At 37.4% G+C, this 51,158-nt stretch carries 35 protein-coding genes (1 of these 35 cut by a window edge); 12 read left to right on the top strand and 23 right to left on the bottom strand.

Going from position 1 to position 51,158, the window contains the following annotated elements:
• The 3 genes from PXC01_RS13480 to PXC01_RS13470 form a co-directional block, all read right to left on the bottom strand.
• On the bottom strand, positions 1 to 3,483 hold a 3,483-nt coding region (locus PXC01_RS13480), incomplete at its 3' end, for a hypothetical protein (protein ID WP_276472810.1).
• A 738-nt stretch (positions 3,484 to 4,221) separates the two neighbouring features.
• The gene (locus tag PXC01_RS13475; protein WP_276472809.1) at positions 4,222 to 6,018 is read right to left on the bottom strand and encodes a ribonucleoside-diphosphate reductase subunit alpha; all 1,797 of its coding nucleotides are present in this window, start codon (positions 6,016 to 6,018) and stop codon (positions 4,222 to 4,224) included.
• Positions 6,019 to 7,293: a ribonucleotide-diphosphate reductase subunit beta gene (locus PXC01_RS13470; RefSeq protein ID WP_276472808.1), complete on the bottom strand. Its 1,275-nt coding sequence runs from the start codon at positions 7,291 to 7,293 to the stop codon at positions 6,019 to 6,021. It abuts the gene before it with no gap.
• A 696-nt stretch (positions 7,294 to 7,989) separates the two neighbouring features.
• On the opposite strand from PXC01_RS13470, the gene PXC01_RS13465 reads away from it, so the two are divergent.
• The gene (locus PXC01_RS13465) at positions 7,990 to 8,349 is read left to right on the top strand and encodes a hypothetical protein (RefSeq protein ID WP_276472807.1); all 360 of its coding nucleotides are present in this window, start codon (positions 7,990 to 7,992) and stop codon (positions 8,347 to 8,349) included.
• 80 nt (positions 8,350 to 8,429) lie between these two features.
• Here PXC01_RS13465 and PXC01_RS13460 read toward each other — a convergent pair whose 3' ends face one another.
• The gene (locus tag PXC01_RS13460; protein ID WP_276472806.1) at positions 8,430 to 9,104 is read right to left on the bottom strand and encodes an NAD(P)H-hydrate epimerase; all 675 of its coding nucleotides are present in this window, start codon (positions 9,102 to 9,104) and stop codon (positions 8,430 to 8,432) included.
• Positions 9,105 to 9,108: 4 nt separating this feature from the next.
• On the bottom strand, positions 9,109 to 9,840 hold the full coding sequence (locus PXC01_RS13455; RefSeq protein ID WP_276472805.1) for a hypothetical protein: 732 nt from the start codon (positions 9,838 to 9,840) through the stop codon (positions 9,109 to 9,111).
• Positions 9,841 to 10,033: 193 nt separating this feature from the next.
• Between PXC01_RS13455 and PXC01_RS13450 the strand changes: the two genes are divergently transcribed.
• Positions 10,034 to 10,510: a nucleoside deaminase gene (locus PXC01_RS13450; protein ID WP_276472804.1), complete on the top strand. Its 477-nt coding sequence runs from the start codon at positions 10,034 to 10,036 to the stop codon at positions 10,508 to 10,510.
• 21 nt (positions 10,511 to 10,531) lie between these two features.
• On the opposite strand, the gene PXC01_RS13445 is transcribed toward PXC01_RS13450, so the two are convergent.
• The 8 genes from PXC01_RS13445 to PXC01_RS13410 form a co-directional block, all read right to left on the bottom strand.
• A complete protein-coding gene (locus PXC01_RS13445; protein ID WP_276472960.1) occupies positions 10,532 to 12,106 on the bottom strand; it encodes a sugar porter family MFS transporter in 1,575 nt (524 codons plus the stop codon).
• 68 nt (positions 12,107 to 12,174) lie between these two features.
• Complete coding sequence (locus tag PXC01_RS13440) at positions 12,175 to 13,266, bottom strand: mandelate racemase/muconate lactonizing enzyme family protein (RefSeq protein WP_276472803.1); 1,092 nt, start codon at positions 13,264 to 13,266, stop codon at positions 12,175 to 12,177.
• Entirely contained in the window at positions 13,266 to 14,720 is a 1,455-nt protein-coding gene (gene aldA, locus PXC01_RS13435; RefSeq protein ID WP_276472802.1) for an aldehyde dehydrogenase, read from the bottom strand. Before aldA ends, PXC01_RS13440 begins: the two co-directional genes overlap by 1 nt.
• A gap of 19 nt (positions 14,721 to 14,739) precedes the next feature.
• The gene (locus PXC01_RS13430; protein WP_276472801.1) at positions 14,740 to 15,510 is read right to left on the bottom strand and encodes an SDR family oxidoreductase; all 771 of its coding nucleotides are present in this window, start codon (positions 15,508 to 15,510) and stop codon (positions 14,740 to 14,742) included.
• Positions 15,511 to 15,535: 25 nt separating this feature from the next.
• Positions 15,536 to 16,552, bottom strand: coding sequence for a zinc-dependent alcohol dehydrogenase (locus PXC01_RS13425; protein WP_276472800.1), 1,017 nt, complete (start codon positions 16,550 to 16,552; stop codon positions 15,536 to 15,538).
• Between the two features lies 1 nt (position 16,553).
• A complete protein-coding gene (locus PXC01_RS13420; RefSeq protein WP_276472799.1) occupies positions 16,554 to 17,699 on the bottom strand; it encodes a glycoside hydrolase family 117 protein in 1,146 nt (381 codons plus the stop codon).
• A gap of 915 nt (positions 17,700 to 18,614) precedes the next feature.
• Positions 18,615 to 20,261 carry a hypothetical protein gene (locus PXC01_RS13415; RefSeq protein WP_276472798.1) on the bottom strand — a complete coding sequence of 549 codons (1,647 nt, stop codon included), beginning with the start codon at positions 20,259 to 20,261 and terminating at the stop codon, positions 18,615 to 18,617.
• A 311-nt stretch (positions 20,262 to 20,572) separates the two neighbouring features.
• Entirely contained in the window at positions 20,573 to 21,619 is a 1,047-nt protein-coding gene (locus tag PXC01_RS13410) for a family 16 glycosylhydrolase (protein WP_276472797.1), read from the bottom strand.
• Between the two features lie 290 nt (positions 21,620 to 21,909).
• Here PXC01_RS13410 and PXC01_RS13405 point away from each other — a divergent pair, with 290 nt between their 5' ends.
• The 3 genes from PXC01_RS13405 to PXC01_RS13395 are packed head-to-tail and all read left to right on the top strand — an operon-like array spanning position 21,910 to position 24,634.
• On the top strand, positions 21,910 to 22,893 hold the full coding sequence (locus PXC01_RS13405) for a TRAP transporter substrate-binding protein (RefSeq protein WP_276472796.1): 984 nt from the start codon (positions 21,910 to 21,912) through the stop codon (positions 22,891 to 22,893).
• Positions 22,893 to 23,360 carry a TRAP transporter small permease gene (locus PXC01_RS13400; protein WP_276472795.1) on the top strand — a complete coding sequence of 156 codons (468 nt, stop codon included), beginning with the start codon at positions 22,893 to 22,895 and terminating at the stop codon, positions 23,358 to 23,360. Before PXC01_RS13405 ends, PXC01_RS13400 begins: the two co-directional genes overlap by 1 nt.
• Positions 23,357 to 24,634 (top strand): TRAP transporter large permease, encoded by a 1,278-nt coding sequence (locus PXC01_RS13395; protein WP_276472794.1) that lies wholly within the window; start codon positions 23,357 to 23,359, stop codon positions 24,632 to 24,634. The genes PXC01_RS13400 and PXC01_RS13395 overlap by 4 nt, the downstream gene beginning before the upstream one ends.
• Here PXC01_RS13395 and PXC01_RS13390 read toward each other — a convergent pair.
• The 5 genes from PXC01_RS13390 to PXC01_RS13370 are packed head-to-tail and all read right to left on the bottom strand — an operon-like array spanning position 24,617 to position 29,281.
• Positions 24,617 to 25,426, bottom strand: coding sequence for an alpha/beta hydrolase (locus PXC01_RS13390; RefSeq protein ID WP_276472793.1), 810 nt, complete (start codon positions 25,424 to 25,426; stop codon positions 24,617 to 24,619). The genes PXC01_RS13395 and PXC01_RS13390 overlap by 18 nt on opposite strands.
• Positions 25,427 to 25,429: 3 nt before the next feature.
• The gene (locus PXC01_RS13385) at positions 25,430 to 26,548 is read right to left on the bottom strand and encodes a Zn-dependent alcohol dehydrogenase (protein ID WP_276472792.1); all 1,119 of its coding nucleotides are present in this window, start codon (positions 26,546 to 26,548) and stop codon (positions 25,430 to 25,432) included.
• Positions 26,538 to 27,806, bottom strand: a complete 1,269-nt coding sequence (locus PXC01_RS13380; RefSeq protein WP_276472791.1) for an NAD(P)/FAD-dependent oxidoreductase — start codon at positions 27,804 to 27,806, stop codon at positions 26,538 to 26,540. Before PXC01_RS13380 ends, PXC01_RS13385 begins: the two co-directional genes overlap by 11 nt.
• Before the next feature lie 7 nt (positions 27,807 to 27,813).
• Positions 27,814 to 28,122 carry a 2Fe-2S iron-sulfur cluster-binding protein gene (locus tag PXC01_RS13375; protein ID WP_276472790.1) on the bottom strand — a complete coding sequence of 103 codons (309 nt, stop codon included), beginning with the start codon at positions 28,120 to 28,122 and terminating at the stop codon, positions 27,814 to 27,816.
• A 1-nt stretch (position 28,123) separates the two neighbouring features.
• Positions 28,124 to 29,281, bottom strand: coding sequence for a cytochrome P450 (locus PXC01_RS13370; RefSeq protein ID WP_276472789.1), 1,158 nt, complete (start codon positions 29,279 to 29,281; stop codon positions 28,124 to 28,126).
• 195 nt (positions 29,282 to 29,476) lie between these two features.
• On the opposite strand from PXC01_RS13370, the gene PXC01_RS13365 reads away from it, so the two are divergent.
• Complete coding sequence (locus PXC01_RS13365; protein WP_276472788.1) at positions 29,477 to 30,322, top strand: AraC family transcriptional regulator; 846 nt, start codon at positions 29,477 to 29,479, stop codon at positions 30,320 to 30,322.
• Between the two features lie 2 nt (positions 30,323 to 30,324).
• On the opposite strand, the gene PXC01_RS13360 is transcribed toward PXC01_RS13365, so the two are convergent.
• The 5 genes from PXC01_RS13360 to PXC01_RS13340 form a co-directional block, all read right to left on the bottom strand.
• Positions 30,325 to 31,722, bottom strand: coding sequence for a c-type cytochrome domain-containing protein (locus PXC01_RS13360; RefSeq protein ID WP_276472787.1), 1,398 nt, complete (start codon positions 31,720 to 31,722; stop codon positions 30,325 to 30,327).
• An 8-nt stretch (positions 31,723 to 31,730) separates the two neighbouring features.
• A complete protein-coding gene (locus PXC01_RS13355; protein ID WP_276472786.1) occupies positions 31,731 to 32,861 on the bottom strand; it encodes an NHL repeat-containing protein in 1,131 nt (376 codons plus the stop codon).
• A gap of 10 nt (positions 32,862 to 32,871) precedes the next feature.
• Positions 32,872 to 34,374 carry a DUF1501 domain-containing protein gene (locus tag PXC01_RS13350; protein WP_276472785.1) on the bottom strand — a complete coding sequence of 501 codons (1,503 nt, stop codon included), beginning with the start codon at positions 34,372 to 34,374 and terminating at the stop codon, positions 32,872 to 32,874.
• An 11-nt stretch (positions 34,375 to 34,385) separates the two neighbouring features.
• Positions 34,386 to 37,634: a DUF1553 domain-containing protein gene (locus tag PXC01_RS13345; protein WP_276472784.1), complete on the bottom strand. Its 3,249-nt coding sequence runs from the start codon at positions 37,632 to 37,634 to the stop codon at positions 34,386 to 34,388.
• A 106-nt stretch (positions 37,635 to 37,740) separates the two neighbouring features.
• Complete coding sequence (locus PXC01_RS13340; protein WP_276472783.1) at positions 37,741 to 39,078, bottom strand: Gfo/Idh/MocA family protein; 1,338 nt, start codon at positions 39,076 to 39,078, stop codon at positions 37,741 to 37,743.
• A 92-nt stretch (positions 39,079 to 39,170) separates the two neighbouring features.
• Here PXC01_RS13340 and PXC01_RS13335 point away from each other — a divergent pair, with 92 nt between their 5' ends.
• The 6 genes from PXC01_RS13335 to PXC01_RS13310 all read left to right on the top strand — a co-directional run.
• Positions 39,171 to 40,043: an AraC family transcriptional regulator gene (locus tag PXC01_RS13335; RefSeq protein ID WP_276472782.1), complete on the top strand. Its 873-nt coding sequence runs from the start codon at positions 39,171 to 39,173 to the stop codon at positions 40,041 to 40,043.
• A gap of 135 nt (positions 40,044 to 40,178) precedes the next feature.
• Positions 40,179 to 41,432: a glycoside hydrolase family 117 protein gene (locus tag PXC01_RS13330; protein WP_276472781.1), complete on the top strand. Its 1,254-nt coding sequence runs from the start codon at positions 40,179 to 40,181 to the stop codon at positions 41,430 to 41,432.
• A 22-nt stretch (positions 41,433 to 41,454) separates the two neighbouring features.
• The gene (locus PXC01_RS13325; RefSeq protein ID WP_276472780.1) at positions 41,455 to 43,314 is read left to right on the top strand and encodes a DUF5060 domain-containing protein; all 1,860 of its coding nucleotides are present in this window, start codon (positions 41,455 to 41,457) and stop codon (positions 43,312 to 43,314) included.
• Between the two features lie 376 nt (positions 43,315 to 43,690).
• Complete coding sequence (locus PXC01_RS13320) at positions 43,691 to 46,912, top strand: SusC/RagA family TonB-linked outer membrane protein (protein ID WP_276472779.1); 3,222 nt, start codon at positions 43,691 to 43,693, stop codon at positions 46,910 to 46,912.
• Between the two features lie 23 nt (positions 46,913 to 46,935).
• Complete coding sequence (locus PXC01_RS13315) at positions 46,936 to 48,477, top strand: RagB/SusD family nutrient uptake outer membrane protein (protein WP_276472778.1); 1,542 nt, start codon at positions 46,936 to 46,938, stop codon at positions 48,475 to 48,477.
• A gap of 90 nt (positions 48,478 to 48,567) precedes the next feature.
• On the top strand, positions 48,568 to 51,158 hold the 5' portion of the coding sequence (locus PXC01_RS13310) for a VCBS repeat-containing protein (RefSeq protein ID WP_276472777.1). The gene runs 739 nt beyond the window's last position; only the first 2,591 of its 3,330 coding nucleotides appear in the window; the start codon lies at positions 48,568 to 48,570; the stop codon falls past the right edge of the window.

The following is a 51,158-nucleotide window of genomic DNA, read 5'->3' as shown; positions in this document are numbered from 1 at the left end:
CGCAGAATCTGAATTATCAGGAACACCGTCACCATCGGTATCACCACTATATGGGTCGGTACCATTGGTTACTTCAGTTCCGTTGGTCACCCCGTCTCCGTCACAATCCGCTGCCGCCCATATGGCATTGCCAGCATCATAACCTGTATATCCTGCAGCCTGGACCGGATCACATGGGTCAAGAGCATCACTATCAGTATTATCCGGTACACCATCACCATCGGTATCCGTATTATAAGGATCTGTACCATTGGTAGCTTCAGTCCCGTTCGTTACCCCGTCCCCGTCACAATCCGCTGCCGCCCATATGGCATTACTAGCATCATAACCTGTATATCCTGCAGCCTGCACCGGATCACATGGATCAAGGGAATCCGTATTATTGGCAGCTTCAGTTTGGTTATCGATTCCATCACCATCACAATCTGCCGTATTCCAAGCTGCAGAAGGAGTTACCGTTGCGCTAGCAACATCATAACTACATAAGTTTAAAGGATCGGTCCCATCTACTGTTATTTCCGTACCATCCAATACACCATCTCCATCAGAATCCGGATTTGTTGGGTCTGTACCAGCCGTTGTTTCTTCCGCTTCCGTAAGTCCATCATTATCACAATCACTTGTACTTAAAGGAGTGCCACCAATAGACTCACAATCGTTCGTGGGATCTGTATTATCCGTATTTACTTCTGTACCGTCATCTATACCATCTCCGTCACTATCTGCATTATAGGGGTCAGTACCTGCCGTTGCTTCTTCATCATTTGTTAAGCCGTCACCATCACAATCATTGGTACCTTGAGGTTGCCAATAGGTATCACTTTGAGGAGCACATGGATCGTTTATAGTAGATGCATCTTCCGCAACATCACAAACATTGTCACCATCTGCATCCGCACATGCAGGAATAGTAATGAAGTATGTAGCCGTATCACATATGCTACCGTTACATACGCGATAATCTATGGTTACCGTACTAGGATTTTCACTTACTAAAGCTGTATATGTAATTTCACCAGTTGCTTGATTAATAGCTATAATACCCGCTGCGGTACCAGTACCTAAATCTGTAATAGTGCTACCAACTAAAAAATCATCGTTATTTAAAATATTGAATACTTTTGCTACCCCTACATCTGCATTAGTATAATCATCTGTAGCAGTTGGAGCAAAAGGATTTGGATCAGTATCATTTATATTTCCATCATTATCACAATCCGCAGCTGCCCAAACAGCATAATTTTCAGCAGTATTCAAAGGAACAGTTTCGTTGGTAACGGAACAAGGGTCTGATGGATCTGTACCATTTGAAACCTCTGTTCCATTTGTTTCTCCATCACCGTCACAATCAATGGCATTCCAAATTGGATCTACATTTAAGGTATTTTGGTTGGAACTATACACGCAAGGATCATTAGGTGCGGGATCAGTTATATCTGGATCCCCGTCTCCGTCATCATCACTATTTTCAATAATTATCGTTTCCTCAAGGTCATCCAATGTTTCATTAGAGTCTACTTGATCTTGAGAATTAGAAACTGTGTTCGTTACCCTAATTTCTTTTGTTGTGGCCTCAATAACATCCGGAGTAGCCACTATGGTCAACGTTTGTTGTTCTCCTTTGGTCATGGTTCCAATATTCCAGTTTGGAGCAGTCCATGATCCTGAAGATGGCGTTGCACTAGTTAGGGACAACCCTGCTGGCAAAACATCGTTTATAACAACATTTGTAACATCATTTATACCCAAACTTTCAACCGTTATCGTAAATGTTATAGATTCATCTTCCGTATAAACATCCTTATCAGCTATTTTGACAACCGCAATATCAGGATTGCAGTAATACATATTAATTACATTGGAATCATAAAAACAACCACCTGCCGAAACTTTCACAAAATAATCACCAATTTCCGTAGGGGTAATCGTTGATGAATTTGCCCCAGGAATCAAAACATTATCCTTATACCATTGGTAGGTATCAAAAACATTTAACAGTGCTATTTCACCACCCAAACATCCACCTCCTGATATCGTATAATCCACTACGGGAACCGTATCAAAGCCAGAAAAATATCCACCTAGGCCCAATGCACCGCTTAAACCTACAACACCTACGGCAATTGGCCCTGTAGACTCTACAGAAACGTTTCCTGTTAGGTTTGGCAGGTAAAAACTTTTCCAAGGTAGTCCTGTTGCCATTTGAGCAGCTGGTAATGTAACCGTACCGTTACCATCTGTCACGATTATATTTTCATCTAAAGTCGTAGTAGAGGCCAAGATGGTTATTCCTCCATTAATAGTGGAACTTACTAAATCTTGTATACTTGCTATATTACTTAATGAATTTGGCAATAAACAATTCACAGGGGCTATAAAATTCATACCATTGGTTGCTGCACTTGTATTACCTGCTAAAGATTGATACGCATATACATTGTTAGATGTAGTTACCGTTAAGTTACTACCAGCGGATGATCCGGTATAATTAGAACCCGGAATAACAAAAAATTCACCGTCATTAATTGTCGCTATTTTAGTAGTGGAGCCATTAACAAATATATCCGTTCCATTGACTGTACCAATTATAATAGGAAACTCTAAATTATTACCGCCACCGCCTCTTACGAAAACATATTCTCTACCAATAACATCTATTGGCACAGGTTGATCTATACCAGCATCTTGTAAGTTTGAACCAGGAACTACACCAACTAAAATATTACCATTACTAATGGCAATATCTTTATCTGAAGATATATCTGCTCCTAACCAACCATAACGGTTTGCATCCGTATCTCCCGAGGTATTTTGATTATTTCCTACATTTTCCAATACAAAACTTTCGCCCTTGTTTAAAGTTATAGTGATTGTATTGTCTGGATTATCGACAAACCCTGTAGAACTGTTACCTAGTCTAAATTTACAGTCTGGATCATAATCAGAAATAATAATATCAGTATCATCTTCAGTAGCCATAATACCTAAAACTGCATTATAAATACTTCTGTTATGCAAAAAAGGAACACCACCCCATTTGAAATGAGTTCCCAATCCTATTCTACCTTTAGATGTCAAAGATGCCCCCTGGGCATTATTACGACCTCTATAATTGACATAAAATTTTTCACCATTAGGAGCAACAATTCTTAAACCTGCTGTTGACTGTTTAATACCAACACTGGCATCTGGCAGCATGGTAATACCATTGTTATTATCAGCAAATGTATATACAAACGGGCTTGCATTAGAAACCATTGCGGTTGTCAATGGTGTCAACGAAGTACCTACGTATACCTCTACACTAAATGGGTTTATTTCTGGTGTAGATATATATATTGCCTGATCACGCATGTGATTGCCCGTCTGTGTTAACGGAGGTAAGTAGTGCAAATCACTTAGCTGAGCATAAGACGCGGAAGTTATAAATAATAAAAAAAGAAATGCTATACAGTTCTTAATTATTGAAGTCTGATTATTCATAGATTTTTTTTGAAGGAGCAAAAGACGTTTATAATTCTTTTGATCTTTTGATATTTTATATTTTAAAACAACCTTTATTTAGCGTAGGCAGTTTTTTAGCCGGTGGCGTAATTTTTAAGTAAACTATGCTTGAAGTTACCGGTTGAAATTATACAAATCATTGAGCCAAAAGCTTTTTTTGATCGAGAAACAAGTAAGTGATCTTAATTGAAAATAAAACAATTTCATAGCAGGGAAATTTTAGATATAGCCTTTTACAAAGTGTACATTGGACTACAAAAATTATGTTATTGCTTAAAGATAATATCATGAACTTTTGAGGAAAGATAAAATGTTGTCAGATTAGAGATAAGTGTATGTAAAACTTCAATTATTGTATACCTTATAAATGATATAAGTGCATTTTATCGATAACCCCTTTAAATTCAATAGTTAGCAAGTATTGGTTTTTTTAAAGAGAAAACACGATAATTATATTAAGTTGTGACAACATCATAATTGATTATCCTCTAAATTGTAGATGTTCAATCCAATAAAAAAATATCAGAGTTAAGCCAACTTTTATAATTCTTACAAAAAAATGTTCCTTTTAACAACTTTTGGGATTTTGAGAATAGGGAATAATCAAACCCATTTCAACTAAGAATTATTTATACATATAAAATGGTGTATTAGAAAAGCTATTTGCTTTTGCCAATACACCATTTTAAGTAATTTTATTTGTAAACTAGAAGGGCTTTACGCTTCACAACTAGCACAATCTTTCTTTTGCTTGAACTTTTGTGCCGCGTTCATACTATGTTGGTAGTACAATGATTTTAAACCTAATTTCCATGCAGTTACGTGAATCTTGTTGATTTCTTTAACCGGCATATCTGGGTGAACAATGATATTAACAGATTGACCTTGATCAATGTGATTTTGTCTGTTAGCTGCCTGATAGATAATATCCATCTGATCAATTTCAGAATATGTTTTGAATACATCTTTCTCCAAATCTGAAAGGAAATCTAAATGCTGTACAGATCCATCAAAATCACGGATACTATGCCATACTGCCGTGGTATTCATTCCTTTTTCCTCTAACAACTCAACTAAGAACGGATTTCTAATGGTCGTTTTCACCTTAGCGATATCTTTTACATAGGTATTAGACCATATTGGCTCAATACCCTGAGATACCTGCCCTAGGATAAACGCAGAAGATGTAGTCGGCGCAATTGCATTCAACGTAGCATTTCTTCTACCGTAACCTTTTAATACTGCCGGTTCTCCAAATTTAACGGCTAGCTCCTCTGAAGCACTGTATGATTTATCCTTAATTGTCTTAAATATTTCACTATTTAAATTGTACGCCTCTTGACTATTGAAAGGTAACATTTTAGACTGCAATAACGAATGCCATCCTAATACACCTAAACCTAATGCACGGTTATCTTTTGCAAAGTTATAGGCTCGTTCCATAAACAAGAACGTTTGGCGATCCTCACGACTTTCCGAATCGCGGTATACCTCTAATTTCTCACAGAACTCCGTAATTACGGCATCTAAAAAGTATACCATAGTTTCTACGGCATCCGTATCTTTCCATTTATCATAATGAAGAACGTTTACAGAAGACAGTACACATACAAAAGACCATTCATCACTAGATGGCAACATAATCTCCGTACATAAGTTACTTGCATAAATCTTATGTCCTTTTTCTTGGTATACATCTGCGGCACCATTGTTGGCATTATCCTTAAAGAAGATATATGGGTAGCCCATTTCACCTCTTCTCTGCAATACTTTTGCCCAGATAGAACGCTTCTCATTATCGCCATCTACCATTTCCTGCATCCACTCGTTCGTAACGGTTACTCCATGAGTCAATTCTTGAATAGGGTTACCTTCAGTTCCAATTTCCAAGAATTCCTTAATGTCTGCATGCTCTACTGGCAAATAAGGGGAAAAACGACCACGACGCACAGAACCTTGACTTACGACATCTACCATAGATTCAAAAAGCTGCATAATATGTACCGCACCAGATGCTTTACCATTATTTTTAACTTCTGCACCCCTATGTCTAATGTTTCCAAAATAACCGGAGGTACCACCACCTAACTTAGACATCATTCCTACCTCAGATTGGGTATATAGAATGTTACCCATATCGTCGGCAATATTAGAACCAAAACAACTAATTGGCAGTCCTCTTTCTTTACCAAAATTTGACCATACCGGAGAAGCCAATGAGTAAAAACCTTCACTCATATAACCATAGAACTTATCTGAAAAACCAGGCATACCCAATATTTTCTCTGCTCTATCTGCAATTTCACGGATACGGGTTTCAGCAGAAACTCCCGGTGTTAAATAGCCAGAAGCTAAAAAGTTACGACTATCTTCATTTAGCCACTTAAAACCTTCTTTTTTATCTTCTTTTAAGCTCTTAAGTGCTTCTTTTCTAGCCTGTACCAGTTCATTAGAACCATTCAGTTTTACTTCTTCTTGTATGCTAGTCTCTAAGTTAATTTTTGAATCGTTCATTTAAAATAAGTCGTCACTGGTTATACTTTGTGTTCTTTTGCTATAGTTGATAGAGCGCTTTACGAAAAAATCTCCATGCTTGGTACCAATAATTTCATCATCGAACCATTCTGTCTGCACTAATAATTCTTCGTCAACCTCAAATACTTTTTCGATTCCAATACTTTCTATAGAATCGTTAAATCTCTTTTTAATAAATTCCTTTACTAAATTCTTAGGCAAGAAATCGATCTCACCTGCTTCAAATATCCAATCGATAACATCACTTTCAGATGCAAATGCCTCTTTACACATTTCTTGAACAGATGCGTGGAAATCTTTATTGAACCATGTAGGATTTTCATCTTTAATAATATTGATGATATCAATACCAAAATCACCATGAATCTGCTCTTCTTTAGAAGTAGCCTCAACAACATTAGAGATACCTTTGAACATATTCTTATGCTTATTGAACGCCATAATTATCAAGAACTGAGAGAATAAGGATACATGCTCAATAAATAAGGAGAACAATAAAACAGACTCTGCATATTCTTGGTTATTCTCGCTCTTAGAATTCTTTAAAGCCGTTTCTAAATAATGAACCCTTTTCATTATTACAGGCTTTTTCTTCAAGTTTTTAAACTCTTCGTTCAACCCTAATATCTCTAACAAGTGCGAATAAGCATCATGATGCCTTACTTCACTCTCTGCAAACGTTGCTCCTACAGAACCAATTTCCGGCTTAGGCATTTTATGATAGATATCTCCCCAGAAGCTCTTTACCGCAACTTCTATTTGTGAAATTGCCAACATGGTATTTTTTATCGCGTTTCGCTCAATATCCGTCAACCCGGTTTTAAAATCTTGAATATCACTAGTAAAATTGAACTCTGTATGAATCCAATATGAATGTCTTATTGCAGATACATATTCATATAATGCCGGATACTCATAAGGTTTAAGATTTACTCGTTTTTCAAATACGTTGGACTTTCTTCTTTGTGCCTGCTCATTTCTATAAATAATGTAAGCTTTAGCTACATCAAAGAAACCACCTTCCATTAATTTATTCTCAACAAAATCCTGAACCTCTTCTACTGTAGGAATATAACTGATATCTGCCTGCTTTCTTTCTAAAAGTGCTGAATGAACATTATTAGAAATAATTTCGGCTTCACTGGGTCCGCCATGTTCAACAGCTGTCATAGCCTTTAAAATGGCATTTGTTATCTTGTGTAAATGGAAGGGTTTTGTCGAAAAATCCCGTTTTATGACTTCTGTGATTTTCATGTTAATATAAAGTTAATGTTGTGGGTAATAAGCGAGGTGTAAAGTTCGAAAATTAATCACCTTAATTTTACATTTACCTCTTTAAGCTTTTAACAGGGTTATCAACAATTTGATTTTTACCATGATAACAAGTGTAAAAACACATTTTATTTTAAACTTATAATTTATTGATTATCAATTATTTAAAATACAATAATTCAATATAGAAATGAAATAGGGTTAAAGAATTACTTCAGTAAAAACTTTTTTAAATTAATTTTTCCTCCATTTTTCATAAGCTAATTTTTGTAAAAAATTGCTATGAACCTCTATGTAAATTTATTATTAAAATTCAGCATTCCATAAGTAGTTTCACCTCAATTATATAGCTAAAACCATATCAACCTAAGCATTATATTTTTTACCTAAACCGTAACTTTAGTCAACCCGCCAAATTCGTTTTTTTTGCATACTTTTAACCAATACGCTAACAAAAAAATTAAATCTCACTTCTAGACCCATTGGCTATTTTTGTAAGAATTTTAAAAATTCAGACTTATTTTATGCTACTTAATTTTGAGCATTTTTGCTGTGCAACATTATTAAAAAAGACAAATTTTATCTTACACTTTAAATAATCTGTCTTATGCTATCTTTTAAAATAAATTGAATCTATTCTATTTTTTATGGATAATTTCGATTTCATTAAATGCTTATATGAACATTGAAGATCTAGTTGGAAAATATAACATCATTGGTTGCAACCAAGATGAAAAATCAAATGACTATACCGGTAAATTAGTTTTATCGTTAGATTTTAACAATAGAATACAGGCCGTATGGACCATTGGCAGTAATCAACAACAGACCGGTACAGGTTTTTTTAAGAACAATATTTTGGTGATAAACTTCAGCTATACCGGTGATGACCAAAATATTTACAAAGGTGTTGTAGTGTACCAATGCCTTAGCAAAGATGTTCTAGACGGATTTTGGTCCGAGAAACACGGTAATCCCCTTTATTTGGGAGAAGAGCGTTGTTTTAGAATTAAAACAAACGCTGTACCGTTAAATTAATACTATATAGCAAGTATTATTGATAACCGCCAAACAATCAATTCTTTTCTTAGCAGCTTAACCTCTCATTTAAATTGTTCTTAGTTGACTAGTATAAACTGGTTTAAAGCTATCAGCTGATTTTGCATAAAATTTGGCATCTTAATATTAAAATGCTCGTAAACCGATTTTGGAATTCCCAAATCGGCCACATATACTTCTACCTCTTTTGGCAATTGTTCCAAAATAGTTTTAGGAGCTGCCAAGGTCATTACTTGGTTCGCCTTAAACCCTGATAATTTACCTTCTCTGGAAATACCAACGGGAATGTCCAATGATATTCTATATGCCGATGATGCGTTGGCCAATGCAATACTTTTGGCAAATGCATCAGACAGCGGTAATCTTTGAGAGAACCCCAAATAGGCATCTACCCAAATATCAGTGGTTTCCGGTATACCTTTTTTTGCCCCAAATAGCAATGCTCTTTCTAATTGAGCTTTTGGTAGGTCTTTGCTAATAGGTACAACCAAATCTAAATTTACAATATAACCCCAGGCAGCAAGTCTACGAGCAGCTACCAGACCGCCGCCGCCATTGTTGCCATTACCTACCCCAATGGTTATTACCGAACTTTTATTTGCTTTTTTAGCAATTAATCTAGCCAACTGCAAACCGGCATTTTCCATCATCAACTCAATGGACAAATTGTATTTCTCTACCGCCCAATAATCCATTTCTTTAAAGGCCTCTAAGGAAAGACTGGTTACCTTCATACTATTATTTATAGGTATTTATAGCTTCCGTAAAAAACTGAACTGCCTGATCTTTATTAATTTTTGTAGCTGGTAAAACTGCTCCTTTAAATCCATCGTTTTTCCATTCGCCTAAAGAAAGTGCATCAAAATTCGAAGTATCTAAACCATTATGCCCTTTATATCCGCTAATATAAAAGTAGTGCTCATTTACCAAAGCATCAGGAATTGCCAATCCAAAACCAACTGCTATATCAACATTTAAACTAGCATAAGCTCCAGAATCAAAATGATGCGGCCATATGCGAACATCAGATTCCAAACCTTTTTCTTTTAGTGTAGCCACCAAGCTAGATTGTGCCAAGGTTCTTAAAGATGCCAATTCTTTTAATTCTGATGCATTTAATTTGAAAGCATATGATGCATTTATTGTATACGGCAAGTCATAATGAAATTCATAGGTATATACCTTATCTAAAAATGTCTTTGAAGTTTTAACCAACCAATCCAGCACCTGTTGATGTGTTTTACCATCTAGCGTAAAAGAAGCATCATTTTTTGAAGAATTCCATTCTAATGAAAAAGTGTTATAATTTAAAGCAAGTATATCTCCGCTTAATGATAAGGGGTGGGTTTCCAGTTGTTTTTTTTCAATGGACCAACCTAAGTTCGTGTGGCTGCCATCATCTTTTTTAGGTACAAAGCTGATTGCTGCAGCAGCTAAATATTGCGATGCCAAATGCATTTGTTTTTTCATTTAATGCGTATATAAAATCTGTTATTAATCACCATTTACTAATAATATGAATGTTTGGTCGTGGTTTACACAGTAATCTTTCAGATTGTAATAATTGATAGCTACTTAAAATCATATAATTACAATGATCTTCATCTTTAATAGCCTTTAAAAAACGTAATTTTGCATCCCTATTTAAAAATAAGAAAAGAATATGACGAAAGATCACGAGTTTTTTATGAGAAGAGCCATTAAAATGGCAGCAAAAGGAATGAACTCAAACGCAGGCGGCCCCTTTGGTGCCGTAGTTGTAAAAGATGGAGAAATTATAGCCGAAGGGCATAACAAGGTAACTTCTACAAACGACCCTACTGCACATGCAGAAATGGTGGTTATTAGAGATGCCTGTAAAAAACTGAATACGTTTCAGTTAACAGATTGTATTATTTATACTTCTTGTGAGCCCTGCCCTATGTGCTTTGGTGCCATTTATTGGGCTAGACCAAAGGCTGTATATTATGGTTGTGATAAGGCAGATGCAAAAGCTATAGATTTTGATGACCAGTTTATATATGATGAGCTAGAAGTTGAAATGCAGGACAGACAAATTCATTTTAAGCAAATGCTTCAAGAAGAAGCCGTTGAAGTCTTTAACAATTGGGCTTCTAAACAAGACAAGACAAAGTACTAATATAGATACCGTTTAAAAATGTCATGTGGATTTCACTAGTAGTTTTTCCAATTCTTCTAGTGATTTCCCTTTTGTTTCCGGTACCTTGGCAACAATAAACAACAACCCTATTATTGCAAAAATTGCATATAACAAAAAGGTCAACGAATTACCAAGATTAGATAATTGCCAAGGAAAAACAAGTTGCACCAAAAAGGCAAATGTAAGGTTTACCAAACCTACAAATGAAATTGCCAACCCGCGAATTCGATTTGGGAACAGTTCCGAAAAAAGTACCCACATTACAGGACCTATGGAAACTGCATAAAAAGAGACAAATAAAAGAATACCACATAAAATAAGAACCGAATTCATCTTTGTCGCGGCAGTTACCAAAACAGCTTCATACTGTTTGGCTATATCATCACCTAAGGCATTGGAAAGCGCTGCTTTAAAATCTAAATCTGAAGTAAAGGTTTGATCTTCCAAAGCCCTTAATTTTTCAATTGGCACTTCATTAGGTAACCCATTTAATGCGCTGTCATCTAATATATAGGTGGCAGTCTTAAAACCATAGGCTAGAATCAACATTGCTGATGCCATACCTATCATACCGTAAATCAACATAGGTTTCCTACCTAATTTGTCTATAATCTTCATGGCTACGATAGTAAATATCAAATTTACCAATCCTACTAAAATAGCTTGTAAAAACGATGCATCTGTACCAATGCCTGTTTGTTCAAAAATTAAGGGTGCATAGAACATCACAGAATTTATACCTACCAGCTGTTGAAATATGGCAACAATAATGCCTACCAGTATTACAAGGCGTATGTTCTTTTTAAAAAGCTCCCCAAATTGGACTTTTTCCTTTTTACCTTCTTGAAGAATACTCTCTTCAATAGATTTCATTTGTTTTGCAGCTTCATTTGCTCCCACGAACCTTTGTAACGTTTGCCTTGCCTCTATTAAAAAACCTTTCATGGACAGCCATCTAGGGCTTTGCGGCACAACAAACAATCCTATATAATATAATAATGCGGGAAACACTACTAAACCAAGCATCCAACGCCAATTCCATTTTTTCAGATTAATGGTGTTTACCCAACCATAATCGCTATCGCCCAATCTTAAGATTAGATAGTTTGTAAAAAATGCGGCCGAAATACCAATGACAATATTCAATTGATTAAAAGATACCATTTGCCCTCTCTTTTCTGGCGGACTTACCTCTGCAATATACATAGGTGCTATAATTAATGCAGCACCAACTGAGAAACCACCTATTAACCTGCCTATGATCAACATAGTAAACGTAGTGGAAAATGCTGAAAAGAGCGCTGAGACCGCAAATAATAAAGCTGCATATTTGAGTACGCTTCTTCTGCCTATTTTATCACTTAAAGGTCCCGCAATAAAAGTGCCTAGCGCAGCAGTCAAGGTTATGGAACTGACCAGCCAACCTAATTGAATATCGTTAAGGGAGAATTCATGTTCTACAAACTTTAAAGTTCCAGAAATAACGGAAGCATCAAAACCAAGAATAAAGCCGCCCAGAGCAACAATGGCGGCTATTCTTATTATATAATTTTTATTTACTTCCATGTTAAGTATTTGTAATAGTTCATACTTATAAAAGCATTGCTAAAACAAGAAATACTCTCACTTAAGCGCAGTTAATCTTAGCTCTTATAAGGGGCTAATTTTTCCCAATCGAAAATGACCCCGGTACCCGGAGTTTCAGGAGCTACCGCCCTATGATTTTCAACAACTAAAGGTCTTAAGGTATATTGATCGATAGGAAAACTATGTACTTCTAACCAACCTGCATTGGGTTGAGAAGAGACAAGACTTACATGAAGTTCTTGCATACCATGACTACATACCGGGATATGATGTTCCTGCGCCATTTTTGCCACTTTCAACCAACCTGTTACACCACCGCAATTAGAAGCATCCGGTTGAATAAAGGATAGTTTGGATTGTGCAAAGGCATATTCAAATTCATGAATGGTATGTAAATTTTCACCCATGGCCAAAGGAAAACCGGTACGATCAACAATTTCGCCAAATCCTAAATAATCATCAGGTATTATCGGTTCTTCAAACCAGGTAATATCATATTGTTTAAAGCCTTCAATAGCTTTTATCGCTTTTTCTACGGTCATAGAATAGTTGGCATCGACCATAAACGTAACATCCGGACCTACAAACTCACGTACCGCTTTTATGCGTTCTAAATCCTCTTCTAAGTCTTCCCTTCCTATTTTAATCTTTACGGCATTGAACCCGCTATCCAAATAGGTTCTCATATTATCCAAAAGCTTAGGAATAGGAAATTGAAGATCTATACCACCGCAATATGCCTTACAGGTATTGTCTGCACCTCCGGTCATTTTATATAAAGGTTTATCGGCTTTTTTACAGCGAATATCCCAAAGGGCAATATCTATGGTAGAAATGGCAAAAGAAGCTATACCTCCTCTACCTACATAGTGAATATGCCATTCCATTTCTTCATATAGTTCTTCAATTTTAGAACTATCCTTACCTATTAAAAAAGAGGTAAAATCATGCTCTACCATAGCTTTGGTAGCGTGCCCACCTTTACCGCCAGTATACGTGTAACCAGTGCCTTCAGTACCGTCCTCCAAGGTTATTGTAGTTGTCACCAGCTCAAAATGCGTATGGTCGCCGTGTTTGGCATCGTTCATTACTTCTGGTAAAGGAACCTTAAATAATTGACAATCTACTTTTGCTATTCTTGTACTCATTATGCCTTATGTCTTACGTAAAACGTTTTCTTTTCCATATACTGCTCAAATCCGTATTTACCGTCTTCACCACCAGAGCCACTTAACTTATACCCGTTATGAAAACCTTGGTGCTGTTCTCCATGACCACGATTCACATAGATCTCACCATATTCAAGTTCATCGTTGCAACGCATGATCTTATTCATGTCATTGGTAAATACCATTGCCGCCAAACCATATTCACAGTCATTTGCAAAGCCTACAACCTCATCAAAATCCTTAAATTTCAACACAGGTAAAATTGGTCCAAATGACTCTTCATGAACAATGGTCATATCTTGGGTTACATCTGTCAAAACCGTTGGTTCAAACCAATATCCTTTATCAAATTCACCACCGGACAAACGTTTACCACCAGTTGCAATTGTTGCACCCTCATCTAAACTCACTTTGACCAAATGCTCCATATGCTCCAATTCGCTTTTGTTCACCTTTGGTCCCATATCTGTATCCTCTAGCATTGGGTTGCCCACTTTTAACGCTTTGGTCTTTTGAATGAATTTATTCATGAATTCATAGTAAATATCTTCATGAACATACATACGCTCATTACAAGTACATACTTGCCCACAATTATCGAATCTAGAATGTAGGGCCGCATCTACGGCTGCATCAATATCAGCATCTTCAAACACTATAAACGGAGCCTTTCCACCTAATTCCAATTGTACGTGCGTTAGGTTCTGTGCTGCCATTTTTGCAATTTGTTGACCAACTGGAGTAGACCCTGTCATGGTCACCATTTTGGTTATAGGATTTTCTACCAAGGCAGTACCCATAGCTCTTCCCGGTCCTGTAATAATATTCAACAAACCATCTGGCAAACCAACTTTTTTAGCTAAGTGCCCTAACTCTAATGTTGCTAGCGGAGTTTCTGAAGTCGGTTTTACAACGATAGCATTTCCTGCTACCAATGCCGGACCAATTTTTCTTCCGGCCAAAGCCAAAGGGAAATTCCACGCCGTTATGGCAACTACTACCCCTCGTGGTATTTTTTGAATCCAAATTTGTTCATTTGGGTTATCCGAAGGAATGATATCACCTTCAATTCTTCGTGCTCCCTCACAAGCATATTCTATAAAAGAAGCGGTTACCGCAACTTCCATTTTAGCTACTTTAAGTAACTTACCTTGTTCCTTTACTAAAAGTTCTGCCAATTTATCCGCATTCGCCTTTATTTCATCAGCAAATTTATACAGCAGTTCCGCTCTCTTTCTGGCAGGGACTTTTTTCCACTCTTTCTGTGCCCTATCGGCTGCTTCCAATGCTTGTACAGCTTCCGCAACCGTCCCGTTTTGAACCTTTGCGTAAACCTCCTCAGTTGATGGATTTATAATATCGATGGTCTCACCAGAGGTTGAAGTAACCCAAGATCCATCTATAAACATTTCGTATTCTTTTATTGATGCCATTTTTCTGTTTTTAGTGTGATTATCTACCCATCCAACCTCCGTCTACCAGAGTGATGCTTCCGTTCATATATGCAGCCGCGTCCGAAGCTAAAAAGACCACGGGACCTGCAAAATCTTCTGGTTCTCCCCATCTTCCTGCCGGAATTCTAGCCAAAATAGAATTTGCCCGTTCTTCGTTATTACGTAAGGCTTCTGTATTATCAGTACTTATATACCCCGGTGCAATGGCGTTGACATTTACTCCGCTACCGGCCCATTCGTTGGCAAAGGCCATGGTCAACTGACCGATCGCTCCCTTACTGGCTGCATAGCCCGGCACGGTTATTCCACCTTGGTAAGTTAACAACGATGCCGTAAATATTACTTTTCCTGCACCACGCTCAACCATTTCTTTTCCTATTTCCCTGGTTAAAATGAATTGTGCATTTTGGTTTACCTCTATCACTTTATCCCATAACTCGTCTGAATGTTCAACGGCTGGAGCCCTTAATATGGTTCCGGCATTGTTTACCAAAATATCTATTACCGGAAAATCGCCTTTAACGGCTGCAATAAAACTATATAGTGCTTTTCTATCACTAAAATCACACGCATAGGCTTTAAAATCTCTACCCAGTGCCTTTATTTCCTTTTCTACATCGCTACCGCTTGACTCTAAAGTAGCACTTACACCTATGATATTTGCACCAGCCTCCGCAAGACCTATCGCCATGGCTTTACCTATGCCTCGCTTACAACCCGTAACCAATGCCGTTTTTCCTTTTAAACTGAATTTATCCAGTACTCCCATTTTCTTTTAAAGTTTTAGTTCTTAGTTATGATTGACAATCCATCAAGACTTTTAGTCCGTCAGGGTTTTTATCTATATTTTCAAATACCGTTTGTATGTTCTTTAGCGGTTGCACGTCCGTAATCATTTCATTGAATGGCAATTCATTGGCCGTAATTAAACGTATAGCCTGTTCATAATCCTCTTTTTCATACACTCTTGCCCCTATTAATTTAAGTTCTTTCCAAAAGAATTTAAATAAGTCTACTTCTTTCTTTTGGCCATGTATAGCTACCATTACAATTCTACCTCTAATACCGGCAACCTCTGTCATAATATCCAATGCAGGTTGTACTCCTGCAACCTCGAATACAACATCTGCCCTTTTATCATCGGTCTTGCTTTTTACATAATCTACCAAGTCCGTTTTTATAGGGTTTACAGCATCAAGCCCTAATTCTTTTGCCTTGGATATTCTTGTTTCATTTACTTCAGATACAATTACCTGTGCCCCTTTTTCCTTGGCTACCAAAGCAACTAAAAGACCTATTGGGCCACCGCCCAAAACCACGGCGGTCTCCCCTGCCTTTAATTCACCCATTCTTACATCATGCACTGCTACTGATAAAGGCTCTATCAATGCTGCCAATTTTAAGTCTGTTTCTTCTTTTAATTTATGAAGTGTAAATGCAGGTACGTTCCAGTACTGTTGCATGGCACCCGGACTATCAATACCAATAAACTTAAGTTCTTCACAAATATGGTTGAAGCCCTTGTCAGATGATTTCACCTTTCTATCATCCAACGGTCTAACCACAATTTTATCGCCTACTTTGAATCCGCTTACACCTTCACCTATGGCGTCTATGGTCCCGGACATTTCATGACCAATGGTCTCGGGTATGTTTACACGTTTATCCATCATACCATGATAAATATGTACATCTGTACCACATACGCCTACGTATGCCACTTTAATTCTAACTTCTCCTTTTGCAGGAGCTTCTATTTCTTTTTCTATTACAGAAAATGTTTTACCGCCTTTGTACTGTGTTGCTATCATTTTAAATTGCTTTTTCTCCTATTGCTGTATGTGATGTTTTATTATATGACGAAAACCGCTGTATACTTTGATAATCGTCGTTATTGTAAATATGGGTCAAACCCCATCTTAGTATTTCTGTTGGACTACCCTCGGTATCCGCAGTCCTATTTAAGCCTATGGCATGTGGCGGATTTTGAATACTCGCCACAATTTCAAAATTGATACCATCTGGAGACCATTGTATGGTATTCTTCTCCGGTCCGTCCGTAGTGATTAAAGATGCTATTCCATCATCATAGGGCCATACGCAGATTTCATGACCGCTATTGCTGATTGGATTATATACCGACTTTTCATAAGGTCCTAACGGATTATCCGCAATAGCAACCCCATGTCTAATTTGACGTCCGCCAAAGTTTATTTCCTCCCCCATTTGTTCGCCTTTGTAATACAAGTAAAATTTGCCTTTATACGGCAAAATGCATGGATCATGTACTTTATGACTATCAAAGTCTCCTTTTTTTTCCACCTTAAACCTATTATCCTCTTCACCTAACCAAATACCGTTATCAGCTGGTGAAAGAATAGGTTCTGGTAATTTTTGCCAAGGACCATTAGGGCTATCTGACCAAGCCAAACCAACTTGATTTTTCACCCGAACCGTATACGGACTTTTAACCGTTTGATAGCATAGGTAGAATTTATCATTATGCTTCATTACCTCTACCGTAAAAACAGAACGGTCATCAAAGGAGCCAGAATCTCCTCTTTTTACGGCGATACCTTCTTCCTTCCATGTCCAGCCATCTTTAGAAGTTGCATACCAAATATCGCAACGGTCCCAAGGAAAAACTTTATCCTTCTCAATATTGCCTGCAAAACCCTGCGTAGCACCTAAACTTTTGCTATACCATACGTAGTATTTGCCATTCTCTTTAATTACAGCACTAGGATCTCTTCTACAGACACCTTCTTCATAAGCCAAATCTCCCAGTAAAGGTTTAAGTTCTTCAAATTCAATAAACCATTTATTACCAACCTCGGGCCATTGTAATGCCCGTATAGATGCCGCACTTAAATATTGTGCATTGGTAATCCCCAATTTGTCTAGCTTAATTTTTGGGATTTCACCTTCTTTAATGTTTGGTTTATTTATGGTTTGCATGGATTTTTTCCATATTGATTATTACTACATTGTCTATTGCAATCATCATTTTAAATAGAAAATGAATTATGTTTCTATCAAAAACAAAATGTTATATGCTTATTAATTGTTTACTTTTTACTTGGCAACAATTTCATTTTCATATTTTTTTCAATAGACAATTATCATATCGATAATGAGAAGCAATTTAGAAATAACGGCTTATCTACATTGAAATACCTACTGAACAAAAACTGTACATACATTTAATTCAACAAATCCGTGGCTCATTGTTTTACTTCATTGGGTTAAACTACCTCTTTAACGCGCTAGTTTAAGCACCATATTAGCTAAGCAATACTACAAATGATCAATGCTATAAATAGTATGAAGAATTGCTACTTGATTACAAGTGCTCCCAAAAATCTGTTTTCATTGTATCAATGCAAACAGTACTATTTCATATTTGTATTAGAGAATAGAAATAGTCCAGTATATGTTCAGCCATATTTAGTCACAAAATTCTTTTTCAATTTAAAAAAGAAATCATTTGATCAATGTTTTCATGTAAAGTGCTATTAACCAAAGGTGCGTTCAAGGGCTTTATCAATCTTACATAAAATAGCAGGCTACGATACTTTGATACTTTTATTATGACGATGTTAAGGACGCTGTATTAAATTACCTTACCAAGGTTTTAAAAAGTATAGTAGGACCACTGAAAAAAAAGTACGGTAAGACTGGGCACCAAGTGCAACACAAATTAGTAAAACAGGAATAAAAATCTGTCCGTAGATAATTTTTAGCAAACGTATTACCTTCCAAAGTCCGCTATAGTGATAAACAAATATTATAATCCCTTAAAAATTAAGAATCTACGAATATAGACTACCGTTCATCAACAATTAAAATGTAGAAATAATCTTTTAAATCCATTTATAACTGTGCTATAAAATCTTCAAGGTTTTCCTTTCTTTCCAGTTTCAATTTTTTACGTAACCTATAACGGGTAGTATGCACAGATTCTACAGAAATACCAAGCAATCTGGCCATATCCTTACTGGAAAAATTCAATTTAATAAGAGCACAAACTTTATGGTCGCTTTGCGTAAGATTGGGGTATTTTTTGGTCAATTTTTTATAGAACTTTTCATTGACAGCAGTAAACCTTAATCTAAACTCCTCCCAATTATTAGTATTATTGACAGATATGGTTCGTAATAATTTATTTATCTCTGATTGCTGTAAATTGTCCTTATTGGATTTTAATTTCTCTTTTAAATCTTTTAGAAATTCGTCTTTCTCAACAAGCTGTAATACCGATGCAGCTAGTTCTTTGTTTTTCAACTCCAACAATTCGTTAGCCTTTTGTATTTCCAATTCTTTATTTCGTCTAATTAGCTGTTTTTCTAACTTGTGCTTATTGCGAAGGTGTCTAAAAAAGAAAAATGCCAATATTAAAATAAAGACTATAGTGCCCAACAAAATTACACGCTGCAACATTGAAATTTTCTCTTCTTGTTTTAGCTTTTCAAATCGCTGTTGTTGTATTAGATCCAATTGACGTTGCTTTTCAATTCTAAAGTCATCCCGTATCTCTAACATAGATTTGTTCATAGAACTTCTACCATCAAAAAACAGTGCATCTAGATTTTTTGCTATTTTCAAATTCTCGTATGCTTTTTGATAATTTCCTTGTTTTTTATAATGCTCCGTTAAGCGCTCATAGATTAGAGGTGTAAAATCAATATGCCGTTTATATTTTTCTGATGTTTTAATAGCTTTTTCGTAGTAGTCAACACTACCATTTAAATCTCCTAAATTCTGTAAAATATCCCCCCAGTAGGTATAGCCTAAAACCATATATGAAGGTCTTTTATTCAAAAAATAGGGTTCTAAACTCTTAAATAATTCAAGTGCTTCTTCATTATGACCTGTTTTAGATAGTATAAATGCCTTCTCAAAATTCAATTCCGGCATGGGTAATTGATTTTTTACATCTTTGTAATATATTAAACAACTATCTAAATATTTACTTGCCAGTTCTGGCATATCAAACTCTCTATAGGTATTTACGAACGAAAAATAATTTAGTACTAAATAGGCGGAATCCGTTTCACCTTTTTCAACCATATTTTTTCTAATGCTTAATGCCTTATTTAAATATTTAAGAGATTCTTTTTCTCGTTTATAAAAACTATAGAACCTACCTAAACGCCATGATATCAAGGCATCTAAGGAGTCATTCTGAACCCTATCCGCCAAAAAAAGAGATTGCCAAAATACATCATAGGAATTAGCATAATCTGCCCTGTGCCCAAATACATCTGCCAGTTGCATTAAAACACCAATACCTTTTAAAGTATCGCCTTTTTGAAGTAAGGTTTCGTGTTTTATACGAAGTTCTTTAATTAACTCCTCAGAATTTTCGTATTTCTCTTCATTGGAACTTAATAAGTAATTCTCGCTAATTTCATTATTAGTCTGGTTTTCTTGGGCAAAAACATCTCCACTAAAAGACAAGCATACTATAATAAGAATAGAAGTAATACTTGATAATAAACTAGAAAAAGGGTTTTTCAAAACTGTACAAATAGGAAGTTATTATACCTTTAAATATACAATAACTTATTGATTAAAATATTTTATAGAATAAGCTAGACAAAAAGGGTCTATTTTAAAAGTAAACCATATGAAAAGAAAAAAAGAAAACTCTTATTTTAATTAAATTGATGATTATCAATGTTTTAATTACATTATGTAAAAAATCTATATAATTCTCAACAAAATAGACCAAGAGTATTTACTAGACTACATTAGCAATAATATTTATGAATGAAAAAAAGAGCATGGTAACAACCCCATGCCCTTAACTCAATTAAATAAACTAACAACTATTTTTCCACTGGTTTGTATATTCTTATCCAGTCTACCTTCAGTGTATGGGCTTCAGTATCTAAAAGCTCATTATCCGTTGGTGTATATGTATCCGATTGATTTCCCGATGCTGGACTAGATCGCCAGTCTTGATCTTCAACATCTATAATAATATCCATTTCTTTACTTAGACCTGTGCGTGTATCAGCATTAGTATCGCCTGGGTTAGTTGCATTTGTGTAAAACAAAGGATCTATTTGATCTTTACCAGAAACGGTCCTAATCAACTCCCCGTCTATGTAGTACTCCAAATGCCATGGGTCTTTCCAGTATACACCATAGGTATGGTAGTCCTCTCTCCATTTAATATTATCTTTCATAAACCACGAACCTGCATCTTTAGGCTGATAATCTTGAAATGGGTCCCTTATAAATACATGGTGACTAATATGCATTCTAACTTCATACCATGAATGGCTCGCTTGGGCACTTTCCGAATATGCCGCTCCATAAGCTTCCATTATATCTATTTCTTGTGTATCATCTGGACTTAACATCCAAATACCGTTGGCTAAAACGGAGTTCATGATTTTAGCTCTTGCCTCTACATAAACAGGATACTGAACCCTCGTTTTATTCGTAATGCAACCTGTGCTTATTTTATCTGTACCTGCTTTTCTTTTCGCCGGTATTTGCAATAAACCATCGGCTACAAATGGGATATCCCTACTCCATTCTGTCAAGCCCGGTCCAGACCAATTATTATGGTAAAAGTCATCCCATTTATTAAAAAAGGCATCGCCTTTATTACCTGCTGGTGCCTCATATTCAAAATCATCTGAAAAATTTTGAAATTCCCATTCCAATCCTGAACCTGGATCTGCAGGAACCGCCATTGTACTGTAATCTTCTTCTGCCACTTCCTCTTTCTCCTCGTCTGCTTTTGGATCTGTATTGTCCACTTCCACATTAGGAGTTTCATTAACATCAGAACCAGAACTACAATTAGATGCTGTTAGCAGAAAAAGGATTAATGAAGAAAGTATTAATAATTTAAATTTCATGAGTGAGTTGATTTAAGCTTGGTTGAAAACCGATTTCAAGGTACAGTTATAAGAATAAAAACCTTGATTAAACAACTAGACAAAAACTGACATAGCCCTGAACATTTACTGATACTCATATGTATAAACTATTTCAACAAAGACCTAATTACAGGACTTACCCCTTAAAAACAGCACATTATTTATAAAAATGTGTCTAGACTATTAAAATGAATTAAAAAAGTACCATTAACGAAACCATTAAAAAATTGTACTTTAAAGGTGAATTATATCAACTTAATCAACCATAAATGTTTTTAAAAAGAGTAACGGGACTACTCCTGTCGTTTCTCGTAATATGCTTATTTGGCTGTAATAACAAAAACCAAGAACCCTATGTTTTAAAAGCAAGCCTACTTGTTAATGAAGACCATTCTTGGCACAAGGCGTTTATTTTTTTTGGTGAACGATTAAAGGAAAAATCCAATGGACGATTAGTATTGGAAACTTTTCCTTCTGAGCAACTTGCCAAGGAAGTTGAGGCAATACGTATGATACAGGCCGGTGTATTAGATATGACCACAACTAGTTCCCTTCTTAGTAATTGGACAGAGATAATGACCTTTTGCGAGTTACCATTTCTTTTAAAGACCCCAGATGATGTTGAAATTTTGATGCAAGGACCTTTGGGAAAACGAATATCCAAGGAAATGTTAGAGAAAACAGGCTTAAAACCTTTGGGTTACTTTCAAGCTGGTGTAAGACAGCTAACTTCTAATAAGCCAATTACCCACCCAGATGATCTACAAGGTCTAATCTTGCGCGTACCCAATGTACCTTCTTTTGTTTCTGCTTGGGATGCTTTAGGGGCAAAAACTACACCTATGGCATTTTCTGAAGTTTTTACCTCTCTACAACAAGGAACCATTGATGCACAAGAAAATCCTTTGGCACTTATTAAGGTTTCCGGATTTTATGAGGTTCAAAAATACGTGAACCTTACCAACCATGTAGTTAGCTGGTCATACCCCGTAATAGGTGAAAAATCGTTTCAGAAATTACCAGAAGACCTTAAAGCTATATTCTTGGAAGCATCGGAAGAAATGATTACCTACCATCAGCAATTATTTCTTGAAAATGAAAAGAAAATCAGAGAAGAACTTGAAGCAAAAGGCATGGTTTTCGTCAATGTGGACAATGCCGCTTTTATAGAAAAATGTGGCACAACAATCTACGATACCCTATCTCCGGAAATGCAAGAAATATATAACACTGTAAAACAAAATTTACCTTAATGTCTTTATTTAAATTTTTCAGAAAAGCAATGAAATGGGGCACTATCATAAGTACCTTACTTTTTGTTGGCATTACACTAGTTCAAATTTACGGTCGATTTTTTATGACCAAGGCACCTTCTTGGACTGAAGAAGCCGCCAGAGTTGCATTTATTTATGCTATTGCCTTTGCAGCAGGTTTGGCAGTTAGGGGTGCTTACTACGTTAATTTCGGATTCTTGGTCGAAAAATTCAGTCAAAAAAATCAAGAACTCCTTCAATATTTTATCTGGATCATCACTTCTCTTTTCATTCTAGTTTTTACCTACCACGCTTTTGAATTCTTAATGATGGGGACCGTAGAAAAATCGCCAAGCTTAAAATATCCTATGGCCATATCGTTTTCAGGAATTGCAATTCTGGGTATTTCTATTCTTGTTCATCTTTTAAACGAAAAACCAAAAAACACTAAAATGCCTAAACCATGATCATTATACTTCTTGTCGTCTTTGTCATTTGTTTATTATTACGATTTCCCATTGCTTTTTCATTAGGAATTTCGTGTATGGCATTTCTTATTTTCAATGGTACCGATCTTATTATCATGCCCATGAAAATGTATTCTGGCATTGATGTTTTTGTATTATTAAGCATACCAGGATTCATCATTGCAGGAAACCTCATGAACCAAGGTGGACTTACCTCTAAAATCATTAAGTTCTGTAATCATCTTATTGGTCACGTACCCGGTGGACTTGCTCTCGCAAACATTGGTTCTTCTATGTTATTTGCCGGTATTTCGGGCACAGCTATTTCAGATACTGCCAGTATTGGTTCCGTTATGATTCCTGCCATGAAAAAGGAAGGTTACGATGCCGATTTTGCCTGCGCCGTAACCGCTTCTTCTTCTACCGTAGGACCAATAATTCCGCCAAGCGTTCCTATGATCATTGCGGCTACCCTAAGTGGTCTTTCTGTAGGTAAATTATTTTTAGCCGGAGCCTTGCCCGGGTTATTATTGGGTGTAGCGATGTTGGCGCTCACCTACTACATTGCAAAAAAAAGAAAATATCCAAAATACAAGCGAAGTTCCTTTAAACAGATATTTACAGGTTTTATAGATACATTCTGGTCTTTGCTAATGACGTTCATTATCCTTTTCGGAATCATTGGTGGTGTTTTTACACCTACAGAGGCATCTATAATTGCGGTACTCTATGCTTTTTTAGTGGGCACTTTCGTTTATAGGAGACTCAACTTTAAAAAGACCATGGCAATTTTAATAGATGCCATGAAAACTTCAGCCAGTTTAATGGTGCTTATCGGTTTCGCCAATCTATTTGGTTACATATTGGTTTCTGAAAAAGTTCCACATGAGATTTCAAATATGATTCTTGGCTTTTCAGACAACAAATATGTGGTACTATTACTTATAAACTTGCTCTTAATATTAGTTGGCACGTTTATGGAAACCATAGCGGCACTTTTAATTCTGTTTCCTATTTTATTAAAGGTAGCGTTAAGTGTGGATATTGACCCTATTCACTTTGCCATTATTGCATTACTGAACTTGATCATTGGTTTAACTACACCACCATTGGGGGTGTGTTTATTTGTAGCATCTGGTATTGGAAAGGTGCCTTTAGAAAAGGTAAGTAAAGCAAATTTACCGTATTTGGGTATCAGCTTTTTAGTACTGATTTTAATTACCCTATTTCCACAAATAACACTGTTTTTACCGGACTTATTTATGGGCGATTGAGGCATTGAAGAACAAATAGGTTTTACGTATATGTTCTTGCCAGTATTCCCATTGATGACCGCCACTAAATTCAAAATATTCATGCGGTATTCGCAATTCGGTTAATTGTGCATGTAAATCTCTATTACCAGCGATTAATTGGTCTGCTTTGCCACAATCAAACCGTAACGGTGGCAATGTAGTTTTGTTATCGGCAATCACATCTAGCACATTGGGTTGACTTGCACTTTCTAAATAATCATTTAAAGGTTCTTCTACAAAAAGTTCCATTTCTTCTAATTTGGTAATGGCACTGTGTGCAGAAATGGCACTAAACTTATCAGAATATTTTGCGCCTAAACTCAAGGCTCCGTAACCTCCCATGGATAAACCGCCAATGCAAAGTTTACTTTTTTTACCTGCTTCCGGAATATTTTCTTGGATGGCCAAAGGCGCATCTTCAACAATCCATTTTGCAAAATCTTTGCTGTGATGTGGAAAATAAGCAGAACCATCTCCCCACAATCCATCGGATGGCATTGCAATAATGGCCGGTTCTATTTTTCCATTGTTCATCATTTCTTGTGCCGATTTATGTGCACCTCCTTTTAAGGCCCAAACCCAAGCACTACCGTATACGCCATGTAACAAAATATAAATGGGTAAATTGGTAAGTGGTTTTTTTGTCTTGGGTACAAATACGCAAATATCTCCCCTACCCTTTAAATTTGGCGTTTTTACCGTTAGAAATCGGAGTCCGTCAAATTCTAATTTAGTATCTGAAAGTTCTATAGTTCTAAATGATCCTTGCATAACTTATTTAAAAACGATGACACCTTTTGCGTTTTTACCTTTCAACATATCATCAAAGGCTTCATCAAGTTGGTGCAGTTCATATTCTTTGGTAATCATTTCATCCAACAATAATTCGCCCTTTTTATATAAGCCCATTATTTTAGGAAAATCTATTTGTGGGCGACATTTGCCGTAAAGCGGATTCATATAAATCTTATCCCATTCGAACAAGCGCATGTCTATGGTTATTTCTTCTTCAATTCCACTAACCTGAACAGCCGTTCCCGCATTACGTACCATAGCCAAAGGAGCTGCACCTAATGCAGGTATGGCGGTACATTCAAAAGCATAGTCCGCCATTTTATTTCCTAGAAGGTTTTTTACTTGGGATGCCGCATTCAGTAATCCCACATCCTCTTTTTGAGCTAAAATAACATCCGTTGCCCCAAAAGTTTTGGCCATTTCCAACTTGGTGGGGTTAATATCTATCGCAATAATCCTATTGGCTCCTGAAATTTTACAGGCGTTGATTACATTTAGGCCAACACCTCCACAACCCAAAATTACAGCTGTGCTACCTGCATCTAATTTTGCGGCGTTTACTACGGAGCCGTAACCCGTCATCACCCCACAACTAACTATGGCGGCAGCTGAGAAATTCAATGATGCCTCTTTTACCTTCACCAAAGCTGATGCTTTCACCAGTACATATTCGCTTAAAGAGCCTAAATTAAAGGAACGTTCTATTGCCATGCCCCGCCATTTTGTACTTTCTAACGTTGCATGCCCAGGCGTATGACCGTTACCACCTGCTACTACAGGAGAGTTATTATCACAAATATGCTGATTGCCTTCTTGGCATTGAAAACAGTACATACACGGTGTTGCCCAATTTAAAATGACTTGGTCCCCCGCTTCAAATTCTAAATTACAATTCCCCACTTTTTCAACTACACCAGCGCCTTCATGCCCCATAACTATGGGTTTGCCCCAAGTAAGGGAATCGTAGTCCGTATGACATAGTCCGGCAGCCTTCATTTTTACCAAAACCTCATCGCTCTTAGGCTCATCAATTGTAATGGTATCTATTATAAACTTTCCATCACCAGTGGCAACAGCTGCTTGTACTTTAATGGGCATTTATTTCGGTTTTTATAAAGTTATTCGGCTTAAAAGGAATTGTATTATCTGCAATTTTCAATGGATCCACAAGTATCTTGTTCTGGATAAATTTACCCCCAAGAACAAAAGCTTTCCCATTATTTACGGCATCTACCGCAATAAGCGCATCATTTTTAAAATACCAAATTGAAAAGCAATCTTTCTTATCTGCTTCGGTACGTATTACCATATATGTAAATCCTTTTGATAAGCCAACCATTTGCAATTTAACATGATATTGATCTGACCAAAACCACGGTATAGCATTATAGTTTTGTCTATTACCAATAATATTACAAGCTACAATTTTTGCTTGATCTACGGCATTTTGCACACTTTCCAATCGCATCCATTCTTTATAGGTAGGATGATAAAATTGTGCTACATCACCAATGGCATATACATCTTCTACCGTAGTTTGCAAATTCTCATCTACCTTAATACCATTATTAATTTCTGCCCCAATTTCTTCCGCCACAAATGTATTTGGCTTTACACCAGCACCAACAATCAAAACATCGGCAGTAAAAACATTACGGTTATTACATTGTATTTCTATAGCATCATCTGTTTCTATTATTTTAATGGCAGAGGCGCCTGTGTGAATTTTCACCCCGTTTGCCGTATGTAATTCTTGAAAATAATCGGCTAATGCTATGGGGGCTACACGTGCCAAAATACGTTCTTCACGTTCTAGAACGGTAATATTTCCGCCCAATTTCCTTAATGATGCAGCTGTTTCCAATCCAATATAACCACCACCAATGATTACCACTTCTTTATTGGTACTTGTTTTAAAATCTTGCTGTATCTGTATGGCATCTTTCGCACTGCGTAACACACTTACTTTTCTACAGGACTCTATACCTTCAATAGGTGGTACGATCGCAGAAGCCCCTGTAGCGATTACAAGCTTATCATATCTTATAGTTTCGCCATTGCTCAAAATAACGGACTTTAGTTTTTTAATTACCTTGGTTACCTTTAGACCTAATTGTAAAGTGATTTCTTCTTCTTGGTATCGCTCTAGTGCAAACAACGGTTTAAATTTCGTTGCCCCTTCCTCTTCTTTTGATAGATATTCTTTTGATAAAGGAGGTCTATGATAGGGCAAATGTGCATCGGCATCTATTAAATAAATATTGCCTTGCCAACCTTGCTTTCTAAGTTCCATAGCGCAATTAGCACCCGCATGGCTTGCCCCGATAATTACGCAATTTAAATTTGTAGTATCCACAATTGATTTAATTTGCCACGTTTACGGTAATACCATCAACGGCTGCGGAAATAGGAATTTGACAGCATAGTCTACTATACTCCGTTACATTATCATCAAACTCCAACATATCTGATTCTATCTCTGTTGGTGCATCTAATTTTTGATAGAATTCTGGTGCAACATGCACATGGCAGGTGGCACAAGAACAGACTCCACCGCAGTCCCCATCTATACCGGCTACCTTATGCTTAACCGCCAACTCCATTAAACTACCACTATTGGCTTCTAGTTGTATTTCTTCTCCTGCTTTAGTGATGTACGTTATTTTTGCCATATTATTTTGCGTTTAATCTTATAGTTAATTTATCAAAACCCACTTTTCGTTTATGAGCTCCCCAATCTTCAATATTTTCTACAGCATCTATAATTTCAATAGAACTTACCTTTTCAGTCAATACTCGTAAGAACACCTTCATTAATTGTCTTGCATGTGTTGCCCCTAAACATTTATGGGCACCAAAACCGAAAGCTACATGCGGATTCATTTTTCTGTCCAAAACAATTTCATTTGCGTTTTCGAAAATACTTTCATCTCTATTGGCAGATGCCCAACATAATGATACTCGGGTATCTTCTTTTGCAATATGCCCGCTAATTTCTTTCTCCTCTTTTACCACCCTGCCCATGTGGGTCAATGGAGAAAAGTAGCGTACAAATTCCTCTATTGCCGTATTTACTAACGCAGGGTTATCGTTTAATTTCTCAATTGCTTCTGGGTGTTCGGCTAAATAGGTAATGGTATTGGTCAAATAATTAATAACGGTATCCCTACCGCCTGCAAAAGTTAAAATAAGCACCCCTTTTACCTCCTCTTTGGTCATTTTACGACCTTGATATTCCGAGTTGAGTAAAACGGAATACAAGCTATCATCTGGAGCTGCTATAGCTTTGTCTATTTCGGCATCTATATAATCGTATAAAATAGAAGCCTTATCCGCATCTAAATCAGAATCTTCACTTCTAAACACATGCGTTCCCCAAGAAATCCAAGTTTCCGCTTCACTTAAAGAAATATTCAACAACAAGGTCAATGCTTTTGATTGTATGGGTAAAGACAATTCTGAGATGGCTTCTATAGCTCCTTTTTGCAATACACGATCAATCTCTGCCTCAACAATCCTTGTTAATTTAAATTCATAATCGATATCTAATGGGCGTTTGAACCAATCTTCTACCAAGGCGCGATATTCTGTATGCTCAGGCGGATCTACTTCAAAAGGAATTTGTCTTGTCTCCCTAATATTTACCTCTGACGGCACCACTATTCTACCCGGTTTTGCAGCAGAACTAAAGCTCTTTGTATTATGTGCCGTTTTCCGCACATCTTTAAAGCGTAACAACATGGTAACAGGGTCGTTTTGATCATTAAAAGGACACGTTCCCATGGTTTCTCTAGTGTCTTTAAATGCATCAGAAAAATAGCTTGCGCTCATTTACATCTCTAGTTTTGATTATTTGTAAATCACAAAGACCAAATAGTATTGATTCTATATTTAAACTGGTCTTACCACAAAAATCATCATTATTTAAATTTTATTTATAATCTATATTTGCAATTAATTAATCTATATTATCGTATTATCTTAAAATAATTAAAATATACTGATTGAATAGTACATAATTTAAATATGAAACCACAATTAGAGGCTATACCATTTTCTGAGAACAGCAACATTTTGGCTTACCGATTTGTGGATAGCCATTTTGATGCTCCCTGGCATGTGCACCCACAGTGCGAATTAACCTTTATTGAAAAAAGCAAGGGCACTAAATTTATTGGGGATTACGTAAGTGGCTATGAACCGGGAGAATTAGTACTTTTAAATTCCAACCTACCACATTGTTGGAAAAATGAGAATAATGCGGATGAAGAAAGTATTTCTATCGTAATTCAATGGAACAAAGAGATATTTGCATCGATACCGGAATTAGCAGAATTACATGATATGATGCAACAAGCAAGTAGAGGTATTCTATTCCAAGCAGCAACGACCGCAACTATATTATCAGACCTTAAGTCTCTTCCTCAACTAAGAAGTGCAGAACAATATTTGGTCTTATTATCCATTTTACTGAAACTCTCCAAGGCAGAATTCTTTTTGTTATCCAATGCAAAATTTACCAAAGAACTTCCTTGGGAACATAATAATAGAATGGCTATTATTCACGATTTTGTTGCTACAAACTATCACGACCCCATTAGTTTACACCAAGTTTCAAATATGGTCAACCTATCTCAACAAGCATTTTCCCGATTTTTTAAAAAAATGATGGGGCGTTCATTCTTTGTTTACCTTAATGAATATAGAATAAATTTAGCCGCTAAAATGCTGATTGATACCGACATGACCGTTGCAGATATTGCCTATAAATGTGGTTTTGAAACCCTGCCTTTCTTCTTTAAGAAATTTAAAATTCAATATGATACTACTCCTAACCTTTACAGAAAGCAGCATGCAGCCAAAGCACTATAAAATTATACCCCAGAAACAACCTCTAAATTAGAATTCTTGGAAAATTGCTCAATAGCATCTGCGCTTACCCGTGTCTGCCAGATGTAAACCTTTTTTAGGTTCGCCATCTCACCCAGCATAGGTAACAAATTGTTGGTCACATTAGTCTTATATACATTTAACGATTCAAGACTTTTTAAAGTTGTAAGAGGTTGTACGGATGTATCTGTAATTGTCGTATTGTCCAACACTAATTTTCTAAGATTGGTAAAACTTGCAATTTGAACAAGAATGGCATCAGAAAGTTCATTCCCGCCAAAATCTGCCCACAGTATTTGGTCTTTCAGAGGAACTAACAATTTAAAATTTTCTTCCCACTTGTTGATATTCTCCGCATTGATCTGTCCATCCTCTAGAGTTACCTCTACCAAACCAGAACCATCTATAAGCTCTTTCACCTTAAAACCTTGTTCGGTAATGGAATGTACAACTTCCATATTCAAAGGGTTTGCTGTTGGTAAAACATCAGTTGAGCCAAGTGCCAAGCCTACAGCTGCAAATCCTAAGGTAGTTGCTGCGTACGCCAAAACATCCTCTGGCACCTCGGTTGAGCCTAACGTGGTCAGATCATTAGCTTGCCCTTGTTCTATCCAATATTTAAGTAAGGCACTTTCCTGATCCGTTAATGGCGTTTTACCTTCTGGCGGCATAACATCCTCATGGTTTTCTGGCAGGTTTATTCTCCGTATCAATTCTGACCCTTCTGCATCGCCAGCGGTGAAAATTGATCCGTCATCACCACCTACCGTCAAAGCTTCAAAAGAATGCATGGCAAGACCTCCTTTTTTCTTGGATTCATTATGACAGCTTACGCATTTGGCTTCAAATATTGGTTTGACTAAATAAGGATAAACAGTTGCATCTTCTAACTTTGCCAATTGCGGCAAAGGCTCCTCTTTTTCTCTAAATGGTGCATATTTCACCAAATAATCTTCCCCATGGGTTAAATTTCCGCCATAGTGCCCTGTTACGCTTAATAATATAACCATTACTGTTAATAAGGCCAGATTGGGTTTTGCCTTTTGTAAAAATGCAATTTTAAGCTTACCCGACTTTACCGCCCAGGCAAAAAATGCAATTACCGTAGTACCGATACCAAACCAAAAATGTCCGTTCAGCATATCTTCGTCATAACCGCCACTTTGGGATAACATGTATCCTAACATACAGGCTACGGCACCAGAAATAGCCCCAAATAAAAGTGCCAATGTTACAGCTGCGTTTAGGTGCTTCATTTTGGTATAATTATCCGCAAGTTCCAATACCAAGGCAAACATTAAAAACCCAATAGGTAAATGCACCACCAAAGGATGAAACCTTCCTAGAAACAAAACAAAATCTGAAACTTCTTGCATACTCATTATCGATATTAAACTCGCTCTAATTTATAGGGAGCGGAATGGTTGGCGTTCCATTGACAGATGTATAAGTTCTTATCTTCATCAACACAGACATCATGACCGTGTAAAATGGGTTTTTCTTCCAATTGATAGCTTTTTTGCAATACCCCTTTTTTATATTCCGGTTCAGTACCCCCAGGATTGGATACTACCTTATCTCCTTCCATTATGGTCACAAACCCGGTATGGTCTTTCCAGTTGGTATTACCTACTTTTGGTTGCGACCAACAAACACCCGCATACAAATTATCGTCATCAAAAACTGCCCTGCATACCTGCATATTAGGCATTTCTATAGTTTTCACATACACACCATCTAAGGTGTAGTATTTAAAACACTCTTGTGACCTTGAAGTTACTACTACCATAGGGTTGTCTTTTTCCCTATAGTCTATAGCTACCCCGTGGGCACTTACCAGTTTGTAATTGGGGTCCGGATTCTCCATTCCGCCCCAATGGCGAATGTACCTTCCATTACTATCGTACTGAATTATTCTACTTTCTCCATAACCATCGGCTACATAAATATCGCCATTGGGACCAATGGCGGTTTCCGTTGGGCAAAAAGACTCGTTGGGTTTATACACGCCAATGGTCATAGGGTGACCAATATCAAACAACACTCTACCATCTACGGTAGTTTTGGCTACACGCCCATTGTGTTTTACCATTTGGTTGCCTTTGCCTAAAGCCCAACCAGAATCAGTAATGTAAAGCATATCTTCCCCTCCTTCGTCATGCAGGGTCAACCCGTGACCTCCTTGGTAGGCGGTGCCCCAATAATCCAGTAATTTACCAGATTTATCAAAAATCAAGATGTTGTTCTGAGGATGGTCTCCTACCATAATCAACCTTCCTTTGCTATCCATCACCATTTCATGGCAGTTCAACAAAGGAATTCTGGTAGCGCTAATCTGTGCCCAATTTTTAGTGAGTTTATACTTGTAATCACCATGACCCAAAATGGTTTCCGTCTCATTCAACAAACGATCTGAATTCTTTTTAGAACCAATAACCGTAGCGCCAAATGCCATAGATGTAGTTGCCATGGCTGTGCTAGCCAACCCAGTAGTTTTAATAAAATTTCGTCTTGTGGACATAATTGGTTTGTTAGGTTAAAATATCTTTGACCACATGGCCATGTACATCCGTTAATCTAAATCGTCTACCTTGATGTTTAAAGGTCAAGCGTTCATGATCAACACCGAACAAGTGCAATAAGGTAGCATGAAAATCGTGCACATGTACCGGATTTTCGGTTACGTTGTAACTAAAATCATCGGTCTGCCCGTAAGTCATTCCCGGTTTTACGCCTGCTCCCGCCATCCACATGGTAAATGCTTTTGGATGGTGGTCCCTACCATAATTCTCTTTTGTCAATTGCCCTTGTGAGTACACCGTTCTACCAAATTCGCCGCCCCAAACCACTAAGGTATCTTCTAACATACCCCGTTGCTTTAAATCTTTGATCAAAGCAGCTGTGGCCTGATCGGTTTGTTTTGCCTTGAACTTAACCCCACCCGGACAACCAATATGTTGATCCCAACCTTGGTGGTACAATTGCACAAATTTTACGCCTTTTTCCAATAGCTTACGCGCCATTAGGCAGTTGGCCGCATATGTACCCGGGTCTTTACTGTCCTTACCGTACATTTCAAAAATATGCTCTGGCTCATCTTTTGTATCGGTAACTTCAGGAATAGAAGTTTGCATACGAAAAGCCATTTCGTATTGAGCCATACGAGATTGTATTTCTTTATCGCCATAAGCATCATGTTGAATTGCGTTTAATTTCCCTAGATAATCCAACATTTTTTTGCGATCGTTGCCGTCATAATTATCAGGATTATTCAAGTATAATACCGGGTCTTTACCAGAACGAAATTGCACCCCTTGATGCTCTGTGGGTAAGAAACCATTGCCCCACAAACCGGCTTTTAAAGGCTGCCCAGTGCCATTTTTACTTATTAATGTAATGAAAGTCGGTAAATTTTCATTATCAGATCCCAAACCATAACTCAACCACGAACCTATTGAAGGCCTACCTGGCAATTGATGACCCGTTTGCATAAAAGTTACGGCCGGGGTATGATTTATTTGGTCTGTTTGCATAGATTTCACAAAACATAGATCGTCGACTATCTCGGCAGTATGCGGCATTAGTTCACTAACCCAAGCACGTGATTCGCCATATTGTTTAAAATTGAAAATAGACGGTGCCACGGGTAAGGTAGATTGGCTACCACTCATACCTGTAAGTCGTTGACCGCCGATAACGGATTCTGGCAAATCTTTACCGAACATATCTACAAGCCCAGGTTTATAATCGAACAAATCTAATTGCGATGGACCACCACTTTGAAACAAGTATATAATTCGTTTTGCTTTGGGCAAATGATGGGGCAAACCAAGCTTGTTCTGCGTGAAATTGTTTATTGCTTCCCCTTGATTGCCAATTGCCCCCCATGCCTTATCTGCACTGAGCAAACTGCCCAACGCCATAGCTCCGATACCTAAAGAAGTTTTCTTTAAAAAATGCCTACGGTCCAATTGTTTTTCAATCTCTTGAAAATCCCTATTATTTGAACGTAATGTATCATGATGGTCGCACATAATATTCTTTTTTATCGTTTAGTAATAAATGCATCAGAATTCATAATCGTTGATGCCACAACGGCATTGGCCGCTACCAGAGCTATATCATCCGTAGGTGCTATAGCATATTCACCAATACTTATCCAACCTTGTGCTTTTGCCTTGTTGTTCTTAAACTTTTCAAATTCTGTATGCTGTAATTCCGTTAATATGGTCAACTCTTCTTTCTTAATAGTTCTTCCTGTAAGTTTTTTATACGTTTTGGCTATGCCCTGCGGTATGCTATCATACTCCATCATCTTTTTACCGAGTACTCTGGCCGCCTCAACAAACGTAGGGTCGTTCAGCAACACTAATGCTTGTAATGGGGTGTTGGTTTCTTGTCTTCTTGTGGTACATAGATCACGAGATGGGACATCAAAAGTTGAAATCGTGGGGTGTGGTACCGCCCGTTTCCAAATGGTGTATATACTTCTTCTATAAAGTTCTTCTCCTTGTCCCTGTGCATATTCATCTCCGGTGACCCGCCATAATCCGGGTGGTTGATATGGGTACACGCTCTCACCGCCAATTTTTTCGTTCAATAAACCAGAAGCGTAAAGTGCATTGTCCCTGAGCATTTCTCCGGATAATCTTTTGGAAGGTCCTCTGGCCAACAATCTGTTTTCACCATCTAGCTCCAGTAACTCGCTAGAGGCAATACTGTTCTGTTGGTACGTGTTGGACATTACCATAAGTTTATGCAAGGCCTTTACGTCCCATCCAGATTCCATGAACTCAATGGCCAGCCAATCCAATAATTTAGGATGCGATGGCAATTCACCCTGATTTCCAAAATCTTCGGCAGTTTTTACAATTCCGGTTCCAAAAAGATGCTGCCAATACCGGTTTACCGTAACCCTGGCCGTCAGTGGATTATCCCTATCGGTAATCCATTTGGCCAAACCAATTCTATTTTTTTCGAACTTATCGGAAAATGGAAATATCGCTTCTGGTGTATTTGGAAAAACAGAATCAGTAGGTTGGTCATACTGTCCACGAGCCAAAAGGTACGCCTGCCTTTTTTGTTTGCTCTCTTTCATTACCATTATCTGTTTTACATTATCCATACTATCGGCAAGTACCAAACGGTCCTTTTCCAAAGCTTCTATAGCTTTCTTATATGAACTAGAATTTACCGAGATGTAATATTCCTTTAATTCAGATTTTTCATCTGCCGTTAAATTGGCATAAGACTTCTCTTTTAAAGTCGATAATTGCTCTTTATTGGAAATCTGCAAAACTTCTACAGGTGTCAATTCTTTTTCAAAAACCATAAGGTTATCTACAACGGCACCACCTATGCCTTTACCTCGCCATACTGCACCTATACGCAAGCCCGGTTCAATGATAGGGCTGTTTTCATATAATTGTAATCCATGAAAGATGATGTCTTTGTATAGGTTATCATACAAAGTTTTGGTTCGCAGTTTTTTCCCGTCCATATAAATGGAAACTCCATCTGCTTTACTTGTTCCATTATAAGTAAGGGTCAATTGTACCCATTTTTCCTTCGGAATTTCTTCTACAGATTCTACAACCAATGCATTATCCGGCCAAACATGTGCCAATAAAGCTTCTAACTTATTATCCTTTATCTTCAGGTGATATCCTCTAAAACTATGCAGTTCTGGACTATTCATTTTGTGGAAAATAACACCGGTTTCTAGGTCTTTGGGCACAAACACCTCTATCCCTATAGAAAAGGACTCCGCTCTTTGGTAAATACCTATTTTATCTAAATCCAACCAAGTATCACCATCCATTAGCAACCCCTTGCCCCTACTACCTTCTTTGAAAACCGGTTTTTCATTATCTACAAATTCTTGGCGCATACGAATGTTGTTCTTACCATTACCACCAATTGTATTCAATAATTTTCCTTGATCAAAATCCATTGCGACTACTAAATCACCAGGTTTTTCAGTATTTGAAATGTTCTTATATTTTTCCTGTTTTAGCCATTCTTCCGCTTTTTCTGCTTCGGTCTGAACAGTTTTAACCACTTTTTCTTCTTTTTCATTAACCAAAGTCTCTAAATATGCCAGCACCTTTTCTTGATCTTCCGTAGGAATCATCATAGCAGGAACGGGCGTAGCATTATCCCAAGAAATGAGGCCTGTTTCATCAACATTGTTAAAGAAGCTGAACATTTCAAAATAGTTCTTTTGAGAAATAGGGTCGTATTTATGGTCATGACATTTGGCACATTCCATGGTTAAACCCAAAAAACCCTGACTGGCAACATGTGAGCGGTCGGCAACATACTCTACCCTAAATTCTTCATCAATGATACCACCCTCCATATTTTGCGGATGTAAACGATTAAAGGTGGTCGCCAGTTTCTGTTCACGTGTTGCGTTTGGCAACATATCGCCTGCTAGCTGCCATAGTATAAACTGATCATATGGCATATTTTCATTGAATGACTTGATCACCCAATCTCGCCAAGGAGACGTATCTCTATACCTGTCTACACTATACCCATGTGTATCTGCATAGCGTGCCAGATCCATCCAATCTAACGTGCGTTGCTCTCCATATTTTTCTGAAGCCAACATACGGTCTACCTGTTTTTCAAAGGCGTTGGGCGACTCATCGTTTACAAATTCTTCTATTTGCTCTAGAGTTGGCTGTAAGCCCGTTAAATCTATGGACGCACGCCTTAGCAAGGTTTCCTTATCCGCCTTTTCCGATAATTTTAAATCTAAAGGCTCTAGTTGGACCAAAACAAAATTATCTATAGGATTGGCTACCAAATCTTCATTTTTAATTTCAGGTACTTTATGCTTTACCGGTTTTATAAATGCCCAATGATCTTTATACTCGGCACCATCTTCTATCCATTTTACCAACATCGCTTTTTCCTTGTTGGTAAGGGATAAGTGGGAATCTGGAGAAGGCATGATCAGGTTGGGATCAGTAGTGATAATTCTATGAAACATTTCACTCTTTTCCAATTTACCAGGTACAATGGCAAAATTTCCAGGATTCTCAGACAATTCCGAATATGCAGCCTCAGCGGAATGCAATTGCAATCCACCTTTTATATTACCGGCATCCGGTCCGTGACATAGGTAACATTTATCTGAAAGAATAGGTTTTACATGCTGATTAAAATCTAATGTTTTCGGTAGTGCCTCATATTCAAGCGCTACTTCCTCTGGCAACTCTGGTCCGCCACAAGAGACTACCAACACCACTATTGGTATGAGAAAAAATCGTTTTAACATTCGCATTTACATATGTTGTTTTCCGTTAAGTCAAATCTATAAGAACAGTTACTTTTGCACCATGCCCAAAAAAGGCTAATAATTGTACATTTCCGACATGCAAGAATTCATCTTAGAATTTTCGTTCTTTTCTTGACCTTAATTTATTCGCTTCGGAATCTTTATGAAATTTTTCTTTTTCAGGATTCCACACTAACGGTCTATTTAATTTATAAGCAATGTTAGATAAGTGACAAATACTGGCACTTCTATGTCCCGTTTCTACATTGCAAATTGGTGTTCCTCCATTTTTGATAGCAGTTAACCAATTGGCGTAATGATTATCAGAATGAATTAACTGTATGTTCATTGCAGCATAATCCGTATCTACCAAATTTGCTGGCGTGGTTTCAAAATACCCTCTACTAATATCCATTTGACCTTCACTACCAAAGAAGCGAACACCCCAACCCCTGCCAAAATCTTTGTGTTCTACCTCAACGCCATTTGCATAATACATTTTTAAACCTCTTACCGCAGTAGAATCCGTAGGCGGAACAAATTCTACAGGTCCTGATTCATCCATCCCCAAAGCCCACTGAACAATATCGAACATATGCGCGCCCCAATCCGAAAGTATACCTCCACCTGTTTCTTGAAACAAACGCCAGTCTGGCCAAAAATCAACATCATTACTAGATGGTGCCAACCTATGATTGTATTTCAACAGAGGTGCAGGACCGCACCAATGGTTCCAATCTATTTCATTTGGCTTAGTTTCCTCCATTAAATCATATGCCTTTGCAGGGTCTCCTACATTTACCTCAACTCGCTTAATTTCACCTAAATGACCATTTCTAACCAATTCACAGGCTTTTCTAAAATTATCCCAGGAACGCTGCATGCTGCCCACTTGCAACACCCGACCAGATCGTTCTACGGCTTTCACCATTTCCCTTCCTTCCTTTATATTATGAGAGAGCGGTTTTTCACAATAGACATCCTTATCCGCCTTTAAACTATCCATTACATGTTTAGCATGCCAATGGTCTGGCGAGGCAATGACTACTGCATCAATTGCTGAATTTTCAAGTAATTCAGCATAGTCGATATAAGAGGTCAGCGTATTTTTTCTGTTAGAATTGTTTATCTCCAACTGATTTTGAGCTACGTGATTTTTAAACCAATTGTTTTTGGTAGTCCAAACATCTGAACAAGCTATAATTTCGGCATTGTTCTTTATAAAGTTCTTTGCCAGCCCCCTAGATTGTTTTCCCAATCCTATAAAACCAAGGTTAATTTTATCACTGGGAGCAGTAAATCCTTTTCCCAATACATGTCTTGGAACAATTGTAACCGCCCCGGCGGCCAAAGCTGTTTTTGTAATAAAACTTCTTCTTGAAACTTGAAAAGTATTTTTGTTCAATTCCGACTTTTTTACCACCTTAGAGTGTTTATTATCTTTTTTCATCAGTACGTTGAATTAGTTGTAACTAAAGTTAATTCACTTGTTCTGATGATACCTGTACATATATTCTTTTAAGTGCAACAAATGTTTTATTTATGCTTCAACTACTACAATCCCTTAAAATAAGCTTACTGCATACCGGCTATGCCAAACTTGACACAGCATGGAATTTTGATAATGTAATAAGTCCGTTTACACGATTATGCTATGTTACCAAGGGGTCTGCAACCCTCTATCACAACAACAGAACCTACACTTTAAAAGAAGGTCATATGTACCTTATACCCAGCTATGTATACAACACGTACAAATGCGAAAATTATCATGAGCAGTTTTACATCAGTTTCTTCGAAGAAATAAGACCCGGGCTTTCTATATACAATTTACGGTCTTTTAGATATGAAGTTCCCCTAAAAGAAGGGGATCATTTATTCTTTGAACGCCTAACACAGATGTACCCAAAAAGAAAAATTGTAAACAGTGACCCAAAAGCTTACTCACATAAACCACAAGAACTTTTGCAATTTAACAAGGACAATGCCCAAATGAACACCCAACGTTATTTAGAGACCCAAGGTATACTGACCATTTTACTTTCTCGCTTTATTGAAAATGAACCAGCAACCAATACCAATGTTTCTACTGGTAGATTAAATGATGTCCTTGTTTATATTGCCGAACATTTGAACCAAAGCCTAGAAGTACAGGATTTGGCAAAAAAGTACCATATGAGTACAGATCATTTTTCTAGGTTGTTTTTACAACAGTTTAATATGAGACCCTTAAAATACATCCAGACCAAAAGAATTGAACGTGCTCAATTATTGTTATGGACCACTAACCATTCCCTAGAAGAAATAGCCCATAAAATAGGTATGGAAAACTTCTCTTACTTCTCTAGGACCTTTAAAAAAATTACCGGCACTACCCCGGGAAAATATCGAAAAAACCAAGCTATAGCTCCCTAACAATGTTGTTTTAAACATTCAATAATCATTTGTGGTAGTGTTTTGAACACTTGTTGCACTAATGCCTGCTACGCTTCATTTAAACGGGTTGTATTTGCATTATCTTGAAAACATAATCAAACACACTATTTAATTATGGCTTTTAAGTACATTACTTTACTACTTTGTTCTGGCTTTTTAGGTTGTTCTTTGAATGCCCAAAAAGCTTTTCCGTTTCATCTACCTAAGGAGAAACCTGACCAACCGCTAAGCTTGGCAATGCAACGTAACTATGATCAATATTTAGCTCCACGCCCAGAAGATAACGAGCTATATTCCCAATTTAAATATACCGAATTAAAAGGGTTGGATTATAGCAATGGCGATGGTACAATATCAAGAAGAGATCCATCAAAAGTTATATTTCATAACGGTAAATATTATGTTTGGTATACCTATAGACATACCAGTACACCTCCACAAGGTGCGGCCAAAAGTAATGACACCATACCTTCTAGCGATTGGGACCTTGCCGAAATTTGGTATGCCACAAGCGAAGATGGCATTACTTGGAAAGAACAAGGTGTAGCCATAGAAAGACCAGAAAAACCTAATGTAGGATGGCGATCCGTATCAACTACAGATATTTTAGTTTATAAAGGAAAGTACTATTTATATTATCAAGGTTTTATGGAAGCTAGTGGCAAAAGAGGCGATGATTGCCCTGTTGCCGTGTCATATGCCGATTCACCTGACGGACCTTGGACGGCCCACAACAAAATCGTAATACCCAATGGTGGTAAAGGAGAATGGGACCAATTTTCCATTCACGACCCATACCCGTTAGTTTACAAGGATAAAATATATCTGTATTATAAGTCAGATTTTGATGGCGACCCTAGATTAGTACGTATGCAGGGCTTAGCTACAGCCGATAATCCACTAGGTCCTTTTACAAAGAACCCATTAAATCCGGTTTTGAATTCAGGTCACGAAACCACATTGTTTCCTTTTAAAGAAGGTATTGCCGCAATGGTCATTAAAGACGGTAACGAACATTTTACCGTACAATATGCTCCCGACGGTATAAATTTCTCCATAGCCGCTATTACCAATTCATTAATGCCAATTGCCGGCGGACCGTATGTACCAGATGCATTTACCAATACAGATTATGGCAAGGGTATCACTTGGGGAATATCGCATGCCATAACCGCAGGTACAAAAGGCAAACAACATTCTATTTTAATGCGATTTGATTGTGACCTTAGCCTAGATGTGGATGATCAAGAAATGAAAACACATTCAAATATTTGGCATTACAAACCAAGCGATTATTATGAATACGGATTAAGCAAAAAGCAACAAGAACGTATTGAGGCTCAAAACAAAGCCCTTAAAGAAAAATAAAGTTTTAACCAATACTGTTGCCATGATACGCTCTAAGATCATTATTACTGTGCTCCTATTTTTAAGCTACTTTTTTGCAAACCAATTGTACGCTCAAGAAAGCCCTAAAAATATGGATTACCAGCTACAAGGAGAGCTTAAAAAATGGCATAAAGTCACTATAATTTTTGATGGACCACAGTCTTCTGAAGATGCAGATTTCAACCCTTTTACAAATTACAGGCTCAACGTTCTTTTTACGCACAGTACCACTAATAAAACATATCTAGTACCAGGATATTTTGCTGCGGATGGAAATGCAGGTGAGACCTCTGCAACAGCCGGTAATAAATGGAAAGTTCATTTTGCCCCAGATGAAATAGGAGAATGGATTTATAAAGTTGATTTTAGAAAAGGAAACTGGAGCGCTGTAAGCGATAAAATAGATACCGGTGTAAGCGCAGAATTTATGGATGGTCATGAAGGCGGTTTTACCATCTCACCTACCGACAAAGAAGGTAAAGACTTTAGGGCAAAGGGTAGATTACAATATGTTGGTGAGCGTTATTTAAAATTTGCGGAAACCAATGAATACTTCTTAAAACAAGGTGCAGATGCACCTGAGAATTTTCTGGCATATGCAGATTTTGACGGTACTTTTCATAATGACGGCCATGGAGATAATTTTATAAAAACATGGTCACCACATATTCAAGATTGGAAAACCGATGACCCTGTCTGGAAAGATGATAAGGGCAAAGGAATGATCGGCGCACTTAATTATTTATCTAGCAAAGGCCTTAATGCGTTTTCTTTCTTAACGAACAATATTAAGGGTGATGACAAAAATGTGTTTCCCTACGTTGATTACAATACTTGGGACCGTATGGATGTTTCTAAACTGGACCAATGGGAAATAGTGTTTAGACATGCCCAGAAAATGGGATTGTTTTTACACTTTAAAACCTTAGAGGTAGAAAACCAAGGCTTGTTGGATAATGGTGGTGTTGGTGCCAACAGTAAATTATATTACAGAGAATTAATTGCGCGTTTTGGACATCACCTGGCCCTGAACTGGAATCTATGCGAAGAAAATGGTGAATGGGTAAAAAACCCTACTACCCCACCACAAGATACTATGCAGCGCCTTGCCATGGCTCATTACTTTAAAAACCACGATCCTTACAACCATCATTTGGTGATACATAACGGTATAAAATTCGATGATTTATTGGGAGTTGATTCTGGTATCACCGGACCTTCTGTGCAAACACATAGAGCGGATTTTGCAAGTATCCATAAAGAAGTACTGCATTGGCTGTCCGCTTCAAAAAATGCGGGCAAGCAATGGGCAGTTGCCGTAGATGAACCAGGGGACGCTCAACATGCCCTTTTACCTGATACCGAAAACCCAAATCATGATCTAGCCAGAAGAAACGGACTGTGGGGAACACTTATGGCTGGCGGCTGGGGAAACGAATGGTATTTTGGATACAAGCATGAACATTCTGACCTTACCTGCGAAGATTACCGTTCACGTGATTTATTCTGGAATCAAGCCCATAATGCTTTACAATTCTTTGACAATAACAATATTGAATACTGGAACATGACCAACCATAATGAACTGGTTGGCAACAAGGACAACGACAATACCATATACTGCTTGGCAAAACAAAACCATACTTATGTGGTATATCTCAACAACGCAATTACGGCGAACATTGACTTAAGTGCATCCAATTACCCGTATAAAGTAATGTGGTACAACCCAAAAATTGGCGGAAAATTAATTTCGTCAAAAATTAAAAAAGTGCAAGGCGGTCAAAAAGTAAATTTAGGCAGCGCACCAAAGAAAAGCCAAGGAGATTGGGTAATACTGTTAACCCGAACTAAGAACTAAGGCGCTTCAGTAAGCACCTATGCTTTCTTACTTATTATATTTCGTCAATCGTTTTATTACAAATTCCAATAACAGCCAATAATCACAGTAGGTAGTTCTAAGTCTTAACATAGGCCTAAAATATCACCTAATTAATTTAACCCCCGATAACACAGATGGTTTATGGCTTACCACAAATTTTATCAATTCGCCAAAATACTACCATTTATTATTTCAAAAACCATATGTACTGCTCTCTAAATCATTTGTATCGTAAAAATTTAACATTTATTTAAATATTGCAGCAACTGAAAATTAACAAACTATGCGAGTAACACAACTTAACTCAAAAACATTTTGGTTCTTATTATTTTACTCAATAATAAGTGTCCAATTTATGCATGCCCAAGACTTAAATGTTAAAGGTAATGTAAGTGATGAATCGGGTCCTTTACCCGGTGTGTCCGTTATTGTAAAAGGAACCACTTCTGGGGTTGCTACTGACTTTGATGGTAACTTTACCATTAAAGCTCAATCAAACGATGTGTTGGTCTTTACCTATATAGGTTATAAGGCCAAAGAAGTAGCCATAAATGGCAAAACCAATTTAAATGTTGTAATGACTACCGATGTATCTGCCTTGGACGAGGTTGTTATTATTGGTTATGGTAGTTCTAAACGAAAAGACTTGACCGGTTCTATTGTATCCGTAAAAGGCGATGAACTTGATAAGGTAAAGCCAGTTTCTTTTGAAGGTGGTCTTGCTGCAAGAGCATCTGGTGTACAAGTGGTACAGTCCGGTGGCGAACCTGGGTCTGGCTTTAATATTAGAATTAGGGGTGGTAGTTCCATTACGGCCAGCAACGATCCTCTTTATGTGATAGATGGTTTTGCCCTACAAGGTAATACCGCTAGTACTGCAGTAGGTATCGGTAACTCTTCTACCAGTCCACTTTCAACAATAGACCCTAGCTCCATTGAATCAATAGAGGTTCTTAAAGATGCTTCGGCAACTGCGATTTATGGGTCAAGGGGTGCAAACGGTGTAATCATCATTACCACCAAACAAGGTAAAAAAGGTAGGGCTTCTTTAAACTTTGAAACGTTTACCGGTGTATCTACATTGGCCAGACCATTGGATTTAATGACCGGTCAAGAATATGTAGATTTCTGGAACGATTATTTCCCATGGAACCCAGATGCTGAGGATACTTACACCAGAGCTTTTAGATATGATGATGGTACACCGTTGGATTTAAGCGATTCTCGTGTATTGGTTACAGATTGGCAAAAAGAAATTACCAGACCGGCGATTACCAAAAGTTACAAAGTATCCATGTCAGGCGGTGGAGATAAAAACACGTATTCAGCCTCGTTCTCCTACTTAAATCAAGAAGGTATCGTTAAAACATCCGATTTTGAAAGATATAATGGTAATCTAAACATCAATCAAAATGTTAGCGATAAATTAAAGGCCGGTATGAACCTTAACTTAGGTATAAACAAAAATAATGGTATCGTAAATGCTGCCAATGAAAATGGAAATGGTAGAAACGGTATTATTACAAGTGCTATTTTATTTACTCCAGTACAAGGTATCAATAGATATGATGATGCCGAATATGACGAGAACGGCAGAATAATCTCGGTAAGAGATGGTGATATTACCAATCCTTTGGCCACCCTAGAATTCAACAGTAATAATAGAACCGCTTTTCAATCTTTCGGTAGCGTGTATATGCAGTATACATTGGCGGACGGTCTTACTTTTAAGTCATCCGTTAGAGGTAATATATCCTCTACTAAAGGTACCGCGTACTTTTCAGAGAAAATCAGTTGGGGTAGAACAGCAAATGGTAGAGCTTTCGTAAACAACAATATGGGAACTGGTATAATAACCGAGCAAAATTTAAACTTCAGCAAGGTTTATGGAGACCACTCTTTGAATGCTACGGCGGTTTATGAAGAACAACAGAATACATTTGAATTCAACAATTCAGCCGCAACAGGTTTTGATCTGCCAGGGGTAAACATTAACAACCTGGGTTCTGCCACAGAAACCTTACCTAACTCTTCTGGCTTTACCAAAACGGCATTGCAGTCCTACCTTGGTAGAGTGCAGTACGACTATAAAGGTAAGTATACATTAAATGCCAGTGCAAGATATGACGGTTCATCTAGATTTGCCGAAGGTAAAAAATTCGGGTTCTTTCCTTCTGTAGGTATTGCTTGGAACGTAGCAAACGAGAATTTTTTAAAAGAGAGCAATACTTTGAACAGGTTTAGAATAAAAGCAAGTTTTGGAGAAACCGGTAATACGGCCATTGGATCATACCGCTCCTTTGCCCAGGCAGGAGTTGCCAGTGCTATTTTGAACGGAAACCAAATTGTTACAGGTGCTTCTATCTCACAATTAGCGAACGAAGAGTTGACGTGGGAAACTACCCAGCAATTCGATGCAGGTTTGTCCTTGGGGATGTTCAATGACAGGATTTCATTAGAAGCAGATTACTATCGTAAAGAAACATCTGACTTATTGCTTGAGGTTCCGTTACCTTCTACTTCAGGATTTAAAACGGTTTTTAAAAACCTTGGTTCTGTTGAAAACAAAGGTCTTGAATTTGCGCTGAACACCGTAAATGTGGATAATGAGAATTTTAGTTGGACCTCTAATTTCAATATCAGTTTTAATGATAATGAGGTTTTAGACCTAGGAGGTGCCGATCAGTTTTTGGTAAGATCGATAGGTGACAACCAAATACAAGACGACTACATTGTAAAAGTAGGTGAATCTTTAGGTTCAATGTATGGCCTTGAAGTTGATGGTATCTATAATTATAGTGACTTTGCCGCTTTTGATGGCTTATCAAATGAAGAGGCAGCAGCTAAGGTTAGACAAGATGCCGAAGACCAAGGTCTTGTATGGTATGACGTAGTTTACGAACTTAAAGAAGGAACAGTACTATCTTCCGGACAACCGGACAATACTCAATACAGACCCGGTATGCCAAAATTCGCAGATCAACTAACAGTTGATACCAATGGTGACGGTATACCTGATGAGGCAGATGGAATAGTAAATTCTGATGACCGTAAAATTATAGGTAACGCACTTCCAAAACACTTTGGTGGTTTTACCAATAACTTTAAATATAAAAATCTAGACCTTTCCATTATAACCCAATGGTCTTACGGTAATGACATTTATTTAAAAAGTCTTAATAAAGGAACAGCGCAAGCCATTCCTTTCTTGAACAAGTACGGTAGAGTGGCCAACCGCTGGACACCAGAGACCCCTAATACGGATATCCCTGCTATATGGGGAGATGGTGATGGTGGTATTAACGGTACGGCCTACTCTTCATTTATAGAAGATGGATCTTATTTTAGAATTAGTAATATAACGTTAGGTTATGAACTTCCTACCAGGGTAAAAAATGCTATTGGCCTAAAAAGCTGTAGAGTATATGGTGCAGTAGATAACTTACATGTATTTACTAAGTACTCAGGGTACGATCCAGATGTTAGTGTTGGAAATAACCAACTGACACCAGGCTTAGATGCAGATTCTTACCCTAGATCAAGAACGGTAAGATTGGGACTAAGCGTAGGATTCTAATTTAAAGAACTAAAAATCAAAAGATGAAAAAAACAAAATTTTACGGATTAATGACCCTAGCTGCAGGATTGTTGCTAGTGTCATCTTGTGATGATGATATTTTAATTGAATCACCCAGTAACTTCTTGACTCCAGATGCTCTTTTAGTAGATGTAAAAGGTGCCGAAACCTATTTAATAGGAGCTTACGACGCGGTACAACCTATTGTATCTTCTGGTGGCAGTGGCAAAGATGGTTGGGCCATACATTGGGGTACCGTTGCTGCAGATGAAGTTGTTTTTCCGCCATGGGCAGGTAATAGAAAATTTATATATCAACATCAATTGACACCTTCTAACGGGGTAGTACGTTCTATTTGGGAAAATTTATATGTAGCCCTTAACAGAATTAATAGTACAATAGATCGTATTGATGCGATGACGGAAGATGAAATAGACAGCGAATCAAAAAATAAGTTTATTGCGGAAGCAAAATTTCTAAGGTCCATGGTATTGTTTTCTTTGGTATCCAGCTATGAAAATATTCCTTTATTGACCAATGAAACTACAGATCTGGAATCTGTAGAAGTAAGCCAGTCTACGCCAGCAGAAACGTATAACTTTATTGTGCAAGATTTACAGGAAGCTGCAGCGGTACTACCACAAGAACAAGGCGGTGGCCGTGCAACGCAAGGTGCTGCAAAGGCATTATTAGGTAAGGTTTACTTACAGATGAGCGGTTTTCCTCTAAATCAGACGGATAAGTTGGCAAGTGCCGAAACAGTCTTAAAAGAAGTTATGGATAGCGGTGTTTATGACTTGCTTCCTAATTACAGACAGGTTTTTGACCTTGATAATGAACAAAGTGTTGAGATGGTCTATGCTATAGGCATGGACGGTCCTGCTCGTAGTGAAGGTGGCCTACTAAGTACTTTTTATGGGCCTAATGGAAATGTTAACAACGGCGGTGGCTGGGGTACTTGTTTTATAAACCATAGCTTTGAAGCTTCTTTTGACAGAGAAGATGTAAGATTGTTTAACAATGTTGCAAAGCACAATGCAAATGATTTTACCCCAGAGGAAGGATTCTCCGACCCTGAAACACATACGGTGCCAATGAATAACTGGAGAGGATGGAAATGGCATGCGCAAAAACCTAATAGTTATCCTAATGATACGCCTTTTGACAATCCTTACATTAGGTACGCAGATGTTCTATTAATGTACGCCGAGGCTTTAAACGGTCAAGGTAAACTAACTCAGGCAGATTTGGACCTTACTGTGAACAGATTAAGAGCAAGGGCAAGAATGACCGCTGATGCCGTTCCTGATATGGTTGTAGGTTCACAAGAGGATAATGCAACAGAACTTTTAGAAGAGCGTAGAAAAGAGTTATGTTTTGAAGGATGGAGACGAAACGACCTTATACGTTTTGGTGTTTATCGTGAAGCAATATCAGGTATTACGCAAGGCGGACCAAATGCCGGTGACCCAGGACCAGAATTTCAAGATTTTGAAATTAGATGGCCAATTCCTCAATCTGAATTGGACATTAACCCTAACTTGGTACAAAACCCTGGGTATTAATGATGTTATTCAATATCTTAAACAAATAAATAAAAAAGCCTATTCACTAATTCTGAATAGGCTTTTATACTAATTAAACTGTATATGCATATGCGTGGTTTATCTTCTAATACTTCTGCTCTTATAATATTTGCAATAAGCGTTCTACTCTACAGCTGCAAACAAGAAAAAACGGACGAAAAGTCTTTGGAGAGTAATGAATTACCACTCTTCAATTTAGTAAGACCAGAAGAATCGGGCATTCATTTTAGAAACACCATTGCCGAAAATTATGATAACTTTTTTGCCATTTTCAACTATGTATACAATGGTGCTGGTGTAGCGGTAGCGGATATTAACAATGACTGTTTATCAGATATTTATTTTACCGCCAATGAAGCCCCAGATAGAATATACCTTAACAAAGGAAATTTAAATTTTGAAGATATTACGGACTCTGCAAACTTAACCAAACAAGATGGTTGGCATAACGGCGTAGTCATGGCAGATGTCAATGCTGACGGACTAACAGATATTTATATATGTAGAGGTGGCTGGCAAGATACCCCGCAAGAAAGAAGCAACCTATTGTACATCAACCAAGGGGATAGTACATTTAAAGAGTCTGCCACGGACTACGGATTGGCAGATGAAGGATTTTCTGTAATGGCTTCTTTTTTTGATATGGATAACGATAATGATCTAGACTTATATCTTACCAATAGACCGGAACATTTTTTTCTCAATTACCAGCAGGTTTTAGCCGGTAAGGCCAATGAAAATGATTTATACAGAGATAAACTATATATCAACAACAACGGCAAATTTGAAGAAGTAAGTAAGCAAAATGGTATTACCGGCAATTTTGGTTATGGACTAGGACTAGTTACTTCTGATGTAGATAAAGACGGCCAGGTAGATCTCTTTGTTGCCAATGATTATCTAGAACGAGATTACCTATATATGAACCACGGCAAAGGAAATTTTAGCGAGCAATTAAAGTCTAGGTTCAACCACATACCCTTTTACGCCATGGGTGTAGATATAGCGGATTTAGATAATGATGGCTGGGAAGATATTGTACAGTTAGAAATGATGCCAGAAGATTACGAACGCTCTAAAACTACTATGGCAGACATGAATACCCAACTATTCAATAGTATGAAAAACAATGGTTTTCATTATCAGTATATGCATAACATGCTTCAAAAAAACCGTGGAGACGGTTTTTTTAGCGATGTTTCTCAATACTCCGGTATTGCCAAAACAGATTGGAGCTGGGCATGCCTGGCCAGTGATTTTGATAATGATGGTTTAAGGGATATTTTCATTACAAACGGATTCAAAAGAGATATTTGGGATAAAGATGCTACTATAAAATTTAGGCAATACATGCAAAGTAGAGATGCATCACAACGAACAAAGGAAGAGAATGCCCAGCATATTATTTCTTTGTTCAAGCAAAATAAAATTTCCAATTACCTCTATAAAAATGAAGGTGACCTAAAATTTACCAACATGAGCAAGGCTTGGGGCTTGAACCAACAAAGCTTTTCTAACGGCGCTGCAACCGCAGATTTGGACAATGATGGCGATTTAGACCTGATCGTCAACAATGTGGATGACCCCGCATTTCTTTATGAAAATTTGAGTAATACTACTGAAAACGGATTCCTCAAAATTAATTTAAAGGGCCCTGCCAACAATAAAGATGGCTTAGGTACAAAAATCACTTTAAAAACTAATGACAGCATTCAATTCCATGAATTTAAAACGGTGCGCGGCTATCTATCTTCAGTAGAACCTATAGTACATTTTGGGCTTGGAAAAATACCGAAAATAGACTCCATCTCTATAGTCTGGCCAGACGGTAAAGAACATCTAATTCAAAATGTAGCGTCCAATAGCAATCTCATTATCGATTATAAAGAAGCAAAACAGCCTGTTGATAAGTCCATAACAAAGCAAACTTTGTTTAAAGATGTAACCAACACTTCTTTCTCTTCCGCCTACGAACATCAAGAAAATGAGTTTGACGATTTCAAAATTCAGGTATTACTACCACATAAACTATCTACCGAAGGTCCTGGCATTGCCGTGGGCGACATTAATAACGATGGTTTAGAGGACTTTTACGTGGGCGGTGCATCTGGTAGTCCAGGAGCTCTTTACCAACAAACAGCAAGTGGATCATTTGAAAAAAAAGACCATCCTATTTTGTTGACCGATGCCAAATATGAAGATGTCGATGCCGTATTTTTTGATGTAGATAATGACCAAGACCTGGATCTATATGTAGTCAGCGGCGGAAATGAATTTTCCCAGAACTCTCCCCTACTCAAAGACCGACTCTACCTCAACAATGGTAAGGGGCTTTTTACCGAAAAAAGAGAAATGATGATCAGTGGTGAAAGTGGTGGTTGTGTTCTGCCTTTTGACATTGACAATGACGGTGACCTAGACCTTTTTATAGGGGGCGGATTAGTGCCCGGTCAATATCCGAAAGCACCCAAAAGTCTAATTTTATTGAACGATAATGGAAACTTTAACGATGTTACAAAAGAAATGGCTCCAGAACTTGAACACATTGGTATGGTTACCGATGCTACATATGCAGATATTGATGGCGACAATACAAAAGAACTGATTATTGTTGGGGAATGGATGCCGATAACCATATTCAAAGCCAACAATGGCAAACT

Source organism: Maribacter huludaoensis (genome assembly GCF_029350945.1).
Classification (GTDB): Bacteria; Bacteroidota; Bacteroidia; order Flavobacteriales; family Flavobacteriaceae; genus Maribacter; species Maribacter huludaoensis.
This window is presented reverse-complemented; position numbering and strand designations above follow the sequence as displayed.

Bases quoted from the DNA above. Each gene is read 5' to 3' on its own strand.
- aldA (WP_276472802.1), bottom strand. From the start codon at position 14,720: ATGGCATCAATAAAAGAATACGAAATGTTTATAGATGGATCTTGGGTT.
- PXC01_RS13400 (WP_276472795.1), top strand. From the start codon at position 22,893: ATGTCTTTATTTAAATTTTTCAGAAAAGCAATGAAATGGGGCACTATC.
- PXC01_RS13430 (WP_276472801.1), bottom strand. From the start codon at position 15,510: ATGGGAGTACTGGATAAATTCAGTTTAAAAGGAAAAACGGCATTGGTT.
- PXC01_RS13340 (WP_276472783.1), bottom strand. From the start codon at position 39,078: ATGAAAAAAGATAATAAACACTCTAAGGTGGTAAAAAAGTCGGAATTG.
- PXC01_RS13475 (WP_276472809.1), bottom strand. From the start codon at position 6,018: ATGAACGATTCAAAAATTAACTTAGAGACTAGCATACAAGAAGAAGTA.
- PXC01_RS13325 (WP_276472780.1), top strand. From the start codon at position 41,455: ATGATACGCTCTAAGATCATTATTACTGTGCTCCTATTTTTAAGCTAC.
- PXC01_RS13330 (WP_276472781.1), top strand. From the start codon at position 40,179: ATGGCTTTTAAGTACATTACTTTACTACTTTGTTCTGGCTTTTTAGGT.
- PXC01_RS13375 (WP_276472790.1), bottom strand. From the start codon at position 28,122: ATGGCAAAAATAACGTACATCACTAAAGCAGGAGAAGAAATACAACTA.
- PXC01_RS13455 (WP_276472805.1), bottom strand. From the start codon at position 9,840: ATGAAAAAACAAATGCATTTGGCATCGCAATATTTAGCTGCTGCAGCA.
- PXC01_RS13420 (WP_276472799.1), bottom strand. From the start codon at position 17,699: ATGCAAACCATAAATAAACCAAACATTAAAGAAGGTGAAATCCCAAAA.
- PXC01_RS13335 (WP_276472782.1), top strand. From the start codon at position 39,171: ATGCTTCAACTACTACAATCCCTTAAAATAAGCTTACTGCATACCGGC.
- PXC01_RS13320 (WP_276472779.1), top strand. From the start codon at position 43,691: ATGCATGCCCAAGACTTAAATGTTAAAGGTAATGTAAGTGATGAATCG.
- PXC01_RS13385 (WP_276472792.1), bottom strand. From the start codon at position 26,548: ATGCCCATTAAAGTACAAGCAGCTGTTGCCACTGGTGATGGAAAGTTT.
- PXC01_RS13350 (WP_276472785.1), bottom strand. From the start codon at position 34,374: ATGTGCGACCATCATGATACATTACGTTCAAATAATAGGGATTTTCAA.
- PXC01_RS13345 (WP_276472784.1), bottom strand. From the start codon at position 37,634: ATGCGAATGTTAAAACGATTTTTTCTCATACCAATAGTGGTGTTGGTA.
- PXC01_RS13405 (WP_276472796.1), top strand. From the start codon at position 21,910: ATGTTTTTAAAAAGAGTAACGGGACTACTCCTGTCGTTTCTCGTAATA.
- PXC01_RS13470 (WP_276472808.1), bottom strand. From the start codon at position 7,293: ATGAAAATCACAGAAGTCATAAAACGGGATTTTTCGACAAAACCCTTC.
- PXC01_RS13395 (WP_276472794.1), top strand. From the start codon at position 23,357: ATGATCATTATACTTCTTGTCGTCTTTGTCATTTGTTTATTATTACGA.
- PXC01_RS13460 (WP_276472806.1), bottom strand. From the start codon at position 9,104: ATGAAGGTAACCAGTCTTTCCTTAGAGGCCTTTAAAGAAATGGATTAT.
- PXC01_RS13315 (WP_276472778.1), top strand. From the start codon at position 46,936: ATGAAAAAAACAAAATTTTACGGATTAATGACCCTAGCTGCAGGATTG.
- PXC01_RS13360 (WP_276472787.1), bottom strand. From the start codon at position 31,722: ATGAGTATGCAAGAAGTTTCAGATTTTGTTTTGTTTCTAGGAAGGTTT.
- PXC01_RS13370 (WP_276472789.1), bottom strand. From the start codon at position 29,281: ATGAGCGCAAGCTATTTTTCTGATGCATTTAAAGACACTAGAGAAACC.
- PXC01_RS13390 (WP_276472793.1), bottom strand. From the start codon at position 25,426: ATGCAAGGATCATTTAGAACTATAGAACTTTCAGATACTAAATTAGAA.
- PXC01_RS13365 (WP_276472788.1), top strand. From the start codon at position 29,477: ATGAAACCACAATTAGAGGCTATACCATTTTCTGAGAACAGCAACATT.
- PXC01_RS13355 (WP_276472786.1), bottom strand. From the start codon at position 32,861: ATGTCCACAAGACGAAATTTTATTAAAACTACTGGGTTGGCTAGCACA.
- PXC01_RS13425 (WP_276472800.1), bottom strand. From the start codon at position 16,552: ATGATAGCAACACAGTACAAAGGCGGTAAAACATTTTCTGTAATAGAA.
- PXC01_RS13440 (WP_276472803.1), bottom strand. From the start codon at position 13,266: ATGAGTACAAGAATAGCAAAAGTAGATTGTCAATTATTTAAGGTTCCT.
- PXC01_RS13450 (WP_276472804.1), top strand. From the start codon at position 10,034: ATGACGAAAGATCACGAGTTTTTTATGAGAAGAGCCATTAAAATGGCA.
- PXC01_RS13410 (WP_276472797.1), bottom strand. From the start codon at position 21,619: ATGAAATTTAAATTATTAATACTTTCTTCATTAATCCTTTTTCTGCTA.
- PXC01_RS13465 (WP_276472807.1), top strand. From the start codon at position 7,990: ATGAACATTGAAGATCTAGTTGGAAAATATAACATCATTGGTTGCAAC.